Annotated in this window: 46 protein-coding genes and 1 pseudogene; 29 read left to right on the forward strand and 18 right to left on the reverse strand. The window is 63.6% G+C overall.

Translation table 11 applies throughout. The features are described from left to right. The coding region (locus tag IVA74_RS10735) for a hypothetical protein (RefSeq protein WP_247342637.1) at nt 1-330 on the forward strand (330 nt) is incomplete at its 5' end. Nucleotides 331-626: 296 nt separating this feature from the next. Here the strand turns inward: IVA74_RS10735 and IVA74_RS10740 are convergent. Together IVA74_RS10740 and IVA74_RS10745 are read right to left on the reverse strand one after the other, a co-directional pair. After that, nucleotides 627-998, reverse strand: a complete 372-nt coding sequence (locus IVA74_RS10740) for a helix-turn-helix transcriptional regulator (RefSeq protein WP_247317264.1) — start codon at nt 996-998, stop codon at nt 627-629. A 29-nt stretch (nt 999-1,027) separates the two neighbouring features. Next, entirely contained in the window at nt 1,028-2,074 is a 1,047-nt protein-coding gene (locus IVA74_RS10745; protein WP_247342640.1) for a LysR family transcriptional regulator, read from the reverse strand. Between the two features lie 493 nt (nt 2,075-2,567). Here IVA74_RS10745 and IVA74_RS10750 point away from each other — a divergent pair, with 493 nt between their 5' ends. Next, complete coding sequence (locus IVA74_RS10750; protein WP_247342642.1) at nt 2,568-2,834, forward strand: hypothetical protein; 267 nt, start codon at nt 2,568-2,570, stop codon at nt 2,832-2,834. 206 nt (nt 2,835-3,040) lie between these two features. Next, the gene (locus IVA74_RS10755; protein WP_247342645.1) at nt 3,041-3,772 is read left to right on the forward strand and encodes a cytochrome c biogenesis protein CcdA; all 732 of its coding nucleotides are present in this window, start codon (nt 3,041-3,043) and stop codon (nt 3,770-3,772) included. A gap of 282 nt (nt 3,773-4,054) precedes the next feature. On the opposite strand, the gene IVA74_RS10760 is transcribed toward IVA74_RS10755, so the two are convergent. From IVA74_RS10760 to IVA74_RS10780, 5 genes and pseudogenes are all read right to left on the reverse strand, one after another. Further along, nucleotides 4,055-5,728, reverse strand: a complete 1,674-nt coding sequence (locus tag IVA74_RS10760; RefSeq protein WP_247342647.1) for a peptidoglycan-binding protein — start codon at nt 5,726-5,728, stop codon at nt 4,055-4,057. A 209-nt stretch (nt 5,729-5,937) separates the two neighbouring features. After that, nucleotides 5,938-6,348: a hypothetical protein gene (locus IVA74_RS10765; protein WP_247342650.1), complete on the reverse strand. Its 411-nt coding sequence runs from the start codon at nt 6,346-6,348 to the stop codon at nt 5,938-5,940. Nucleotides 6,349-6,713: 365 nt separating this feature from the next. Further along, nucleotides 6,714-7,847, reverse strand: a complete 1,134-nt coding sequence (locus IVA74_RS10770; RefSeq protein ID WP_247342653.1) for a mandelate racemase/muconate lactonizing enzyme family protein — start codon at nt 7,845-7,847, stop codon at nt 6,714-6,716. Nucleotides 7,848-7,863: 16 nt separating this feature from the next. After that, nucleotides 7,864-9,320 (reverse strand): annotated as a pseudogene (locus tag IVA74_RS10775) (sensor histidine kinase). Nucleotides 9,321-9,587: 267 nt separating this feature from the next. Further along, the gene (locus IVA74_RS10780; protein WP_247342656.1) at nt 9,588-9,929 is read right to left on the reverse strand and encodes a DUF1236 domain-containing protein; all 342 of its coding nucleotides are present in this window, start codon (nt 9,927-9,929) and stop codon (nt 9,588-9,590) included. Nucleotides 9,930-10,069: 140 nt separating this feature from the next. Here IVA74_RS10780 and IVA74_RS10785 point away from each other — a divergent pair, with 140 nt between their 5' ends. The 4 genes from IVA74_RS10785 (at nt 10,070) to IVA74_RS10800 (ending at nt 13,601) form a co-directional block, all read left to right on the forward strand. Continuing rightward, on the forward strand, nt 10,070-10,303 hold the full coding sequence (locus IVA74_RS10785) for a hypothetical protein (RefSeq protein WP_247342660.1): 234 nt from the start codon (nt 10,070-10,072) through the stop codon (nt 10,301-10,303). A gap of 383 nt (nt 10,304-10,686) precedes the next feature. Beyond that, a complete protein-coding gene (locus tag IVA74_RS10790) occupies nt 10,687-11,685 on the forward strand; it encodes a TRAP transporter substrate-binding protein (protein ID WP_247342662.1) in 999 nt (332 codons plus the stop codon). A gap of 84 nt (nt 11,686-11,769) precedes the next feature. Further along, on the forward strand, nt 11,770-12,285 hold the full coding sequence (locus tag IVA74_RS10795; RefSeq protein ID WP_247342665.1) for a TRAP transporter small permease: 516 nt from the start codon (nt 11,770-11,772) through the stop codon (nt 12,283-12,285). Then, a complete protein-coding gene (locus tag IVA74_RS10800) occupies nt 12,282-13,601 on the forward strand; it encodes a TRAP transporter large permease (RefSeq protein ID WP_247342668.1) in 1,320 nt (439 codons plus the stop codon). Before IVA74_RS10795 ends, IVA74_RS10800 begins: the two co-directional genes overlap by 4 nt. A 22-nt stretch (nt 13,602-13,623) precedes the next feature. Here the strand turns inward: IVA74_RS10800 and IVA74_RS10805 are convergent, their stop codons facing one another. Beyond that, complete coding sequence (locus tag IVA74_RS10805) at nt 13,624-14,898, reverse strand: serine hydrolase domain-containing protein (RefSeq protein WP_247342671.1); 1,275 nt, start codon at nt 14,896-14,898, stop codon at nt 13,624-13,626. 173 nt (nt 14,899-15,071) lie between these two features. Between IVA74_RS10805 and IVA74_RS10810 the strand changes: the two genes are divergently transcribed. Further along, nucleotides 15,072-15,989, forward strand: coding sequence for an intradiol ring-cleavage dioxygenase (locus tag IVA74_RS10810; RefSeq protein WP_247342674.1), 918 nt, complete (start codon nt 15,072-15,074; stop codon nt 15,987-15,989). Between the two features lie 33 nt (nt 15,990-16,022). Here the strand turns inward: IVA74_RS10810 and IVA74_RS10815 are convergent, their stop codons facing one another. Continuing rightward, nucleotides 16,023-16,916, reverse strand: a complete 894-nt coding sequence (locus IVA74_RS10815; RefSeq protein WP_247342677.1) for a LysR family transcriptional regulator — start codon at nt 16,914-16,916, stop codon at nt 16,023-16,025. A 101-nt stretch (nt 16,917-17,017) separates the two neighbouring features. On the opposite strand from IVA74_RS10815, the gene IVA74_RS10820 reads away from it, so the two are divergent. Then, nucleotides 17,018-17,887 carry an NmrA/HSCARG family protein gene (locus tag IVA74_RS10820; protein WP_247342680.1) on the forward strand — a complete coding sequence of 290 codons (870 nt, stop codon included), beginning with the start codon at nt 17,018-17,020 and terminating at the stop codon, nt 17,885-17,887. 48 nt (nt 17,888-17,935) lie between these two features. Here the strand turns inward: IVA74_RS10820 and IVA74_RS10825 are convergent, their stop codons facing one another. Together IVA74_RS10825 and IVA74_RS10830 are read right to left on the reverse strand one after the other, a co-directional pair. Beyond that, nucleotides 17,936-19,672: a bifunctional protein-serine/threonine kinase/phosphatase gene (locus tag IVA74_RS10825; RefSeq protein ID WP_247342682.1), complete on the reverse strand. Its 1,737-nt coding sequence runs from the start codon at nt 19,670-19,672 to the stop codon at nt 17,936-17,938. A gap of 60 nt (nt 19,673-19,732) precedes the next feature. Then, nucleotides 19,733-20,572 carry a formate/nitrite transporter family protein gene (locus tag IVA74_RS10830; protein WP_247342686.1) on the reverse strand — a complete coding sequence of 280 codons (840 nt, stop codon included), beginning with the start codon at nt 20,570-20,572 and terminating at the stop codon, nt 19,733-19,735. 674 nt (nt 20,573-21,246) lie between these two features. Here IVA74_RS10830 and IVA74_RS10835 point away from each other — a divergent pair. The 11 genes from IVA74_RS10835 (at nt 21,247) to IVA74_RS10885 (ending at nt 34,865) form a co-directional block, all read left to right on the forward strand. Next, nucleotides 21,247-22,566: a CmpA/NrtA family ABC transporter substrate-binding protein gene (locus IVA74_RS10835; protein WP_247342689.1), complete on the forward strand. Its 1,320-nt coding sequence runs from the start codon at nt 21,247-21,249 to the stop codon at nt 22,564-22,566. 71 nt (nt 22,567-22,637) lie between these two features. Beyond that, nucleotides 22,638-23,534, forward strand: coding sequence for a nitrate ABC transporter permease (gene ntrB / locus IVA74_RS10840; RefSeq protein WP_247342692.1), 897 nt, complete (start codon nt 22,638-22,640; stop codon nt 23,532-23,534). Nucleotides 23,535-23,545: 11 nt separating this feature from the next. Continuing rightward, the gene (locus IVA74_RS10845) at nt 23,546-24,340 is read left to right on the forward strand and encodes an ABC transporter ATP-binding protein (protein ID WP_247342694.1); all 795 of its coding nucleotides are present in this window, start codon (nt 23,546-23,548) and stop codon (nt 24,338-24,340) included. Nucleotides 24,341-24,677: 337 nt separating this feature from the next. Beyond that, nucleotides 24,678-26,057 (forward strand): MFS transporter, encoded by a 1,380-nt coding sequence (locus IVA74_RS10850; RefSeq protein ID WP_247342697.1) that lies wholly within the window; start codon nt 24,678-24,680, stop codon nt 26,055-26,057. A 120-nt stretch (nt 26,058-26,177) separates the two neighbouring features. After that, a complete protein-coding gene (locus IVA74_RS10855; RefSeq protein ID WP_247342700.1) occupies nt 26,178-26,606 on the forward strand; it encodes a globin family protein in 429 nt (142 codons plus the stop codon). A gap of 10 nt (nt 26,607-26,616) precedes the next feature. Next, nucleotides 26,617-27,834 carry an FAD-dependent oxidoreductase gene (locus IVA74_RS10860; RefSeq protein WP_247342703.1) on the forward strand — a complete coding sequence of 406 codons (1,218 nt, stop codon included), beginning with the start codon at nt 26,617-26,619 and terminating at the stop codon, nt 27,832-27,834. A 1-nt stretch (nt 27,835) separates the two neighbouring features. Beyond that, nucleotides 27,836-30,541 (forward strand): nitrate reductase, encoded by a 2,706-nt coding sequence (locus IVA74_RS10865; protein ID WP_247342706.1) that lies wholly within the window; start codon nt 27,836-27,838, stop codon nt 30,539-30,541. Nucleotides 30,542-30,810: 269 nt separating this feature from the next. After that, nucleotides 30,811-31,713, forward strand: a complete 903-nt coding sequence (locus IVA74_RS10870) for an SMP-30/gluconolactonase/LRE family protein (RefSeq protein WP_247342759.1) — start codon at nt 30,811-30,813, stop codon at nt 31,711-31,713. A 45-nt stretch (nt 31,714-31,758) separates the two neighbouring features. After that, nucleotides 31,759-32,598 carry an aldo/keto reductase gene (locus IVA74_RS10875; RefSeq protein ID WP_247342709.1) on the forward strand — a complete coding sequence of 280 codons (840 nt, stop codon included), beginning with the start codon at nt 31,759-31,761 and terminating at the stop codon, nt 32,596-32,598. 186 nt (nt 32,599-32,784) lie between these two features. Then, on the forward strand, nt 32,785-33,726 hold the full coding sequence (locus IVA74_RS10880; RefSeq protein ID WP_247342712.1) for a DMT family transporter: 942 nt from the start codon (nt 32,785-32,787) through the stop codon (nt 33,724-33,726). A 59-nt stretch (nt 33,727-33,785) separates the two neighbouring features. Continuing rightward, entirely contained in the window at nt 33,786-34,865 is a 1,080-nt protein-coding gene (locus IVA74_RS10885) for a zinc-binding dehydrogenase (RefSeq protein WP_247342714.1), read from the forward strand. A gap of 4 nt (nt 34,866-34,869) precedes the next feature. Here IVA74_RS10885 and IVA74_RS10890 read toward each other — a convergent pair whose 3' ends face one another. Further along, nucleotides 34,870-35,331, reverse strand: a complete 462-nt coding sequence (locus tag IVA74_RS10890) for an Lrp/AsnC family transcriptional regulator (RefSeq protein ID WP_247342718.1) — start codon at nt 35,329-35,331, stop codon at nt 34,870-34,872. Between the two features lie 135 nt (nt 35,332-35,466). Between IVA74_RS10890 and IVA74_RS10895 the strand changes: the two genes are divergently transcribed. Further along, nucleotides 35,467-37,830, forward strand: coding sequence for a transketolase (locus IVA74_RS10895; protein ID WP_247342721.1), 2,364 nt, complete (start codon nt 35,467-35,469; stop codon nt 37,828-37,830). A gap of 312 nt (nt 37,831-38,142) precedes the next feature. Continuing rightward, a complete protein-coding gene (locus tag IVA74_RS10900; RefSeq protein ID WP_247342724.1) occupies nt 38,143-39,573 on the forward strand; it encodes an aldehyde dehydrogenase family protein in 1,431 nt (476 codons plus the stop codon). Nucleotides 39,574-39,746: 173 nt separating this feature from the next. Here IVA74_RS10900 and IVA74_RS10905 read toward each other — a convergent pair whose 3' ends face one another. Continuing rightward, complete coding sequence (locus IVA74_RS10905; protein WP_247342726.1) at nt 39,747-40,727, reverse strand: SMP-30/gluconolactonase/LRE family protein; 981 nt, start codon at nt 40,725-40,727, stop codon at nt 39,747-39,749. Nucleotides 40,728-40,817: 90 nt separating this feature from the next. On the opposite strand from IVA74_RS10905, the gene IVA74_RS10910 reads away from it, so the two are divergent. Beyond that, on the forward strand, nt 40,818-41,642 hold the full coding sequence (locus tag IVA74_RS10910; RefSeq protein WP_247342729.1) for an NAD(P)-dependent oxidoreductase: 825 nt from the start codon (nt 40,818-40,820) through the stop codon (nt 41,640-41,642). Nucleotides 41,643-41,683: 41 nt separating this feature from the next. Here the strand turns inward: IVA74_RS10910 and IVA74_RS10915 are convergent, their stop codons facing one another. After that, a complete protein-coding gene (locus IVA74_RS10915) occupies nt 41,684-42,955 on the reverse strand; it encodes an MFS transporter (protein WP_247342732.1) in 1,272 nt (423 codons plus the stop codon). 231 nt (nt 42,956-43,186) lie between these two features. Beyond that, a complete protein-coding gene (locus IVA74_RS10920; protein WP_247342735.1) occupies nt 43,187-43,867 on the reverse strand; it encodes a GntR family transcriptional regulator in 681 nt (226 codons plus the stop codon). Nucleotides 43,868-44,043: 176 nt separating this feature from the next. Between IVA74_RS10920 and IVA74_RS10925 the strand changes: the two genes are divergently transcribed. The 4 genes from IVA74_RS10925 to IVA74_RS10940 all read left to right on the forward strand — a co-directional run bounded on the left by IVA74_RS10925 (nt 44,044) and on the right by IVA74_RS10940 (nt 48,943). Then, entirely contained in the window at nt 44,044-45,765 is a 1,722-nt protein-coding gene (locus IVA74_RS10925; RefSeq protein WP_247342738.1) for an IlvD/Edd family dehydratase, read from the forward strand. A gap of 72 nt (nt 45,766-45,837) precedes the next feature. After that, a complete protein-coding gene (locus IVA74_RS10930) occupies nt 45,838-46,833 on the forward strand; it encodes a TRAP transporter substrate-binding protein (RefSeq protein WP_247342740.1) in 996 nt (331 codons plus the stop codon). A gap of 194 nt (nt 46,834-47,027) precedes the next feature. Beyond that, the gene (locus IVA74_RS10935) at nt 47,028-47,606 is read left to right on the forward strand and encodes a TRAP transporter small permease (protein WP_247342743.1); all 579 of its coding nucleotides are present in this window, start codon (nt 47,028-47,030) and stop codon (nt 47,604-47,606) included. Then, nucleotides 47,603-48,943: a TRAP transporter large permease gene (locus tag IVA74_RS10940; protein WP_247342745.1), complete on the forward strand. Its 1,341-nt coding sequence runs from the start codon at nt 47,603-47,605 to the stop codon at nt 48,941-48,943. Before IVA74_RS10935 ends, IVA74_RS10940 begins: the two co-directional genes overlap by 4 nt. Before the next feature lie 17 nt (nt 48,944-48,960). Here the strand turns inward: IVA74_RS10940 and IVA74_RS10945 are convergent, their stop codons facing one another. Beyond that, complete coding sequence (locus tag IVA74_RS10945) at nt 48,961-49,755, reverse strand: enoyl-CoA hydratase/isomerase family protein (RefSeq protein ID WP_247342748.1); 795 nt, start codon at nt 49,753-49,755, stop codon at nt 48,961-48,963. Between the two features lie 241 nt (nt 49,756-49,996). Between IVA74_RS10945 and IVA74_RS10950 the strand changes: the two genes are divergently transcribed. After that, entirely contained in the window at nt 49,997-51,217 is a 1,221-nt protein-coding gene (locus tag IVA74_RS10950; protein ID WP_247342751.1) for an FAD-dependent oxidoreductase, read from the forward strand. Here IVA74_RS10950 and IVA74_RS10955 read toward each other — a convergent pair whose 3' ends face one another. Continuing rightward, nucleotides 51,218-52,135, reverse strand: coding sequence for a ribokinase (locus IVA74_RS10955; RefSeq protein WP_247342761.1), 918 nt, complete (start codon nt 52,133-52,135; stop codon nt 51,218-51,220). It abuts the gene before it with no gap. 17 nt (nt 52,136-52,152) lie between these two features. Beyond that, nucleotides 52,153-53,046, reverse strand: coding sequence for a sugar kinase (locus IVA74_RS10960; RefSeq protein ID WP_247342754.1), 894 nt, complete (start codon nt 53,044-53,046; stop codon nt 52,153-52,155). A gap of 212 nt (nt 53,047-53,258) precedes the next feature. On the opposite strand from IVA74_RS10960, the gene IVA74_RS10965 reads away from it, so the two are divergent. Further along, on the forward strand, nt 53,259-54,107 hold the full coding sequence (locus IVA74_RS10965; protein WP_247342757.1) for a VOC family protein: 849 nt from the start codon (nt 53,259-53,261) through the stop codon (nt 54,105-54,107). Nucleotides 54,108-54,235 lie beyond the last annotated feature (128 nt).

The raw sequence follows: 54,235 nt of genomic DNA on the forward strand, positions 1-54,235 counted from the left end.
CATCTTCGCCCATTGGGCGTCAGTCAAAACGAATCGGTCCATCCCAAGCTTGAATCACAACCAAGCCCCGATGAGAATCCTGAATCCCAACAGACCCTAGCGCACCATGTGCGCGGTGAGCGGATGGCTGCCGGCATTGCTGAAGAACGCCGCCTCTTCGGCGGTCGCTTCCAGGAACTGCTCGTCCTGGTTATAGACGTCGTTGCGGAAGTGCCGTTCTGCTGGCGCACGGTGAAATTCGGCGTGTGCGTGCCCGACCGGTCGACTGAATGCGGATCGATCGGATTGTCGTGGGCGTCGAGCACCTCCCTGTGCATGCGCGACAAATAGGTCGTGCTGATTCGAGAAATCGGCGGCAGGCTAGCCCTCCCGGTTGCGGCCCCCTTTAAGCACGGCGCATCGCGAGCCCCGCGCGTCGGACGCGCGGTCTCTGGATTGGGTCGCGACAGGTCGGAATGGATTCGCGATAACCGCGGGCGGGGGCGACACAAACGTCAACAAAAAGGGGCGGTCATGCCGCCCCGAAAAAGACCGCGCACGAGCGCGCCGGGTCTCGTCCAATCCGGCCGCGCCCCCGTGACGCGGCGGATTGAACATCGGCCGGAAAGGCGCGAACGCCGATCGGCTCAGGCTTCGTTCGCTGCGATCGATTCCATCAGCGAGACAAGCTGACGCTGCACCGTCTGGTCCTTGATCTTGCTGTAGGCGCGCAGCAGGCGGAGGCTGAAGGCCGAGTCCAGGAACAGCAGGCTCTCGACTTCGCGCGCCTTGTTGTCGCCGTCGTAGAAGAAGGTCACGGGCACGTCGAGCGAGGTGGCGATCTGCTGAAGCCGAGCCGCGCCGACGCGATTGACGCCCTTCTCGTATTTCTGGACCTGCTGGAAGCTCACGCCGAGCTTGTCGCCGAGCTCAGCCTGCGAGATCTTCATCTCGACGCGCCGCAGACGGATCCGTTTGCCCAGCTCAATGTCCGGCTTGCCGGCACTGCGCTGCTTCATTCTCTTCGCCGCTGTCTTCATCTTTTTTCTCATCGGTCTTCGGTTGAAAACCCCCCGAAGAGCTGGGTCAGGGGTTCGCCCATATACTCGTCCTTGAATTCATGCGGGTGCACGAACTCTTCCTTAAACCACGGGAAACGCGCCGGATTGAAGGCTTCGATCAGCCAGTCAATCATGTGCCGCACTCTCGGTATCCGGCCGCTACCGGGATGGTAGGACAACCAGATATCCAGCGGTCTGTTCAGCTCGACCTCCAGTGGAATCAACTTCCCGCCAAGCGCAATGGCGTAGCTCGGAAACACGCCGATTCCGGCGCCATTCGCGACCGCCCAGTAGTTGGCGCTTGAGACGTTGGTCTTCATGACCAGAAGGTCACGTTCCGGAACGCCGGGGAAGAAGCTCTCGAACGTTTCCTTGGCGGCAAGCTGGTCGGCGAATTGCAGCACCAGGCGGTGCTTGATCAACTCCATCGCCGAGCGCGGCGCGCCATGTTTTGCAATGTATTTCTCGGAGGCCCAGAACATCAGATGCATGCGGCCGAGCCGCACCATCTTGACGTCGAGCGCCGAAGGTCGCGACAGGTGGATGGCGACGTCGGCCTCGTGGCGGGAGACGTCGGCCGAGCGCATCGCGCAATGCAGATCGACCAGGATCTTCGGATAGGCCTGCTGGAATTCGACCAGCCGCGGCGCGAGCCAGAACGTGCCGAGTCCCTCGGTCACGGCGACGCGGACCTCGCCGGACAGGGCATTCGCCGTCGAATCGCTGGTGCGCAGCACGTCAAACGCAGCCGCCTCCATCCGCTCGACGGCAGAGACCACCAGCGCGCCTTCGTCGGTCAGATGAGTGCCGTGGACGTCGCGGGTGAACAAGGTGGTGCCGGTCTGGCGTTCGAAATCATCGATCCGGCGGCGGACGGCGTTGATCGACAGCGACAGGCGCTCGGCCGCCGAGCGGAAACTCCCGCATCGCACGACTTCCAGGAAAATGCGCGCCGCATCCCAGTCCGAGAGGCCGCTGATGTTTATCTTTGGGCGTTCCTCCAGTGGAACGCCCCTTTCCGCCAAGGAGTGCATACAAGTCCCTTCAGGTCGCTAAACTGGCAGAATATGGGGCAAACCACAACCACGGCGGGTTGGGGAACGACGAGTTTTGAACGTCATCCTTACTGTGTCGCGGGTGGTATTTGAGTGCTGCCAAGGGGCAGCGAACAAGGGCCGGGAATCGGGCGGACTATCGCCCGTATGAGGGGTGTGACGTGAGTTCCGTTGCGAGCCGCGACATGGCTGCGGGATTGTCGGCGTTGTCCGCAATGGATGTCCTTGCGCGAGAGCCGATGCCGCCTTCTGCGATGGATCAATCGCAGCACGCCAGGCGTTTTAAGCCTGAGCATTTTGACGACAGCCGGCACACCGGCGCGATGTTCGCCGGAACCGCGGTTTCAACGCCAAAACACACTGAAATCCTATTCGGAGGCGCAATGGCCTCGTGTTATCGTCGGTACTCCATGGGGGCCGCGGGAATCGTCGTCATTACGTCTCACGGGCCGAATTAACGGAAAGAACGCCGGTGTCGCATTCAGACGAACAGTTGCAGTCGGTGCTGGAAACACTCGAAGCGTGCCGCAGGGTGCTCAACGAGAGCAACAACCGTGAGTCAGCCGAGCTGCTGTCCATTGTCATTCTGGACGTGCGGATGAAACTCAAAGGAATTGACAGCGCCGATCTCAAGGCGCTGTGCGACGAAATGCTGCGGAGCGCTGCAGGCGAACCGCTGCCCCCCTCCAAGCAGACGCAGGACCAGCCCCGGCGTCCGCTGCTCCGCGTGGTGAAGTAGCCGCGCCGCCGAATCTCGCTTTTTGGCGAGATTTGTGCGCGTCCCGATGCCGCATCTGTGATTGCAGACGGCATCGGGAGGAGCCCTGGTTTTGTGCGCCTCTGTTGCGCATTCGCTGGCATCGGCTACACCAGAGCCGGTTCGGCTCCGGGCCGCGCGCATTCCCCGCGCGCCGCGCCGGCGCCTGAGATGGCTCCGACTGCACCATGCAAAATGTTTCGATCCCGGCGGCGCTGATTGCCGGCCTCGTCAGCTTCCTATCCCCTTGCGTCCTGCCGCTGGTTCCGCCCTATCTGATCTATCTGACGGGCGCCACGATCGAGCACGTCGAGAGCGACGAGCCGGCATCGGCCTCCAAGCGCGCGATCATGATGGCGGCGCTGCTTTTCGTGCTCGGTTTCTCGACGGTGTTCGTGGCGCTCGGCGCCAGTGCCTCGCTGATCGGGGGCCTGATCCGCGCCTGGTCGGCCGAGCTCTCGATCCTGGCCGGCATCGTCATCATCGTCATGGGCCTGCACTTCCTGGGCCTGACGCGCATCGGCCTGTTGATGCGCGAGGGACGCTTGACTGCGCCCAAGCCCGTCGGCCTCTGGGGCGCCTATGTGATGGGGCTCGCCTTCGCATTCGGCTGGACGCCCTGCATCGGCCCGATCCTCGCTGCGATCCTCTCGGTCGCCGCGGCGGAAGCGACGGTGACCAAGGGCGCGGGCCTGCTCGCGGTCTATTCGGCCGGCCTCGGCATTCCCTTCCTGATCGCCGCGTTGATGATCGAGCAGTTCTCAAAACTGTTCGCGCGCATGAAGGGCCAGCTCGCCAATGTCGAGCGCGCCATGGGCGTCTTGATGGTGATCACCGGCATCGGCTTTCTCACCGGCACGGTCTCGAATGTCAGCATCTGGCTGCTGGAGACATTTCCGGCTCTGCAGACGATCGGGTAGATCGAGCGTGTTCATGGCGGTGGCTTCCGGAATAAAGCAAAGCCGCGTGGTTTGTTCGCATCCTGATGCATCGGAAAAGTTTGTGGCGATGTCGCTCCATTCGCGGGAGTGAGATCACATCGGCGTGACGGGCGAGATGTCCATAGGTTGACACCGACGATGGTCGTGCACTGAACTTGACCTTGTCGAACCGTCCCGCACGGCCGGCCCATCTTTGGCTCCGCATAGGATGCAAAAAGAGCCCCGCCAGAGGCAGGGCTCTTGGGCGTCTTGCCGGCCGGTTTATTTCTGAGATGGCTGGCCCGACGTCGAAGGCGACGGCGCATTGTTCTGGTTGGTTTGCCCAGACTGCGTATTCTGGTTGGTGCTGGGCTGGTTGGTGGACTGATTGTTGCTCTGGGCCGGAGCCTGGCCGGTCGTCTCGTCCGAAGGCTGTCGTGTGCCTGCCTGGCCCGATGTCGTCGGTTGGTTCTGCTGAGCCTGGCCGGTTGTGGATGGCTGGTTCTGCGGAGCCTGTCCCGTGGTCTGGTTTTGCTGCGCCGGCGCGTTGGTCTGGCTGTTGCTTTGCCCGGTCGTGTTCTGAGGCGTCGACTGGCCAGTCTGCCCCTGACCCACCGACGTCGATTGGCCCTGCGTGGCGCTGATCTTGTTCGACACGCCAAGCGCAGCGACCGTGCGGGAATCGATCGAGCCAGTGGTCTGGAAACCTTCCTGTCTCTGGAAAGTCATTAGTGCGCTACGCGTATCGGATCCCAGGATGCCGTCTGCTTTGCCAGACAACAGGCCACGTTCGATCAGAACCTGCTGAACAACGCGGATCTCGTCGGGGCTGAGATCCAGCGCAGCAACGCTGCCACCGCCACCGGTCGACCTGCCATGCTGCGCATAGTGCGTCCGCGGGCCGGCGGGAATAACGTCGACAATCCTGCGGCCACGGTCGGTGACGACGATCTCGTCGTTCACGACGAAGAAGCTGTCGTCGCGATAGTCCGGATAGACGTCGATCAGCGCGGGGTAATCCGAGATCGAGACCACGGAGATGTTGCGTGGTACGACCACGCCGGCATTGACCCGGAAATTGATGGAATTTTCGTTGACCCGCACGCGTTCCACATTGCGTGAGCTCAGCACCGACTGCTGCAGCCTTGTTTGCTGCTGTGCGTTCAGCTGCACGCGGCCGGACATGCTCTGGGTGTTCCCGGCGTCGGGCCGCGCCTGAGCGTTGGCCTGTCCTTGCGTGTTGGCGCCGGTCGTCGTGCCCTGACCCTGCTGTGCACTCCGGCCTTGGGCGTTGCTGTTGGCGTTGACGCCTGTGGTTGTCGTGCCCTGATCCTGTTCGTTCTTGCCTTGGGCGCTGCTCTTGGTGTTCGCGCCGGTGGTTGTTGTGTTCTGACCCTGCGCATTCTTGCCTTGGGCATTGTCCTTGGTATTGGCGCCTGTGGTCGTGCTCTTGTTGCGTTCCGCGCCTTGTGACTGGCGCGTGCTATCGCGCTCGCTACGGCTCTGTCCGACGGTCTGGTCCTTCAGTCCGCTCTTGTCGTTAGCGGACTTCGACTGACGCGCATTTTCACCATCGCTACCGCTCTGACCGACCGTCTGGTCCCTGCCATGCTTCTCGTATTTGGATTGGGACGCACGTGCTTTGTCGCGGTCGCCGCCTTGACCGACCGTCTGCCGCTCGCTGTTGCCGGCCTTTTCCGCGGCTCGGCTGCTATCGCGCGCCGCGGAAGGACCCTCGGTCCGACCGCCTGCGCGGTTCTGCGTCATTCCTTCGCCATGGGATGCGCCACCTGCGCCCTGCGACATCGAACCGGCGGACCGGCCGTGTTCCGCAGCACCTTCGCTGGCTGCGCCACCGGCGCTCGTTCCGCTTCCGCCTCCGCCAGCGCTCATTCCGCCGCCGGCACCTTCGCGTATGCCTTGCGCCGACGCCAGGCTGACGCCGGCGAACAGCACTGCTGTTGTCAGCAGGAACTTGTTCTTCCTCGTGTTCATCTGAACCTCCTTGGTTTGCTTCGTCGCATTTCCCGACGCATGTACATTCGAACGCCAGCTGGACGATCCGTCGCGATCGCGCGCGTTGGACCCTTCAGATCGAGCGGAAGGCGTCGACCTCCGGTCTCGATGGCCCGGCGCTCCACGCTGGCCTTGCTGCGGCCCTCACGTCACCAGTGATGATACCAGCGATGGTGATAGAAGTGCCGCCGTGGGAACGGTCCGCCATAGTACGCATAGGCTGGGCGCACGACTCGGCGATACCGGTAGCCGTAATAGGCCGGAGCGTACCCGCTTCCGTAGTAGGTCGTGGTGTAGCCGCCCCAGCGATATGGCTCGTAGCCGCCGTAATACGCCGGTGCGTAGCCACCATAATAACCAGGGTATCCGTAGTAGCCATAGCCAGGGCCATAGGCGTAGGCGGACGAGGCGAGGCCACCGAACACGGCACCTGCGATCAATCCGCCCGCCAGCGCCGGACCGAAACCGCCGCCCCAGCGGGCTTCCGCCGGCGTCGGCGCTGCTACGGCGCTCGCGCCGAGGGCGCCGACGGTTGCCAGAACAAGCGCAGTCTTTGTCATCTGCGTGCCTCCTTCGTTAGTGTTTCGATGTCGGCCCAACATCAACGAAAGGCAAAAGTTGCAAGCGCGAGCCCGCGAGCGACAGGAATCATGAAGATAAACGAGCGTTCATCTCGATGAACCTGCGCGCGCCGATGACGGCCGCCTCATGACTGGTCGCGCTGATCGAAGATCGATACCCCGCTCTGTTCCGCGGCCGCGCGTGGAACGCATCACCCAGCGCGAATGCTCTCCCCGGGATGCGACGGTTTGGCGCACTCGCGGCCCTCAATGGAACGGCGATGCAGTCGCGTGTCTACTCTGGCGAAGGGGAACGCGTAGTCATGTCCCATTTCCGCATCGAGCGCGGCGATTTCAATACGCGCTTAATTCGCTGCGAAATGCGCAAGCGCCTTGCGATCGATCTCGATCCCAAGGCCCGGGCCGTCCGGGACACGCACGATGCCTTTCTCGTGCTCGATCGGCTCTTTCAAAATCGCCTGCCGGATCGGATGTTCGGTCCGGTCGAATTCGAGCATCGGCTCGAGCGGTGACAGCGAAGTCGGCGTGTGCGAGGGCAGCACGGCGAGGAGCTGAAGCGAGGCGGCGATCGCGATGCCGGTGCCCCAGACATGCGGATTGTAGCGGATGCCGAAGGCCTCGCTCATGTCGGCGATCTTCTTGCATTCGGTGAGGCCGCCGGCCGCGCAGGTGTCGGGTTGGGCGATGTCGAGCGCATGGGCTGCGAACAGGTCGCGAAAACCGAAGCGCGTGAATTCGCACTCGCCGCCGGCGATCGGAATGGTAAGTGCGGATTTCACCGCGCGATAGCCCGCGACGTCCTCGGGCGGCACCGGCTCCTCGAACCATCCGATATCATAGCGCTCGATCATGCGGCCGAGCCGGATCGCAGCGACCGCGTCATAGGCGTGGTTCGCATCGACCATCAGCGCAACATCGGGACCGATCGCCTCGCGCACCGCGCAGGTGACCGCGGCATCCTCCGCGATCCCGAAGCCGACCTTCAGCTTCACGGCGCGGAATCCCTCGGCGGCATAGCCGGCCGCTTCTTCCGGCAAATATTTGCGCGGATCGCCCGATTTGCATCGGTACAGGCCGGTCGCATAGGCCGGCACCTCCTTGCGCGCGGCGCCGCCGAGAAGCTGGTGCGCGGGCACGCCAAAATGCTTGCCCTTGATGTCCCATAACGCAATGTCGATGCCGCTCAACCCCTGGATCACGACGCCCTTCTGGCCGTGATCGCGCAAGCGAGCGTACACAGTCTGCCACAGCACGTCGGTCCGCAGCGGATCCTCGCCGATCAGCCACGGCGCGACATTCTGCACCACCGCCGCCGTGATCCGTGCCGGGCCGTAGCATTCACCCCAGCCGACAAGTCCGTCATCGGTCTCGATCTCGACCAGCATCGCGGTACGCGTGTCGTACCAGGCGCGCGAGTAAGCGAAGGGCTGCGAGAGCTTTGCCTCGAGAATGTGCGTGCGCACATTGGTGATCTTCATCGGCGCTGTCTCCCGTTCACCGCGTCTCGTCCAGCGTGCAAATCACCGTGCAGACGACACCGCGCGGCAGGAAGTCGATGGTCGCCTCGCCGCCGAGCTGGTCGCGCGCACTGCGCTCGATCAGGCGCGAGCCGAAGCCGCGCTGCACCGGCGCCGTCACCGGCGGTCCGCCGATCTCGGTCCAGATCAGGCGCAGCCGCGGCTTCGGCGCATCGGCGACGACCTCCCATTCCAGCGTCACCCGGCCGGTCTCGTTGGATAGCGCGCCGTACTTTGCGGCATTGGTGGCGATCTCGTGCACGATCATCGATAGCACCACGGCGAGCCGTGGCGACAGCGGCACCGCGGGTCCGGCCATGCGGATGCGCTCGGGATTGTTCAGCAGGAACGGCTGTAGCGCGCGGGCGATCACGTCCCGCAGCTCGGACCCCGCCCATTTCTCCTGGCTCAGCAAATTATGCGCTTCGGCCAGCGCGCCAAGCCGGCCCTCGAACTTCGTCCGCTCGTCCCGGCTTGAACTTCGGAATGTCTGCACCGCGATTGCCTGCATCAAGGCCAGCGTGTTCTTGACGCGGTGGTTGAGCTCATCGATCAGAAGATCGTGCAGCATCTCGCCGCGCGCGATCGTGGTCGCCATCCTGACCGCGAAGGTCAGGCCGGTCAGCAGCAGGATGCCGCCGATCAGGCTGGTGATCGCGATGTTGCGCCAGAGCGGAGCGATCAGCGAGCTCTCGGCGACGCCGGCCGCGACCGTCCATCCGGTCAGCTGCGACCGCGTGTAGGCTCCGGCCAGGGCGACGCCGTCGAGCGACACCGCCGGAAGCGATGCTGGCTGCTGCGGAACATCTCGGCGTAGAGCGAGGGCGACGCGCGCTTGCCGACGGTTTCGCTGGGGTTCGGCACGCGCGCGAATACGATCCCCTTGTTGTCGAGCAGCGACACCGTCCAAAGCTTGTCGGGCTGCTGCTTCTCCACCAGATCCTGGAAGATGCTGATCGGCGGGCTGAAGCAGAGGTCGTAAATCACCTCGCCGTTGCGGAGCACCGGAACCTCGACGGTGAGCACCTGTCGCCCATTGATCGCGCCGGTGAACAGGTCGGAATATTGCCGCGACCTGGTCGCAAATACCTTCTCGATGATCTCGATATGACCGCGTGGCGGCAGGCTTGCGGTGTCCTCCGTTGCCGAGGAGAACAGCAGCCGGCCGTTGCGATCGGAGATCAGCACGAGGCCGCCCTTGCCGTATTGGTCAACGAAGCCGAGCGCGATGCGGCGGAAGTTCTGGAAGTCGTCGTTGCGCAGCGAATTCGTCAGCGCAAGAACCTGCAAGCCGCCAGTCATCCGCTGCACCTCGGAGTCCAGCACGAGGCGCATGCTGCGTACGTTCTCCAGCACGCGGCGGGTCGCGTCGTTCCGGTCCTGCTTGTAATTGTAGACGGCAATACCGACCGCAAAGACGATCAGCGGCAACATCGTTCCCGTGACCAGAAGAGCGAGCCGGACCGGCAGGGTGAGCTTTGACAAAACGCGGGCGTCCCGGTTCCGGCGCAGCGGCGCCGGATTATGATTTTGGGGGGACCATACGGGTGGGACTTGCGCTGCGCCACGATTTTCGCGTTCGGCGGGCCGTTGAAAGATGAGATATTGCAGCGCAGCCGGGGACGCCTGCGCGTCAGCTCATGTTGATCGCGGTCAGCAGCAGACACATGGCGTAGGCGGCCGCCTTGCGTCACGCCTTGATCAGTCGATTTCCTGAACGACCGTGCGCGAAGCGGGATCCACTAGCATCACGCGATCGCCGGTATAGACATAGCGATACCTGGTGAGGGAGGGACCCCAATCCGTCGGAACCGGCTCGAGCTCGACCTCGCTCGGCACCGTCGCGCCGACGATGATTTTTTCCTTCGTCGTAACCGGGCGAACGCGGTGCTCGGTGACGTAGGATTGGATCCTGGTTCGGTATTGCGGCTCGATCTGAACCGCTGTCGCGTGCCCGGTTCCGGTGGTCACCACGGCGGATTGCGCGAAAGCGCCGGTCGTCATCAGGATGGCCGCGGCGGATAGCAAAAACAGCTTCTTCATATTGTCCTCCACGTAAGACCAAGCGCCGCACCAACATTCCACCGCAGGCACCGTTCCCCGAAGTCAGGAACAAAGTGCCATTTTTTCCCGTTGTTCGGATCGACCGGACCGAAATGCCCGGCAGCTGGAGGAGGAAGATCATGAACACGAAGCTTGCGACTGCGGCATTGATGATTGCCGCATTCTCCCTACCGGCGTTCGCGGCCAACGAGTTCTACGTCGTGCAGGACGTCAAGACCAAGAAGTGCACCATCATCGACAAGAAGCCGACGGACACGTCGATGGCCGTCGTCAGCCCGTCGGGCACCATCTACAAGTCGCGCACCGAGGCTGAAAGCGGCATGAAGACCGTCAAGGTCTGCACGTCCAACTGAGGAGGATGACACAATGCCCGTTCTGATTCTGTGGGCCGTGCCGGCCGTGCTGGTGATCGGCGGCGGCATCTATCTGATTGGCCATTTGCACTAAAGTGCTGCGGAAGGCGAGCGGGTCTGTGCGTGCAGCGCACAGGTCCGCAAGCCTCTGTCTGATACGAGAAGGAGAAGGGCTCCCCTCAGCGCGCCACGCGTCGGCAGGAGTGCAAGTTGCAGTGCAACAGCTCGCGCAAGGGGTGGCCCTGCGACGAAGAGGACCTCCCGCGCACGCGAAATGACTTCCGTCCCGCCGACGTTTTCCATACGCTTCCCTCTCGCAAGCCGTATACCGGCTGCGCTCACGGCCCGGCGACAGGGCCGGAGTATCAAAGGGAGGGGAGACGATGAAGCGAAGATCATTTCTCGCTGGGCTCGGTGCGACCACTGCGGCGGCTGCGATTGGAATGCCGTCGATCCTCAGGGCGCAGGCGCCCGTTACGCTGAACGGCGCGGTCCAGTTCAACGACGACCACGCCTTCAACCGGGCACTGCTCCGCTTCGAAGAGCTGGTGAAGAAGTATTACGGCAAGCCGGTCAACTTCACGCTGCACAGGAATTCTTCGCTCGGCCTCGAAAAACAATATTTCGAGTACATGTCGCAGGGCAAAGCCGTCGACTACGGCATCGTCTCGCCGGCTCACATGTCGACCTTTGCCAAGGCGGCCCCGTTCATCGACGCGCCCTTCGTGTTCAAGGGCATCGAACACATGAACAAGGTGGTTGAAGCCAATATCCTGGCGCCGATCGCCGACGAGGTCGCGGCCAAGGCCGAGGTCGTTCTGATCGGCTATTCCGGCGGTGGCATCCGCAACATCTTCGCCAACAAGCCGCTCAAGAATCTCGCCGACCTCAAGGGCCTCAAGGTGCGCGTACAAGGCGCGCCGATCTGGTCGAAGACCTTTGCGGCCGTCGGCATGAGCCCGACGGTGATCGCCTATAACGAAATCTACAACGCGATCCAGAACGGCGTGATATCGGCCGGCGAGAACGAGGCGGCCGGCGTCGAGGCGATGAAGTTCTACGAAGTGGCCCCGCATCTCAACCTGACCCACCACGCCGTGTCGATCCGGCCGATCTGCTTCTCGGTGAAGACGCTGAAGACCTTGCCCAAGGACTTGCAGGACGCGATCATGAAGGCCGGCAAGGAGGCCGGCGATTACGGCCGTCAGGTGGAGTCGAGCGAAGAGGTCGTCAAGCTCGACGCGCTGGAGAAGGCAGGCAAGCTCAAGCGCGTTCCCTTCGAAGAGCGGGACGCCATGAAGAAGCTCGCCGACCCCGTGATGGCCACCTACGCCAAGGAAATCGGCGCGGAAGGCATTTTCGAGAAGATCAACGTCGTCTGAGAACTGCCGCTGCCCACGCGACAGGACGTCGGGGCAAGCCGGACGGCTTGCCCCATTCTGAGATTGTGATCCCCCGGAGCCGTGATGACTGAAATATCGATGCCACCGAACCCGTCGCCATGGCGACGAGCAACGGCGGCCTATGCAAAGCTGCTGGAGATCCTGCTCGCCGCCTGTGTCGGCATTCTGGTTATTCCGGTCACGTTGCAGATCGTCTCGCGCTACACGCCTTTGATTCCGTCCTACATCTGGACCGAGGAGATGGCGCGGTTCATGTTCGTCTGGACGATCATGATCGGTGCCATGGTCGGCATAAGAGAGTCGCAGCATTTTGAAGTCGACGTCTGGCCCGACCTGTCGCGGCGGTCGGAGGCGGCGGTACGGATCCTCGCGCGGCTCGGCGTGCTGGCGCTGGCGCTGGTGTTCGTATCCGCCGGCATCGAGTTCACGCGCTTCGCCTGGAACAGAACTTCGGAGCTGGCTGATCTGCCGCTTTGGCTGATCCACGTCGCCTGGCCGGTGGCGGGCGTGACGTGGATCGTGTTCGCCGGTGAACAGATCGTCGACGAGATGCGGATTCTGGTTGGGGCAAATCGATGAGCGGCAATGTTCTTTCTGCCGGACAGGCCGCGATGGTCCTGTTCGGTACTTTCTTTGGCCTGCTCATCATACGCGTGCCGGTCGCCTTCGCGCTTGGGCTTGCCTGCGTGCCGATCCTGCTGATCGAGCCGCATCTGTCGCTGATGACGCTCGCGCAGGAAACCTTCAATGCCTACAATTCATTCATCCTGCTGGCGGTGCCGTTCTTCCTGCTGACGGCGAATCTGATGAGTATCGGCGGCATCACCGACCGGCTGGTGGCGCTGTCGCGCTCGATGGTCGGGCACTGGCCGGGGTCGCTGGCGCAGATCAACGTCGTGCTGTCGGTGTTCTTTGCCGGCATCTCCGGCTCCTCCACCGCGGACGCGGCGAGCCAGTCCAAGATCTTCATCGATGCCCAGACCAAGGAGGGTTACGACCTCTCGTTCTCCATCGCCATCACCGCGGTCTCGGCCGTGCTCGCCGTCATCATCCCGCCCTCGATCCTGATGATCGTGTGGGGCGGGCTGATCTCAACCTCGATCGCCGCGATGTATCTCGCGGGCATCGTGCCGGGATTGTTGATCGCCGGCGCGCAGATGGCGACAGTGCATGTCTATGCCGTGCGCCGCGGCTATCCGACCTATCCGAAGGACACCTGGAGGGAGATGTGCTGCGCCATCTGGCGCTCGATACCGGCGCTGATGACGCCGTTCATCATTGTCGGCGGCATCCTGCTGGGGTGGTTCACCGCGACCGAATCCGCCTGCGTCGCGGTGCTTTATTCCGTAGCGCTGTCGACATTCTTTTACCGTGAAACCGGCGCGCGCGAACTCTACAGGGCGTTGCTCGACACCGGGCGCCTGGCCGGCGTCGCGCTCTTCTGCGTGGGCACCGCGAGCGCGTTCGGCTGGCTGTTGGCTTATTACAGGATCCCGCAGGAACTGCTGGCCAACGTCTCGACCTGGGGCATGGGTGCGATCGGGGCCGGCTTCTTCATCGCGTTCTGCTTTCTGGTGGTGGGCTGTTTTCTCGACGCCATCCCGGCGATCATCATCGTCGGTACTGTGCTGGAGCCGCTCGCTAGGTCCGTAGACCTCCATCCGGTCCAGTTCGCGATTATTTCCATTATATCGCTCGCCTTCGGGCTGGTGACGCCACCCTATGGCTTATGTCTGATGATCGCCTGTTCGATCGCCGGCGTGCGGCTGCGTTATGCGCTGAAGGACACGGTGATCATGCTGATTCCGATGCTGCTCGTCCTGGCGGCAGTCATCGTCTGGCCAAGCGTGTCGCTGTTCCTGCCGCGGCTGATCGTACCGGAGATGTTGAAATGAGCGGGGCGTGATCCCTGTTGGCCTAGAGATTGCTCTCGGTGATCGCGGCGTAGACCATGCTGCGCAGCTCGCGCCGGATCGGATAGGCGCTCGACGGCAGCACTTGCGTCATGAAGATCGCAATCAGCTCCTCGGCCGGGTCGATCCAGAACGAGGTGGTGGCCGCGCCGCCCCAATTGTACTCGCCGGGGCTGCCGGCGATCAGCGTCTCGGCCGGCCGCATGGTCACGGCGAAGCCGAGGCCGAAGCCGATGCCGTTATAGGCAGCTTCGGAGAACAGGGAGCGCGACACTTCGGGCAGCGAACGGCCGCCCGGAATGTGATTGCTCGTCATCAACGCCAGCGTCTTCGGCCCGATCAGCCTGACGCCGCCGAGCTCGCCGCCATTGAGCAACGTGCGGCAGAAGGTGAGATAGTCGGCAACTGTCGAGCAGAGGCCGCCGCCGCCGGAGATGAAGGAGGGCGGGACGAGGAACGAGCTCGTCGCCGGATCGTCCTGGAGCGTCAGGCCCTCGCGCCGCTGACCGGCATGAAAGGTCATGCCGCCACCCGGGTCGGCCGAGTAACAGGCGGCGAACCGGTGGGCCTTGGAAGCCGGCACGTGGAAATCAGTGTCGGTCATGCCGAGTGGATCGAGGATGCGTTGTTTCAGGAACTGCTCGAAGGGAATCCCGGAGATCTTGCCGACGAGGTAGCCGAGCACGTCGGTCGCGACCGAGTAGTTCCAGGCATCGCCCGGCGAGAACTCCAGCGGGATTTTAGCGAGGCTCTCGATCATGGTCTGGAGCGTGCCTGACTTCTCGACCTCGCCGATCTTTTCAGTGCGGTAGGCGGCGTCGACGTTGGAGCGCTGCTGGAAGCCGTAGGTGAGGCCGGCGGTGTGGCGCAGGAGGTCGACGATCAGCATCGGCCGCGACGGCGGCCGGGTCAGGAAGGCCGGCGCGTTGCCGGCGACGAACACGCCGAGATCCTTCCACTCCGGAATGTACTTGGCGACGGGCTCGTCGATCGCAACGAGGCCCTGCTCAACCAGCATCATAAAGGCGACGCTGGTGAGCGGCTTGGTCATGGAATAGATGCGGTAGATGGTGTCGTCCTTGACCGGCAGCTTGTGCTCGACGTCGGCAAAACCCTGAACCGAACTATGCGCAATCTTGCCGCGCCGATAGACCAGGAGATGCGTGCCCGGGAAGCGGCCGGCATCGATGTAGCGGCTCTTCAGATGCGCATCGACGCGGTCAAGCGCGACCTTGGACATACCGACGGATTCGGGCGAGGCGGGGGTAGGGGCGAGCATCAGTTCCTCCGGGCAGTTTTTCTGGGAAGGTTGATAGCCGAAATGGCAGCCCCATTCCAAGCGCGTTGCACTTAACGCCGCCCGGCCGACTGGTGTAGTCTCCACCTTGGAACGCCTCCAGGGAGCCGCAAAGATCCCCATGGGCCCACGAGAAAATCGCAGGCAAACGCACCATGACCCAGTTCAACGAGACCGAACTCACCGAAGCCGTCTTCCGGAGCTTTGACCAGACACCCGACCCGCGCGCGAAATTCCTGCTCCAGGAATTGGTGAAGTCGCTGCACGATTACGTGAGCAAGACCGGCCTCACCTTCGAGGAATGGGAATACGCTATCGATTTCCTGACCCGCACCGGCCAGAAATGCACGGATACCCGCCAGGAATTCATCCTCCTGTCCGACGTGCTCGGCGTCTCCATGCTGGTCGACGCAGTCAACCACCGCGAGCGCGAGGGCGCCACCCAGACCACCGTGCTCGGGCCGTTCTATGTCGGCGAGCACAAGGTGACGGCGCACGGCACCGACATCTCTCCGAACAATCAAACCGGCGAACGGATGTTCGTGCAGAGCCGCGTCACCGATCTCAACGGCAAGCCGCTCGCGAATGTCCCCGTCGATGTCTGGCATGCCGATGATGACGGCTTCTACGATTCACAGAAGCCGAACTATGACGAGGTCGGCGCCTCCGCGCGGGCGCGCTTCATCACGGATGGCGACGGCCGCTTCTTCTTCCGCACCATCTTGCCGTGCAGCTATCCGATCCCGACCGATGGTCCGGTCGGCGAGATGATCATGCAGACCAACCGCCACCCGATGCGCCCGGCGCATGTGCATTTCCTGGTGAATGCCAAGGGCTACGAGCCGCTGATCACCCATGTCTTCATGGACGGCGACAAATATCTGGATTCCGACGTGGTGTTCGGGGTCAAGGACGATCTCGTCGCCAAGGTCGAGCCGCGCAACGATCCGGCGATGCCCGACGGCTCCAAGGCAAGCGGGCAGTGGCACTTGATGAGCTACGAATTCCACCTCAAGCCGGGCGGCGGCATGGCGCCGAAGCCGCTGGGGACGAAGGCGGAGGAGCCGGCCTGACGGTCAGGCGCGAGCCGCGCGCGCCCGCCCCCCTCATCTCCAGATAAAGGCCGCCAGCTCGTCAGGCGTCCCCATGGGGAAGGCTTCCTTCATAAAGTCGAGGAAGGCGGATACGCGCGCGCTTAGGAGCCGGCGCGATGGATAGAGCGTCCACAACGCGATCTCTGGTCCGTCGATGTCGCCCCAATGCACCAGCGTGCCGGCAGCCAGGTCGTGACTGACCAGTGACACCGGAAGGCGTGCGGCGCCGACGCCCGCCCGGACTGCATCGCGGACCATGACGAGCGATGACAGCCGAAGGACTGGATCAACCGCGATGCGCGATCTTCCGCTTGGCACCGTCACTTCCCAGGTTGTCAGCTGGTCGCCCGGTCCGCGCATGACAGCCGGCACAGCGATACCGTCCCTCGGTCGTTTCAGGTCCGGGCTCGCCACGACGACCAGCCGATCGCGCAGGAAGATTCGTCCGACAAGGCTGTCATCTGGATCGGGATTGACCCGGATCACCAGATCATACCCCTCCTCCACCATGTCGACGGAGCGATCTTCCGTCGAGACCTCAAGACGGACCTGCGGATATCTGAGCGCGAACCCGGCCGCGAGTTTCCCCATCGCAGTCTGAGAGAACAGCAAAGGCGCGCTGATCCGCATCCTGCCTCGCGGGCTGTCCCCGCCCGAAGCGATCGCTGCCGCCGTCTCGTCGAGCTCGGTGAGCAATGCCCCCGTCCGCTTGTAAAGGGCGCGTCCTTCCTGGGTGAGTTTCACGGCGCGCGCGCCGCGCTCGAACAGGCGCAGGTCGAGCGCGGCTTCCAGCTCCGCGACCCGGCGGGAGAGGGTGGCTTTCGGACGTCCGGCGGCCCGTGCGGCGCGTCCGAACCCGCCGTGCCGGGCGACGAGATTGAAATCGGCGAGTGCGAGCAGGTCCATCGTTCCACCAGTGAGACAGTCTGTTCAAATATAGCGACTGTCGGTCCGAATGTGGATCACTAATTTCCCGGGTGTCTTCTGACCCAACCGGAGTGATCCCCATGACCATCCTCGTTACCGGCGCAACCGGCACCATCGGCCGCAATGTCGTCGAACAGCTCGTCAAGCGCGGCGCTGATATCCGCGCTCTCGCTCGCGATCCTGCAAAGGCAAACCTGCCGGCAGGCGTCACGGTCGTGCAGGGCGACCTGCTCGACGTCGACTCGCTGCGCAGCGCGTTCAAGGGCGTCTCGACCCTGTTCTTGCTCAACGCAGTGCTCGCCGATGAATTCACGCAGGCGCTGATCGCGCTCAACGTGGCCCGCGAGGCCGGCGTCGAGCGCGTGGTCTACCTCTCGGTGATCCACAGCGATCGCTACGTGAATGTCCCGCACTTTGCCGGCAAGTTCGGCGTCGAGCGGATGATCGAGCAGATGGGCTTCAACGCCACCATCCTGCGCCCCGCCTACTTCATGAATAATGATCTCACGATCAAGGACGTGGTGACCGGATACGGCATCTATCCGATGCCCATCGGGAGCAGGGGGCTCGCCATGATCGATGCGCGCGACATCGGCGAGATCGCGGCCGTCGAGCTCATCCGTCGTGAGCGAGCCGCAGCGCCGCTTGCGCTCGACCGCATCAATCTGGTCGGTCCCGAAACGCTGACCGGCGCGAAAGCCGCCGCCGTCTGGTCGGAGGTGCTGGGTCGCACGATCGCCTATCCCGGTGACGATACCGCCGGCTTCGAGAAGAATCTCCGGCAGTTCATGCCGAGCTGGATGGCCTACGACATGCGGCTGATGAGCGAGCGTTTCCTCACCGAGGGAATGGTCCCAGAGGCCGGCGACGTCGAGCGGCTGACCGCGCTGTTGGGGCGTCCCCTGCGCTCCTATCGCGACCTTGTCTCCGAGATCGCGGCCTTTGCCTGACGGCACGGGCACGTCCCATCGCGACAACGTGCCTGGCTACACCCTTGATCAGCGCGCGTGCAACATCGCAAGCAGGACCACGACGACGCAGGCGAGCGCCGCCGTGGTCAATTTCCAGAACATCAGCGGGCTGCGCTCCAGCAAGGGCGTGATCCGCGTGTCGAGATAGGCCGGATTGGGCGAGCGAAGCTCGAAGACGAATTCGGACAGATCCTCGTGCCGCTTGTAGGGATCCGGATGGAGCGCACGTCTGAGCGCGCCGTCGACCCAAGCAGGCACGTTGCTGTCGTCGTTGGCCGGGCGATATTTGAGCCTCCGCACGTCCGCCTTGCGCCGGATACTGGCGATTTGGGTGCCATAGGGAAGCTTTCCCGTCAGCATCTGGTAGCAGATCACGGCCAGCGAAAACATGTCGGAGCGCGACGAGCCGCCTTGCCCAAGAAAATATTCCGGCGCCGTGTACTGGACCGTTCCCAGAATTTCGTCGGCCTCGTCCTGCGGCGCGGCCTCCGCGACGCCTGCCACCCTGACTGATCCAAAGTCGATGATCTTCGCGGTCCCGGTCTTGTCGATCAGGATGTTGTCGGGCCTGAGGTCCTGATGCAGCATTTCCATGCGGTGGAAGGCGCGCAGGCCCGCGGCGATTTGCTCGACCAGTCCGCGGACGGTTTCGAGATCGGGGCGTGGATTGTCCGTCATCCATTGCCGCAAGGTCTGACCTTCGACGAATTCGGTGGCAACGTAGAGATAGCTGCGCCGTTTCGACTGCGACAACGGCTTCAGCACGTGCGGGCTGTCGATCCGGCGCGCGATCCACTCCTCCATCAGGAAGCGCTTCAAATAGGCGGCATTGTCGCGCAAATCGATCGACGGAAGCTTCAGCGCGACTGGCTCTTCGGTTACTGCGTCGACGGCAAGGTAGATGTGACTGCGGCTGCTGCCGTGGATTTCGCGGACGATCCTGTAGCCGTCGAAGATTGCCCGCGGCTCCGGCAGCGGGGGAAGCGGCAGTTGGGAGGTCTGGTTGAAGATGCCGGCTGGCTCGCGCTGCGGCACCGCATCGATGCGGAGGATCTGGACCGTGATGTTGTCGTCGCTGCCGCGCCGGTAGGCTTCCTCGACGATCGCTTTCGCCGCCTCGTCGAGCCCGGCTGCATGCTCGCTGAGCGCGCTCGTGATGAAACGCGCGTCGACGAATTCATAGGCGCCGTCGGTCGCCAGCAGGAAAGTGTCGCCAGTCTCGATTTCGAAACTCTGGTAGTCGATCTCGAGCTGCGGATTGATGCCGAGCGCGCGGCCGAGATAGGTTTGCTCCGACGACACGATGATCCGGTGATCGTCGGTCAGCTGCTCGAGCGCCTTGCCGGCGACGCGATAGACGCGACAGTCGCCAACGTGGAAGATGTGAGCGGTGGTCGCCTTGATGACCATGGCGCTCAGGGTGCAGACATAGCCCTTGTCGCGGTCATAGGCATATTGGCTCTTGCGCGTCTGCGCGTGCAGCCAGGAATTGGTGGCATCCAGCACGCGGCGGGCTGAGGTCTTCACCGTCCAGGATTCAGACGTGCAGTAATAGTCCATCAGGAAGCTCTTGACCGCCGACTCGCTGGCGATCTGGCTCACCGTGCTGCTGGAGATGCCGTCGGCGAGGACGGCCGCAATGCCCTTCAGGCTGAGCATCGGCTCGTCCGGAACGAGGACGCCGTGAAAATCCTGGTTGATGGGCTTGCGACCCTTGTCGGAATGCTGGCCGACCGAGATCTGAAGTCCGCGGGTCATTGTCATCACCGGCAAAGGGGAGCCTCACCCTGGTCGGACGAGGCTCCCCTGTCGAGACGTTTTCGATCAGGCCGCAACGCGGGTCGGCGCGGCCTTGCCGGCCTGCCGCTTCGGTTTGGTCATGACGTGCGTGGTGTAGAGGGTCATGCCGGTGAAGGCGAGGCCGCCGACGAGATTGCCGAGCACGGTCGGGATCTCGTTCCAGATCAGATAGTCCATGATCGAGAACTTCGCGTGCAGCATCAGGCCCGAAGGAAACAGGAACATGTTCACGACGGAATGCTCGAACACCATGTAGAAGAACAGCATGATGGGCATCCACATCGCGATGACCTTGCCGGGGACCGAGGTCGAGATCATGGCGCCGACGACGCCGGTCGAGACCATCCAGTTGCAGAGCATGCCGCGCATGAACAGGGTTGCCATGCCGGCGGCGCCATGCGCGGCGTAGCCGAGCGTTCGGCCTTCGCCGATATTTCCGATGGCCGCGCCGACCTTGTCGGGCTCTTGCGTGAAACCGAACGTCGTGACGAAGGCCATCATGAAGGCGACGGTGAGGGCGCCGCCGAAGTTGCCGACGAAGACGAGGCCCCAGTTGCGCAGCACGCCGCCAAGCGTGACGCCGGGACGCTTGTCGATCAGGGCGAGCGGTGAGAGCACGAACACGCCGGTGAGCAGATCGAAGCCGAGCAGGTACAGCATGATGAAGCCGACCGGAAACAGCATCGCGCCGACCAGCGGCTGGCCGGTGTTGACGTTGATCGTGATGGCGAACCATGCGCCGAGCGTGAGAATGGCGCCGGCCATATAAGCGCGGATGATGGTATCCCGGGTGGACATGAAGATCTTGGACTCGCCCGCATCCACCATCTTGGTGACGAATTCCGAAGGCGCGAGATACGACATCGATGGTTCCTTTTGCTTCGTAAGAGAGATCACGCCCTCCTGCGAGAGCGATTGAACGTCATTGGCCGTGCGGGCTGCCTGCCGCGCACGAGGGCTTGGAATGGTTTCGGAAGCCTTGGGAATCGCGTCACGACGACCGAGCCGGGAAGGGCCGCGAAGCAGTTGAGCTTCCTCGTTGCGGCCGCCAGAGGCTGCAACCATGCGGCAAAGCCGCAGTCTTCGTTGACATGATGGAAGAAGCAAATTGCGTGCCGGGGCCTGCAGCTTGAAAAGAGTTAGCGATATCAATTAGATAACATTGCAACGGTTCAGATTTCGATGCACTCCATGGCCTTATGCTTGAGCCGCTGCATAGTATTTGTGCGCCGCACAAGGATTGAGCAGGTCGCAAATTTCACGTGCGGACTAAGCCTGCGACAGACTGGCGCGGCGCCCATAACATTATGAACTGGCGTCGCTTTTCGCTGTTTTGGGCTTGGCACGAAGCTTGAATAGTTCCCAGCCGACGCCATTGAAGCCGTCCCGCGAGACTTCTCATCCGATTTGTGACGCCACCAGACGGGGGTTTTCCCCGTCGCGCGTTCGCATGGGCCTTTTTTGGGGTCACGGACGGACGGGCTGCTCGCGTGCACTGACGCAATCATTCTGCAACGACGCAAAGGACGACACCGCCAATGACCAAGCGCACCCGCCGGCCCTCGGAAACGATCGGCCTGAACCGCCGTCAATTGATGAAGGCTGCCGGCTCGACCGCCGCACTCCTCGCCGCTGCCAAGCTGAATTTCCCCGCCGGCGCTTTCGCGCAGGACGCCGGCCCCGAGGTCAAGGGCGCCAAGCTCGGCTTCATCGCCCTCACCGACGCGACCCCGCTGTTCGTCGCGAAGGAGAAGGGCATCTTCGCCAAATACGGCATGCCCGATGTCGAGGTCCAGAAGCAGGCCTCCTGGGGCACCACGCGTGACAATCTCGTGCTCGGCTCCGAAGGCAATGGCATCGACGGCGCGCACATCTTGACCCCGATGCCGTATCTGATCTCGGCCGGCAAGGTGACGCAGAACAACCAGCCCACGCCGATGTACATTCTGGCGCGCCTGAACCTGAACGGTCAGTGCATCTCGGTCGCCAAGGAATATGCGGACCTCAAGGTCGGCATCGACACCGCGCCCTTCAAGACCGCGCTGGAGAAGAAGAAGACCTCAGGAAAGTCGGTGAAGGCCGCGATGACCTTTCCCGGCGGCACCCATGATCTCTGGATCCGCTACTGGCTCGCTGCCGGCGGGATCGATCCCGACAAGGACATCGAGACCATCGTGGTGCCGCCGCCTCAGATGGTGGCCAATATGAAGGTCGGCACCATGGACTGCTTCTGCGTCTGTGAGCCCTGGAACCTCCAGCTCATCCACCAGGAGATCGGCTACACCGCGATCACCACCGGCGAGCTATGGGACAAGCATCCCGAAAAGTCGTTCGGCATGCGCGCGGCCTGGGTCGACAAATACCCGAAGGCGGCGAAGGCGCTGCTGATGGCTGTGATGGAAGCCCAGCAATGGTCGGAGAAGGTTGAGAACCGAGAGGAAGCCGCAGTGATCTGCGCCAAGCGCCAGTGGATCAACTGCCCGGTTGAGGACATCACCGATCGCATGAAAGGCAAGTTCGACTACGGCACCGGTCGCATCGTCGACAATTCGCCGCAGCAGATGCGCTTCTGGAAGGACCAGGCCTCCTATCCGTTCCAGAGCCATGATCTCTGGTTCCTCACCGAAGACATCCGCTGGGGCAAGTACGAGGCGAATTTCGACACCAAGGCGCTCATTGCCAAGGTCAACCGCGAGGACATGTGGCGCGATGCGGCCAAGACGCTGGGCGTCGCTACTGCCGATGTCCCGGCCTTCACCTCGCGCGGCAAGGAAACCTTCTTCGACGGCAAGGTGTTCGACCCCGAAAATCCGGCCGCCTATCTGAAGTCGCTCGCGATCAAGCGCGTCGAAGTCTGATGGAGCCTGCGGCTGCCGTGAGGCGGCCGCATCGTCTTGGAAAGCCGAGATCCGGAGCCGGAGAGATAGCGATGAACATGCCTGCCACGAAGATGGACATTGAGACCGCGACCCCGACGGGTACCGCCGCGCCGGTCGTCGCGATGACACCGAAGCGGCCGCCGCGCGGCGAGACCTACGCGCGGATGGCGCGGGAGACCGCCGTGCGCGTGATCCCGTCGCTCGTCGTGGTCGCACTGCTGATGCTGGTATGGGAGCTGGTCTGCCGCCGCGCCGGCTCGGCGCTGCCGCCGCCGTCGAAAGTCTTCAAGGACACCAAGGAACTGATCCTCGATCCGTTCTTCGATCACGGCGGCATCGACAAGGGTCTGTTCTGGCATCTCTCAGCCAGTCTCCAGCGCGTCGCGCTCGGCTATTCGCTGTCCGCCATCGCCGGCATTGCGCTCGGCGTCCTGGTCGGCCAGTCGGTCTGGGCCATGCGCGGGCTCGATCCGTTGTTTCAGGTCTTGCGCACGATTCCGCCGCTGGCCTGGCTGCCGCTGTCGCTCGCGGCGTTCCGCGACGGCCAGCCCTCGGCGATCTTCGTCATCTTCATCACCTCGATCTGGCCGATCATCATCAACACCGCGGTCGGCGTCCGCAACATCCCGCAGGACTACCGCAACGTCGCCGCGGTGGTGCAGCTCAATCCGCTCGAGTTCTTCGCCAAGATCATGATCCCGGCCGCCGCGCCCTACATCTTCACGGGGCTTCGCATCGGCATCGGCTTGTCCTGGCTCGCGATCGTGGCCGCGGAAATGCTGATCGGCGGCGTCGGCATCGGCTTCTTCATCTGGGACGCGTGGAATTCCTCGCATATCAGCGAGATCATCCTGGCGCTGTTCTATGTCGGCATCATCGGCTTCGTGCTCGACCGTCTGATCGCGGGCGTCGGCAAGATCGTCACCCGCGGCACCGCGCCGAACTGAAGGGAAAGCACATGACCACCTATTTGAAGCTCGACCACATCGACAAGGTCTTCACCCGCGGCGCGGCCACGACCGAGGTGTTGAAGGAGATCAACCTGACGATCGAGAAGAGCGAATACGTCTCGATCATCGGCCATTCCGGTTGCGGCAAGTCGACCCTGCTCAACATCATCGCAGGATTGACCACCGCCACCACCGGCGGCGTACTGCTGGAGAACCGCGAGGTGAACTCGCCGGGTCCGGATCGCGCAGTGGTGTTCCAGAACCACAGCCTGCTGCCGTGGCTGACGGTGTACGAGAACGTCAGGCTCGGCGTCGACAAGGTCTTCGCCAAGACCAAGAAGCGCGCCGAACGCGACGCATGGGTCATGCACAATCTCAACCTCGTGCAGATGGCCCACGCCAAGGACAAGCGGCCCTCGGAAATCTCCGGCGGCATGAAGCAGCGCGTCGGCATTGCCCGCGCGCTTGCGATGGAGCCCAAGGTGTTGCTGCTCGACGAGCCGTTCGGCGCGCTCGACGCGCTGACCCGCGCGCATTTGCAGGACTCCGTGATGGCGCTGCATCAGAAGCTAGGCAACACCATCTTGATGATCACCCACGACGTCGACGAGGCCGTGCTGTTGTCCGACCGCATCGTCATGATGACGAACGGGCCGAGCGCGCGCATCGGCGAGGTGCTGGAGGTGCCGCTGGCGCGCCCGCGCAAGCGGCTCGAGCTCGCGACCAACGCCGCTTATCTGAAGTGCCGGCAGCGCGTGCTCGAATTCCTCTATGAGCGTCATCGCTTCGTCGAAGCCGCGTAAGCGCGTCGTTAACACATGCGTGGCCCGCACAAATAACAGACATCAAGCTCAATCCTTGTGCGCCGCACAAGGATTGAGCGAATCGCAAAATTTGCGTGCGAATGGAGCCCTGCAACAATTTCGGGCTGTTCCAATAAGTCTCTGAATTCCCTGTATTTACCGAATGCGCGCAGTTGGCACGGAAATTGAAGCACCAACCGCGACGCCAACGACGCCGTCCCTCAACATCATCAATCAGCATCGCAACTCGCCACCGGGGTGAAGCCTCGGAGCGCGCCTCCGTGGCCGGGGGCAGAGCCTGCAACGACGCAGCGGTGAGCCTGGAAGGGATAATGTAATGACGAAGGATCCGACGTGGATTTCCGAATGGCGCCCCGAAGATGAGGCGTTCTGGAATGCGACTGGCAAGACTATCGCGCGACGCAACCTGGTCTGGTCGATCGTGGCCGAGCATATCGGCTTCTCGGTCTGGCTGATCTGGAGCATCGTCACCACCAAGCTGCCGCAGGCGGGCTTCCACTACACCACCGACCAGCTGTTCCAGCTCGTCGCAGTGCCCGGGCTGATCGGCGCGTTGATGCGCTTTCCCTACACCTTCGCGGTGACGACCTTCGGCGGCCGCAACTGGACCATCTTCAGTGCCGCGATCCTGTTCATTCCGACGCTTTCGCTCGCCTACTTCGTGAGCCAGCCCGACACGCCGTTCTGGCTGATGCTGCTGATTGCCTCGACCGCCGGCCTCGGCGGCGGCAATTTCGCGTCCAGCATGACCAACATCTCCTTCTTCTTTCCCGACCGGATGAAGGGATGGGCGCTGGGCCTGAATGCGGCCGGCGGCAATATCGGCGTCTCCAGCGTGCAGCTGTTGACCCCGATCCTGATGACGCTCGCCGTCATCAACCTGTTCCAGGCAACCCCCGTCGACGGTGTCTTCCTGCAAAACGCCGGCCTGATGTGGGTGCTGCCGATCGCGATCGCGGTGTTCGGCGCGGTGTTCTTCATGAACAACCTGACCACGGCCAAGTCGTCGATCAGGAACCAGCTCGCGGTGGTCAAGCGCAAGCACACCTGGATCATGGCGTATCTCTATATCGGCACGTTCGGCTCGTTCATCGGCTACTCGGCTGCGTTTCCGCTGCTGATCAAGACGCAATTTCCGCAAGTCACGATTGCAATCGCATTCCTGGGGCCGCTGGTCGGCTCGTTGTCGCGGCCGCTCGGCGGCTGGCTTGCCGACAAGATCGGTGGGTCGGTCATCACGTTCTGGAATTTCATCGTGATGGCAGGCGCCACGGTCGGCGTGCTCTACTTCGTCGGGCAGAAGGACTTTATCGGCTTCCTGTCGATGTTCCTGGTCCTGTTCGTGACGACGGGCATCGGCAACGGTTCGACCTACCGCATGATTCCCTCGATCTTCCGCGAGCAGAATCTGTTCAGGGTGCGCGGCAAGGGCGATGCGGAGCGCGCGGTCGCCTTGAAGACGGCGAGCATCGAGAGCGGTGCGGCGGTCGGCTTCATCGGCGCGGTCGGCGCCGTCGGCGGCTATCTGATCCCGACCGGCTTCGGCAAGTCGATCGCGCTGACGGGAGGACCGCAGCTCGCGCTCGCGATCTATCTCGGTTTCTACGCCTCCTGCCTCGCGCTGACCTGGTGGTTCTATCTGCGTCGCAGCCCGCAGGGTGAAGGCGTGTCAAGCCTTGCCGGGGCGCGCGTGTAACACTTGGTACGAATCTCGCTTCTCTCCGTACGCGGGGAGAAGCATTGCCCGACAGTTTGATCATGAACCTGGTTCGCAACGGCGCGCACCAAGGCAAACCGAAACAGGCAGGAGAACATCATGACGCCAGAACAGATCACCCTCGTCCAGCAGAGCTTTGCCAAGGTCGCGCCGATTTCCGCGCAGGCCGCGATACTGTTCTACGATCACCTGTTCGAGGTGGCGCCGTCGGTGCGCGCGATGTTTCCCGAGGACATGACCGAGCAGCGCAAGAAGCTGATGGGCATGCTCGCCGCCGTCGTCGGCGGCCTGTCGAACCTGGACTCGATTCTTCCCGCGGCCTCGGCGCTGGCGAAGCGGCACGTCGCTTACGGCGCCCAGGCCGAGCACTACCCCGTGGTCGGCGCGACCTTGCTGTGGACCCTGGAGAAGGGGCTCGGCGAAGCCTGGACGCCCGAACTCGCTACCGCCTGGACTGACGCCTATGGCGTGCTGTCCGGCTACATGATTTCCGAGGCCTATGGCGCCCAGGCGCAGGCCGCCGAATAGGAGACGCCTTGTGAGTGAGCCACTCGTCATCGTTGGTAACGGTATGGCGGCCGCGCGCCTTGTCGACGAGCTCGCCAAGACCGCACTCGGCCGCTACGCGGTTGCCGTTATCGGCGATGAACCACGGCTCGCTTACAACCGCGTGCTGCTCTCCTCCGTGCTGGCCGGCGAGACCGGTTCGCACGAGATCGAGCTGAGACCTGCCGACTGGTGGCGCCATCGCGGCGTCACGGTGCGCTACGGCTATCGCGTCACCGAGATCGACACCGGCCGACGCGAGCTCAAGATCGAAGGCGAAGAGAGCATGGAATATTCCAAGCTCGTGCTCGCCATCGGCTCGACGCCGCTGCGGCTCAACGTGCCGGGCGCCGATCTCGCGGGCGTGCACACCTTCCGCGACACCCGCGACGTCGATCTGCTGCTGACGCTGGCAGCGGCGAAGAAGCGCGTCGTCGTGGTCGGCGGCGGTCTGCTCGGACTCGAAGCGGCCTACGGCCTCGCCAAGGCCGGAGCGCCTGTGACGCTGCTGCATCTGATGGACCGGCTGATGGAGCGCCAGCTCGATGCGCCCGCTGCGGACCTGCTCAAGACGCTGGTCGAGCGCAAGGGCATTCGCATCCTGCTCAATGCCTCCACGGTCCGCATCCATGGCGAGGGCCAGGTCGAAGGGGTCGAGCTTGCCGATGGCAGCCGCATCGAGGCAGATGCCCTGATCTTCGCCGCCGGCATCAGGCCCAATACTGCGCTCGCCAAGGACGCCGGCATCGCGGTCAACCGCGGCATCGTCGTCAACGACGAGATGCAGACGGCGTCGCCCGATATCTACGCGCTCGGCGAGTGTGCCGAGCATCGCGGCACCTGCTACGGCCTCGTCGAGCCTGCCTACGAGCAGGCGCGCGTGCTGGCGCGACATCTCGCCGGCCGGCCTGCGGCCTATCAGGGCAGCGTAGTCTCGACCAATCTGAAAGTGTCAGGCGTCAGCGTGTTCTCCGCCGGTGACTTCATGGGCGGGGAGGGCAGCGAGAGTCTCGTGCTCACCGATCGCAGGCGCGGTACCTACAAGAAGCTCGTCATCGCCGACGGCCGGCTCACCGGCGCCGTGCTGATCGGCGATACCGTCGATGCGCTCTGGTACCTCGAACTGATCCGCAACCGCGAAAAGGTGGCGGCGATCCGCACCGACATGGTGTTCGGCCGCGCGCTCGCGCGTCCCTCGAAAGCAGCCTGATATGACCGCGATCGATCCCACGCTCCGCGCCACCAAGACGACCTGTCCGTATTGCGGCGTCGGCTGCGGCGTGCTGGCGACGCCGGACGGCAACGGCGGCGCAGCGATCGCGGGCGATCCTGACCACCCCGCCAATTTCGGCCGGCTGTGCTCCAAGGGCTCGGCACTCGGCGAGACCTTCGGGCTGGAAAGCCGGCTGCTCTATCCGATGATCCGCTGCAAGGGCCTGCTGGAACGCGTCGCCTGGAGCGATGCGCTCGACCACGTCGCCCACCGCATGCAGCACATCGTCGCCCGCGACGGCGCCGACGCGGTCGCGTTCTATCTCTCCGGCCAGCTTCTGACCGAAGACTATTACGTGGCCAACAAGCTGATGAAGGGCTTTGTCGGCACTGCCAATGTCGACACCAACTCGCGGCTCTGCATGTCGTCCTCGGTCGCCGGTCACCGCCGTGCCTTCGGTGCCGACACCGTGCCCGGCTGCTACGAGGATCTCGACCAGGCCGATCTGCTCGTCTTCGTCGGCTCGAATGCCGCCTGGTGCCATCCCGTGCTGTTCCAGCGCATGGTGAAGAACCGGCAGGAGCGCGGCGCCCGCATGATCGTGATCGATCCGCGCCGCACCGATACCGCGACCGACGTCGACCTGTTCCTCGGCCTCAAGCCAGGCACCGACACGGCACTGTTCTCCGGCCTGTTAGTTCACCTCGCCGACAACGGTGCGCTCGATCAGGACTACATCGCGCAATACACGTCGGGCTTTGACGACGCACTGGCGCGCGCGCGCAGCATCGCCGGCAGCGTCACGGCGACCGCACTGGCGACCGGCCTCTCCGAGCAGGACGTTGCCACCTTCTTCAAGATGTTCCGCGACACGCCCCGCGTCGTCACACTGTATTCGCAAGGCGTCAATCAGTCGGCGCAGGGCACCGACAAGGTCAACGCGATCCTGAATTGCCATCTCGCCACGGGGCGCATCGGCAAGCCCGGCGCTTCGCCGTTCTCGCTCACCGGCCAGCCCAACGCGATGGGCGGCCGCGAGGTCGGCGGCCTTGCCAACCAGCTCGCCGCGCATATGAACTTCACGCCGCCGGATATCGACCGCGTGCGGCGGTTCTGGAAGGCGCCGCGCATCGCCACCCATGAAGGGTTGAAGGCGGTACCGCTGTTCGAAGCCATCAACCGCGGCGAGGTCAAGGCGCTGTGGGTGATGGGCACCAACCCCGCAGTGTCGCTGCCCGATGCGGACTTCGTGCGCGAGGCGCTGACGAAACTCGAGCTGTTCGTGGTGTCCGAGAACGTGCTCTCGAACGACACGGTCGATGCCGGCCCGCACGTGCTGCTGCCGGCGCTCGCCTGGGGTGAGAAGTCGGGCACCGTGACCAATTCCGAACGCCGCATCTCGCGCCAGCGCTCCTTCCTGCCTGCGCCAGGCGAGGCAAGACCGGACTGGTGGATCCTGAGCGAGACCGCAAGGCGACTCGGCTTCGGCGACAGCTTCAACTACAAATCGGCGGCCGATATCTTCCGCGAGCACGCCGCGCTCTCGACGTTCGAGAACGACGGCAGCCGCGATTTCGACATCGGCGCGCTGACGTCGCTGTCCGACGAGGCCTTCGACGCCTTGAAGCCCGTGCAGTGGCCCGCGCGCGAAGGCGAGGCGCCCATCGAACGGTTCTTCGCGCAGGGTGGCTTCTTCACCAATGACGGCAAGGGCCGCTTCGTCGCGCCGGAGGTGCCGGCGCTGCGTGGCGAGACCGGGCCGTCGCGGCCGCTGCGCCTCAACACCGGGCGCATTCGCGATCAGTGGCACACCATGACGCGTACGGGTCTCAGCCAGCGGCTCGGCGCGCATCTGCCGGAGCCGTTCGTCGAGATCCATCCTGACGATGCCAGCAAATACGGCATCGTCCACGATGGCTATGCCCGCATCACCACGGACTACGGCCAGTGCATCCTGAAGGTCGTCGTCAGCGATCGGCAGCAGCGCGGCACGCTGTTCGCGCCGATCCACTGGAGCGCGATGAACGCCTCCCACGGTCGCGTCGGTGCGCTGGTCGCACCGTTCACCGATCCGTTCTCGGGGCAGCCGGAATCGAAGGCAACGCCGGCGGCGATCGCGCCCTATGAATACGTCTTCCGCGGCTTTGCGTTGTCGCGCAAGCAGCTCGACCTACCGTCGAACCTGATGTGGACCCGCGTCACGGTCGTCGGCGGCTTCGGCTATCTCTTCGCCGACAATGCGGATCTGTCGCGCTGGCCGGCCTGGCTCGAGAGCGTCGCCGGCGAGGACGTCGCCGACTATCGCGACTTCGGCGGCGGCGTTTATCGCGCGGCGTCGTTTGCGGGCGACCGCATCGAAACCTGCCTGTTCGTCGGCCCCGCGCATGATGCGGGCGACTGGGAGGTGGTGAAGAGCCTGTTCGTGGCCGACCACGTCACCGACGAGCAGCGCCGCATGCTGCTCTCCGGCAAGTCCAGCGAAGGTGCCGTCTCGACCGGCCCTGTCGTCTGCGCCTGCTTCGGCATCGGCCGCGGCACCATCTGCGACAGCATCGCTGCCGGCGCGCGCACGGCCGCCGAGATCGGCGCAAAGCTCAAGGCCGGCACCAATTGCGGCTCCTGCATCCCCGAGCTGAAGCGCCTGATCGCGACGACCGAGGTCGCGCCGGAGAAGCAGGCCAAGGTCGCGAGCGCGGCGGGGTGAGGGGTCTCTCCAGACCAAGACGGTCTCGTGCCCCGGACGCTGCGCAGCACGAAGTGATGCGCTGCAGAGCTGGGGCCCATCGCGCGGAGGTTTGTGTGGGCCTTTCTGGGTCCCGGCTCTGCGCAGCAACGCAGGGGGCGTTGCAGCGCGTCCGGGACACGAGAGCGGTATGGTTAGGTACGCCGCCATGCCCTCCGCCCAATCGACGCGCCCTCGATTGTGCCCTATGTTGCCGCGCTCTCCCATCAACAACGACAAAAATAACAATGATGTACCTGGAAACGCCGCCGCGCCTGATCGAAACCAAGCTGTTCTCCGCAATGCCCGACAGGTTCCGCCGCAAAGGCGAGCGGACGGATTGGGCCGATGCCAACCGGCCGGGTGTGCCGACGGACTCCTTCATCGAAGGACCGTCGTTCGACAAGGATGGCAATCTCTACATCGTCGACATTCCCTTCGGCCGCATCTTCCGCATCGCGCCCGATGGCGAATGGTCGGTCGCGATCGAATATGAGGGCTGGCCGAACGGATTGAAGATCGCGGCCGACGGCCGCATCATGGTCGCCGACTACAGGCACGGCATCATGGAGTTCGACGCCAAGGCCGGCCGCATCAAGCCTGTCCTGACTGCACGCAATTCGGAATCGTTTCGCGGCTGCAACGATCTGCATCTCGCCTCCAACGGCGACATCTATTTCACCGACCAGGGCCAGACCGGCCTGCATGACCCCAGCGGCCGCGTCTATCGCCTGACACAAAGCGGCCGGCTCGATTGCCTGATCGACACCGGCATCAGCCCGAATGGCCTGGTGCTCGATCCGACCGAAACGGTGCTGTTCGTCGCGATGACGCGCGACAACGCGGTGTGGCGGTTGCCGTTCATGAAGGACGGCAGCGTGTCCAAGGTCGGCCGCTTCTGCTCGCTGTTCGGCACCAGCGGCCCCGACGGCATGACCATGGACGCCAAGGGCCGCCTGTTCGTCGGGCACGCTTCGCTTGGCCATATCTTCGTGTTCGCGCCGAACGGCGAATTGATCGCGCGGATCAAATCGTGTGCGGGGCCGAATTGCACCAACGTCGCAATCGGTGGCGCAAAGAACGATCGGCTCTATATCACGGAGTCCGGGACCGGCAGCGTGCTGGTCGCTGATATCAGCGGATTGAACTCTTGAGCATGACGGCGGTTGCCTGAGCGAAAGAGCGGTATCGGAGCAGACATGAACACAAAACCTTTCGGCGAAACCGGCGCCCCCGTCTCCGTGATCGGGCAGGGCACCTGGTATCTCGATCATGGCGATCGCAAGCGCGCGATCACGGCGCTTCAGCGCGGGCTCGATCTCGGCATGACTCACATCGACACCGCCGAGATGTATGGTGATGCCGAACTCGTCATTGCCGATGCGATCACGAGCCGGCGCGACGACGTGTTCCTGGTCTCAAAGGTGCTGCCAAGCAACGCTTCGCGCGGCGGAACCATCACCGCCTGTGAGCGCTCGCTGAAGCGGCTGAAGACTGATCGGCTCGATTGCTATCTCCTGCACTGGCGTGGCTCGTATCCGCTGGAGGACACCGTCGCCGCGTTCGAGGAACTGGTGAAGACCGGCAAGATCAAATCCTGGGGCGTCTCCAATTTCGACGCCGACGATCTCGACGAGATCCTCGAAATTGCCGGCGAAGGCAAGATCGCCTGCAATCAGGTGCTCTATCATCTGAAGGAACGCGCGATCGAGCACGCGGTGATCCCGTGGTGCGAACGGCATGGCGTCGCTGTGGTCGCCTATTCGCCGTTCGGCCACGACGATTTCCCTACGAGCAACAGCAAGGGCGGCGCCGTGTTGACGGGCATAGCGGAGGCGCGTCGCGCGACGCCGCGCCAGGTCGCGCTGAGCTTCCTCACCCGTGAGACTACGGTGTTCGCGATCCCGAAGGCGTCCTCTGCGGAACATGCCGGCGAAAATGCAGCGGCCGGTGATCTCGTGCTGACGAAAGACGAGATTGCTGCGCTCGATGCGGCGTTTCCGCGCGGTGCAAAGCCGCGCAGCCTGCCCATGCTGTAGTGCACAAAAGCCTATTATTAATGGAGTATTGACGCGCGCGGGCGTGAGCGCATATCGGCATCCTGTTTTCGGAAGTTGTGAAAGCGGCGCAATTATCGTTTTTAAGGATCATTCCCGATTCGCATTTCCTAGGTTCCTGCCGTGACACCGCCGCCCGCCGTAGCCGCAAGGCTCGACAGTATTCCCATGCCCATGCCGGAAAAGAAGCAGCAGGTGCGCCGCGCGCCTGCGCGCGTCGATCATCCCTTCAAGGGTATCGCGCTGGTGCTGCTGTCGACGATCTTTCTCGGTTGCTCCGATGTCACCGCGAAATATCTATCGTCGAGCCTGCCGTCGATCGAGATCACCTGGATCCGCTTCGTGACGTTCGCGCTGATGTTCACGCCGGTGATGCTGCCGGGCTCGCCGTTCCATGCGATGCGCACCGAGCGCCTCGGCCTGCAACTGATGCGCGGCGCGGCACTGCTCGGCTCTTCGCTGTTCTTCATCACCGGCCTGAGCTTCCTGCCGATCGCGGAAGCCTCCGCCACCGGCTTCGTCTCGCCGCTGTTCGTCACCGCACTCTCGATCATCTTCCTGAGCGAGAAGGTGGGCATGCGCCGCTGGATCGCCACCGCGATCGGCCTGACCGGCGTGATGATCATCCTGCGTCCGGGCTCCAGCGCGTTTCACGCCGCCGCGTTCTTCCCGATCGTCTCGGCGTTCTGTTGGGCCGCCGCGCTGATCCTGACGCGCATGATAAGCGGCCGCGAAGCCGTCCTCACCACGATGGCTTATTCGGCGCTGACGGGCGTTGCGATCCTCTCGCTGATGGTGCCGTTCGTCTGGGTCACGCCGAGCTGGACCGCGATCGGACTTGGCATCGTGATCGGTGTTGCCTCCACCGTCGGCCAGTGGATCATCGTGCTGGCCTATCGCTACGGCGATGCCTCGGTGCTGGCGCCGTTCTCGTATACGCAATTGCTGTGGGTCAGCATTTTGGGCTTCTTTCTGTTCGGAGAAGTGCCTGATATCTGGACCGTCACCGGCGCGGCCTTCATCGTCGCCAGCGGCCTCTACATCGCCCACCGCGAGCGCATCCGCCGCGCCCAGCTCCTGATAATGGAAGAGCGTTCCCCGAACCCCTGACGCAAGTTCGCGCGTCCGCTTTGTGCTATCAACGGCTCCAACAACAAGGGAGGAGCCGGATGCGCGCTGCGATTTTCAGGAACGGTGAGATCGTCGTCGACCGGATGGCTGAGCCGAAGCCGCGCAACGGGCAAGTGCTGGTCAAGACGCTCGCCTGCGGCATCTGCGGCTCAGACCTTCACGCACGCCAACACGCCCACCGCATGGTGGAGATGGCGCGGAAGACCGGGCGCAAGCCAATGGACCTCACCCGCGACGTCGTGTTCGGCCATGAGTTCTGCTGCGAAATCGTCGATTACGGGCCCGGCACCACGCGCAAGCTCAAGTCGGGTACGCGCGTGTGCTCACTGCCGGCCCTGGTGACGCTGCAGGGCATCGAGGGCATCGGTTATTCCAACGAGAATGTTGGCGGCTATGCCGAGGCGATGCTGCTGAGCGAAGCGCTGCTGCTCGAAGTGCCCAACGGTCTGGCGCCGGAGCATGCTGCACTCACCGAACCGCTCGCGGTCGGCGTTCACGCCGTGGCCAAGGCCAATATCCAAGGCGGCGAGGTGCCGCTCGTGATCGGCTGCGGGCCGGTCGGGCTTGCGGTGATCGCCGCGCTCAGGATCAGGGGCCTGCATCCGATCGTCGCCGCCGACTATTCGCCGGCGCGACGCGCGCTCGCGGCCAAGCTCGGCGCCGACATCGTCGTCGATCCCCTGAAGTCGCAGCCCTATGCGACCTGGGCCGAGCACGCGCAGATGTCGGACGCGGAAAAGGCGGCGCGGCCGCCGTTGCAGGCCATGCTGCCTGCGCTGAAGCCCGCGATCATCTTCGAATGCGTCGGCGTGCCCGGTCTGTTGCAGCAGGTGTTCGAGGGCGCGCCGCGCGATGCGAGGATTGTCGTGGTCGGCGTCTGCATGGAGACCGACAGGAGCGAGCCGATGCTCGGCATCATGAAGGAGCTCAACGTTCAGTACGTGCTCGGCTACACGCCGGACGAATTCGCAGCGTCGCTGCGCCTGATCGCGGAAGGGCAGGTGGACGCGGCTGCGATGGTGACGGCGGAAGTCGGCATCGACGGAGTCGCAAAGGCTTTCGCCGATCTCGCCAATCCTGAAGTCCACACCAAGATCATCGTGCAGCCGTGGCGGTGATGCCTTACACCGGCAGCGCGATCGAATATTTCACTTGGCTGAGCGCAAAGCTGGACTCGATCGAGGCGATGCCGTCGAGCCGGGTGAGCTTGGTTTTCAGGAAAGTCTCATAGGATGCGAGGTCGGCCGCGACCACGCGCAGCAGATAGTCGCGGTTGCCGGTCATCAGATAGCACTCCAGCACCTCGTCCCATTTCGAGATTGCGCGTGCGAAGCGGTTGAGATCCTCCTCCTTCTGCCGCGCCAGCTTGATCGAGATGAAGACGCTGACATGCAGCCCCAGTGCCTTCTGGTCGACCGTCGCGATGTAGCGCGAGATGACGCCGCGCTCCTCCAGCAGCTTGACCCGGCGATGGCAGGGCGAGACCGAGAGTCCGACCTTGTCGGCGAGTTCCTGCATGGTCAGCCGGCTGTCATTCTGGAGCAGGGCGAGGATTTTTCGATCGATGGCGTCTAGCGCGGGCATTGGGATAGAACCTGTTGCTTCTAGATAGTTTTTGGTATGGCGTTCCAATATTAGCAGGTATCGCGCGAAAAATTGAGAAATTTGGCCCAGCCCGCAGGCGTATCATCGTGGCACCTGTTTTCCGGGAGCGTTGCCATGCCCGTTGATACCGCCCGTCTCGACACATCGACCGCGCTGGCCCGCAAGGCGCTGTGGCTGTCGTCCTGGACCATCCATCACGCCAACCACGTCCGCACCAGCTCGGATGGCCTGAAGGTCGGCGGACATCAGGCCTCGTCGGCCTCGCTCGCGACCATCATGTCGGCGCTGTATTTCCATGTGTTGCGCCCTGAGGATCGCGTCGCGGTGAAACCGCATGCGAGCCCGGTGTTCCACGCCATCCAGTATCTGTTCGGCCGGCAGAGCCGCGAGAAGCTGGAAAACTTCCGCGGCTTCAAGGGCGCGCAGTCCTATCCCTCGCGCACCAAGGATGTCGACGACGTCGATTTCTCGACCGGCTCTGTCGGCCTCGGCGTCGCGCAGACGCTGTTCGCCTCGCTGGTGCAGGACTATGTCAAGGCGCATGGTTGGATGAAGGATCGCCGCGAAGGGCGGATGATCGCGCTGGTCGGCGATGCCGAGATGGACGAGGGCAACATTTTCGAGGCGCTCGCGGAGGGCTGGAAGCACGGCCTGCGCAACACCTGGTGGGTGGTCGACTACAACAGGCAGTCGCTGGACGCCGTCGTCCGCGAAGGCCTTTGGGAAAAATTCGAGACCATGTTCCGCAATTTCGGCTGGGACGTGGTGATCGTGAAATACGGCCGCCTGATGCGCGAGGCCTTTGCCGAGCCCGGCGGCGAGGCGTTGAAGCGCTGGATCGACAATTGCCCGAACGCGCTCTACGCGGCGTTGTGCTTCCAGGGCGGCGCCGCCTTCCGCAAGCATCTGCATGACGAGATCGGCGATCAGGGACCTATCACAAAACTGATCGACAAGCGCAGCGACGACGAGCTGCTGGCGCTGATGTCGAACCTCGGTGGCCACGATATGGCGAGCATGCTGGAGGCGTTCGAATCCATCGATCACGACCGCCCGGTCTGCTTCATCGCCTACACCATCAAAGGCGTCGGCCTGCCGTTCCAGGGCCACAAGGACAACCACGCCGGTCTGATGACGGTCGCGCAGATGGAGAAATATCGCGACAGCCAGAACATCCGACCCGGACACGAATGGGACAGATACGAGGGTCTCGCGCAAGACGCCGCCGAGCTCGATGCCTTCCTCGCGCGCGTGCCGTTCAACCAGGACGGCCGCCGGCTTACTGCGCCTGCTATCGAGGTGCCCGCGCAGCTCGCCTTCAAGCCGTCGCCGCAGATGTCGACCCAGCAGGGTTTTGGGCTGGTGCTGAACGAGATCGCGCGCGGCGACAGCGAGCTTGCCAAGCGCATCGTCACGACATCGCCTGATGTCACCGTCTCGACCAATCTCGGTCCGTGGGTGAACAGGCGCGGCCTGTTTGCGCGCGGCGAGAAGGCGGACTTATTCCGCAGCGAGAAAATTCCTTCCACGTTCAATTGGGACTTTTCGCCGAAAGGCCAGCATCTCGAACTCGGCATTGCCGAGATGAACCTGTTCATCATGCTCTCGGCGCTCGGCCTGTCGCACCAGATCAACGGCGAGCGGCTCTTGCCGGTCGGCACGCTCTACGATCCCTTCATCGAGCGCGGTCTCGATGCGCTGAACTATGCCTGTTACCAGGATGCGCGCTTCATGGTGGCGGCGACCCCATCAGGCATCACGCTCGCGCCCGAAGGCGGCGCGCACCAGTCGATCGCAACGCCGTTGATCGGCATGGCGCAGGATGGCCTTGCCTCGTTCGAGCCGGCCTTCGTCGACGAACTCGCCGTGATCATGGGGTGGGGATTCAACCACATGCAGCGCGATCCGGGCGAGGGCGGCTCGATCTATCTGCGGCTCTCGACGCGCAGTATCGAGCAGGCGCAACGGATCATGACGCCCGAACTGGAGCAGGGCATCACCGACGGGGCTTATTGGCTGCGCAAGCCTGGCCCGAATGCCGAACTCGTGATCGCCTACACCGGCGCGGTCGCGCCCGAAGCGATCGAGGCGACCGGCTTCATCGGCGAGAGCCGGCGCGACATCGGCCTGCTCGCGATCACTTCCGCAGATCGTCTGCATGCGGGTTGGACCGCCGCACGGAAATTGCGCCGTGATCGGAGAGGCGTGCAGCATCTCAGCCACATCGAAAAACTGCTCGCGCCGCTGCCGCGCGACTGCGGCATCGTGATCGTGATCGATGGTCACCCGGCGACGCTCGGCTGGCTCGGCAGCGTCCGCGGCCATCGGGTCGAGGCGCTCGGCGTCGAGCAGTTCGGTCAGACCGGTACGATCGCCGACCTCTACCGTCACCACGGCATCGATGCCAACGCCATCATCGATGCGGCCGAAAGCCTCACCACCGGCGCGCCGGTGCTGCATCGGAAGATGGCGGTGTAGTGGGAATGACCGGCGCATGGGCCCCGGCTCAGCAGCGCACCGCTGAAGGGCGCTGCGCTGCGTCCGGGGCACGAGAGCCGCTTCGACGAGCTGCAGTTTCGCGTCCCGGACGCGGCGCGGCATGAAATGACGCGACGCTGAGCCGGGACCCAAGTTCTTACGTCCCAGCCACCTTGCCACCCCTCCGCCATCGGCTCATATAGCCTCCGTCCGCCGCAACGCTGGCCCCGCATATGGCGGGTTCAATTGCCGGCGCTTTCGTGCAAGGATGCCTGCCGAAACGCCCCCTCCATACCCAAGAAGAGGTTCACGATGGTCAATCGCATGCAATTCTACATCGACGGCGCCTGGGTCGATCCCGCCGTCAAGAAGTCCACCCCGGTCGTCAATCCGGCGACGGAAGAGGCGATGTACGACATTGCGCTGGGCTCCAAGGCCGACGTCGACAAGGCCGTCGCCGCCGCCAAGCGCGCGTTCGTGACATTCTCCCAGACCAGCCGTGACGAGCGCGTCGCGCTGCTCACCAAGGTCATCGAGATCTACAAGGGGCGCCTCAAGGAGATCGGCGCTGCCGTCTCCGACGAGATGGGCGCGCCGCTGCCGATGGCCGAAAAGCTCCAGGCCGGCGCCGGCCTCGGCCATCTCATGACCACGCTCGACGTGCTCAAGAACTATCATTTCGAGGAGCCGGTCGGCACCGCCATGGTGCTGCGCGAGCCGGTCGGCGTGGTCGGCATGATCACGCCCTGGAACTGGCCGCTCAACCAGATCGCCTGCAAGGTCGCGCCCGCGCTCGCCGCCGGCTGCACCATGATCCTGAAGCCGTCGGAGTTCACCCCGACCTCGGCGCTGATCTTCGCGGAAATCCTCCATGAAGCCGGCGTGCCGAAGGGCGTGTTCAACCTCGTCAACGGTCTCGGCCCCGAGGTCGGCGCCGCCATGAGCGAGCACCCCGATATCGACATGATCTCGTTCACCGGCTCGACCCGCGCCGGCATCGATGTGGCCAAGCGTGCGGCGCCGACCGTGAAGCGCGTCAGCCAGGAGCTCGGCGGCAAGTCGCCGAACGTCATCCTCGAAGGCGCCGACCTCCCGAAGGCGGTGACCGGCGGCGTGATGCACATGTTCAACAACTCCGGCCAGTCCTGCAACGCGCCCTCGCGCATGATCGTGCCGCTGTCGAAGATGAAGGAAGTGGCCGCGATCGCGAAGGCTGCCGCTGACAAGACCAAGGCGGGCGATCCGCGCGCCGAGGGCACCACCATCGGTCCGGTCGTCAACCGCGGCCAGTGGGACAAGATCCAGGGGCTGATCAAGAAGGGCATCGACGAGGGCGCAACGCTCGTGTCCGGCGGCCCGGGCCTGCCCGAGGGCGTCAATAAGGGCTTCTATGTCCGCCCGACCATCTTCGCCGACGTCACCCCTGACATGACGATCGCGCGCGAAGAAATCTTCGGACCGGTGCTGACCATCATCGGCGCCAAGGACGAAGCCGAGGCCGTGCATATCGCCAACGACACGCCCTATGGCCTGGCCGGCTATGTCACGGGCGCTTCCGTCGAGGACGCCAAGCGGGTCGGCCGCCAGATCCGCGCCGGCAACGTCAACCTCCAAGGCGTGCCCAACGACCGCACCGCGCCGTTCGGCGGCTACAAGCAGTCCGGCAACGGCCGCGAATGGGGCAAGTACGGCCTCGAGGACTTCCTCGAAGTGAAGGCCGTCGCCGGCTTCAACGCGGCGTAAGCTTTATCGTTTGAACCAACATGACGCCGGAGTGGAAAACCGCTCCGGCGTTTTTGTTCTATCTTTCGTCATTGCGAGGAGCGAAGCGACGAAGCAATCCAGGCTGCCTCCGCGGAAAGATTCTGGATTGCTTCGCTTCGCTCGCAATGACGAAAGGCGTGACGGAGGAAAAACTATCCCCCCACCGCGCCCTGCGTATTCACGTACAACGCGTAGATCGATTGGCTCGCGGCCATGAACAGGCGGTTGCGCTTGACGCCGCCGAAGCAGAGATTGGCGCAGCGTTCGGGCAGTGCGATGCGGCCGATCATGACGCCGTCGGGCGCGAACACCACGACGCCGTCGAGCTCGGGATCGCCCATGCCCCAGCCGCACCAAAGATTGCCGTCGATGTCACAGCGCATGCCGTCCGGCGTGCCCGGACCCGCATCTATGTGGACGCGCTTGTTGGAGATCGTCGTGCCGTCTGGCGAGACGTCATAGGCGAGAATCTTGCGGTTCGGCACGCCGCGTGATTCCACGACATAAAGAATCTTCTCGTCCGGCGAGAAACACAGGCCATTGGGCCCCAGCACGCCTTCGGCAACGATGGTCGCCTTGCCGGTTGAGGGATCGAACCTGTAGACGTTCGGCTCGATCTCGGGCTCGGCCTTGTATCCTTCGTAATTGCCGAGCAGGCCGAAAGTGGGATCGGTGAACCAGACCGCGCCGTCGGACTTCACGACGACGTCGTTCGGCGAGTTGAGCTTCTTGCCGCCGAACGAGTCCATCAGCACGGTGATGCTGCCGTCATATTCGGTGCGGGTGACGCGTCGGCCGCCATGCTCGCAGGTGACGAGCCGGCCCTGGCGGTCCCTGGTGTTGCCGTTGGCGAAATTCGAAGGTTTCCGGAACACCGAGACCGCACCGGTCTCCTCTTCCCATTTGACGATGCGCTGGTTCGGAATGTCGCTGCACAGGAGATAGCGCCCGTCGCCGACCCAGACCGGTCCCTCGGCCCAGCGCAGGCCGGTCGTCAGCCGCTCCACCGCCGAGAGTTTCAGCCAGTATTTTTCGAAGCGGGGATCGAGTGCACTGATCGCCGGATCGGGGTAATACGTCGCCGGCCGCCAGCCTTGAGGCCGTTCCTGGTTCTGGGACGATGCATCGTTCATGTGCAATTCTCGTTGTTGCGTTCCCTCTGTCCAAGTCTGCTAGCATCAGATATCTACGGCCGCAAATCGGCTGCACATACGAGGAAAGACATGCCGCGCATTTTGATGACGGGAGCTTCGGGCGGGATTGGAACGCGTTTGCGAAAACTGCTGCCGCCGATCTATCCGGACCTGCTGCTCAGCGACATCCGCCCGCCGGCCGATCTCGGCCCGAACGAGCAATTCAAGGCGGCGGATCTGTCCGACCTTGCGCAGTGCGAAGCGATCTGCGAGGGCGTCGACGGAATCATCCACTTCGGCGGCTATTCGGTTGAAGGTCCCTGGAATGACATCCTCCAGGCCAACATCATCGGCGGCTACAATCTTTTCGAGGCGGCGTATCGCAAGGGCGTCAAGCGCGTGGTGTTCGCCTCCTCGAACCATGCCGTCGGATTCTATCCGCGCCACCACAAGATCGGCACCGACGTTACCCCGCGCCCCGACGGCCGCTATGGCGTCAGCAAGGTGTTCGGCGAAGCGGTCGGCGCCCTCTACGCCGACAAGCATGGCCTGAAGGTGACCTGCCTTCGCATTGGCAATTTCGGCGACGTGCCGCTGGACCTTCGCCGGATCTCGATCTGGCTTAAGCCGGAAGATCTGGTGCAGCTCTGCCAGATCGGGCTCGAGCATCCCGACATTCATTTCGAGGTTTTCTACGGCGTGTCCCTGAACGAGCGCGCCTGGTGGGACAACCACCGCGCCTACGAGTTCGGCTACCGCCCCACGGGGCGCTCCGAGGACCACGTGGCGCATGCGATGGCCGAGCAGGCCAAGATGAAGCCCGATCCGATCGGCGATCACTATCAGGGCGGCGCGTTCTGCAGCAACGAGTTCGACGGCGACACAAGCCGGATCATCGATTGGAATAAGCGATAGGGGCGGATGATTCGCAAATCTAGGGCCTCGGAATCGACGCCCTAGACCACGCGTTTGCCGGTCTGGGCCGCGATGGGCCTCTGCACAAAATACATCAGGATCAGGGAAATCACCGCCGTCGTCACGACGACGTATCCCAGCCGGTCGAAATGCCGGAGCGTACCGTCGGCGTCCTGCGCGATCAGCGCGGCGGCTAGCACGGAGCCGAGCCCGCCGGAGAGTTGTTGCAGGGACGCGCCGACCGCGCTGAAGGAGCCGCGTTGCGCCGGCTCGGGGATCGCGGAAATCAGCGCCTGCGACGGAATCATGCGCGAGAAGATGCCGACGAACATCAGGACGTTGACCAGGATCGCGACCGTCAGGCTCACCTCGCCGAGATGCGTGTAGATCAACACCATGACGATCGACATAGCGCTGCCGAAGGCAAAGGTCGGGTATTTTCCGAAAGCATCGCTCGCGCGTCCGACCAATGGGCCGATGACGATGCTGAACAGGCCGGAGACGAGATAGATCGTCGGCAGATGCACGATATCGATGCCAAGGTTGTGCACGGTGTAGGCGCTGCCGAACGGCATCAGCATGTAGCCGCCGGTCGCCAGCAGGGTCGTCACTGAAAACGCCATCCAATATCGTGGCTGCGAGACCGTTGCGACCAGATGCCGGAACGGGTTTCTATCCTGCTTCAGCGCGAGATGACCGTTCACCGGCTTCATCAGGAACAGCACGGCGGCCATCCCTATCACCGAAAGGCCGACCAGTGCGCCGAACGCGACGTGCCAGTTCCATTGGTTGGCGAGGAAAAGACCGACTGGGATGCCCAGCACCTGGCTTGCAGCGAAGGCGGTTTGCACGAAACCCATGACGCGGCCGCGCAATTGCAGCGCAAACAGATCGGTCACGATGGCGAGCACGACCGAGCCGATCACGCCGCCGAACAGGCCGGTCACGATCCGCCCCAGCAGCAACAGATGATAGTTGGGCGCGATCGCGCAAAGCGCCGTGCCAAGGGTAAAGCCGGCATAGAAAAACAGCAGCAGCCGCTTGCGATCGAACCGATCGGCAAAGCCAGCCGCCATGATGCCGGAAATTCCCGCGCTGAATGCATAGGCCGAGACCGCCACCCCGAACTGTGCGGCCGAAATATCGAGCGCCGGCATCATGATGGCGCCCAGCGGCGACATGATCATGAAATCGATGATGATCGTGAACTGCACCAGCGCCAGCAGCGCAACCAGGATTGCCTGGTAGCGCGAAAAGCCGCGGGATGGCGCTTGCCGCTCGGCGATCGGCTCCGTCAGAGTTTGTTCGGTCATGGCATTTCATTCGGGAGAAAGATGGATGAGGACGCGCGACGTGGCGCCGGCGGCCGGCCCCTATTTATTTCCGGCTCTGCGAAATTTCGATGGGTTGACAATAGTTTTTATGGCTGTCTCGGCGCGGTGCGCCGGCTTGTCATGAGGTGGCGTTTCGCGGTGAGCTATCAAACCCGCATGGTGAGGAGCCCGCCAAAGCCGCAAGCGGGGAGACGCGAAGGAATGGCCGCACTAACTCGCCTCGCCGGCAATCCGCGCCAGATAGTCTTTCTTGCTGAATTGCATGTGGTCCACGCAGAGTTGGGCCAGCGCCCAGCTGTCGCGGCCCTTCAACAGCTCGATCATCAGTTCGTGCTGGCGCCGCGATTGCGCCAACCCGTCGCGGTCGGCGAGGTTTTTCGCGCGCATCGGCAGGGTCAGGTTCATGTAATCCTGGAGCGAGCGCACCAGATAGGGATTGCCGCAGGCCGCGAACAGCGCGACGTGGAAGGCGTCGTTGGCCTCGTGAATGCCGCGCAGATCCTGCACCTCCGCCCTGGCGCAATACTGCCGTTGCAGCGCGATCAACTCATCGATCAGGTTATGTGGAGCGGGCAGGGGGATCATCAGCGCCGCCTGTCGGGTCAGCATCTCCCGGACCTCGTAGATCTGCCGGACCTCTTCGGCCGAATAGAACCGCACGGTGGCGCCGACGTTCTTCTCGCGCCGGACGATGCCGCGGCGCTCCGCGTCCACCAGGGCCTGACGCACAAAGTGGCGCGAGGTGCCGTAAGCCGACATCAGCGCGTCCTCGGTGAGGCGTGCGCCCGGCGCGAGGCGGCCGAAGATGATGTCCTCCTCGAGCCGCGCGACGACATCGTCCGGATCGTCGCGCCGGATCGTCGTGGCGTCTGCGGTGCGGATGTCGGACATGCCCTCGGCCTCCCGGCGCTTGGCCGGTTCTCTCTGTGGAGCAGGGTAGATCAGGATTGTCAATAATTTGGCCGTCCACCAGCATGTTGATCCAGAAAATGGCGGGTTTGATCTCTGCCTTATTGACAATCAAGGGGCAGGCTGTACGACAATGACCCGGTGATTGGAGTGGCATGATGACGAGTGGGTTGCGCAAAGGGCTGACGAGTTATGGCGATGCCGGCTTCTCGCTGTTCCTGCGCAAGGCGTTCATCAAGGCCATGGGCTATTCCGACGACGCGCTCGAGCGCCCGATTGTCGGCATCACCAACACCTATAGCGACTACAATCCCTGCCACGGCAACGTTCCGCAGATCATCGAGGCCGCGAAGCGCGGCGTGATGCTGTCGGGCGCTATGCCATTCGTGTTCCCCACGATCTCGATCGCCGAAAGCTTTGCGCATCCGACCTCGATGTATCTGCGCAATCTGATGGCGATGGATACCGAGGAAATGATCCGCGCGCAGCCGATGGATTCGGTGATCGTGATCGGCGGCTGCGACAAGACCTTGCCTGCGCAGGTGATGGCGGCGATCAGCGCCGACCTGCCGACCGTGGTCATCCCCGTCGGCCCGATGGTGCTGGGCCACCACAAGGGTGAGGTGTTAGGGGCCTGCACCGATTGCCGTCGCCTGTGGGGCAAGTATCGCGCCGGCGAGATCGACGATGTCGAGATCGAGGCGGTGAATGGCCGTCTCGCGCCGTCGGTCGGCACCTGCATGGTGATGGGCACGGCTTCGACCATGGCCTGCATGATCGAGGCCATGGGCCTGTCGCTGCCGATGAGCGCGACGATCCCGGCGCCGCATGCCGAGCGGTTTCGCCTGGCCGAGGCGAGCGGCAGGGTTGCCGCGGAAATGGCCAAGACCAAGGGGCCGAAGCCGAGCGAGTTTCTGACGCCGGCGTCGTTCAAGAACGCGCAGGTCGTGCTCCAGGCGATCGGCGGCTCAACCAACGGCCTGATCCATCTCACCGCGATGGCGCATCGCTCGCCGCACCGGCTCGATCTCGGGGTGTTCGACCAGATCGGCCGCGAGGTACCGGTGCTGGTCGATCTCAAGCCGTCCGGCGAGCACTATATGGAGCATTTCCACCACGCCGGTGGTGTGCCGAAACTGCTGGCGCAGCTTGGAGATCTCGTCGATCTCGACGCGAAGACGATCACGGGCGAGAGCCTGCGCGATATCGTCGCGAATGCGGAAGACGTGCCCGGCCAGGACGCAATCCGTCCGCGCGACAATCCGATCAAGAGGGAAGGCGGCCTTGCCGTCCTGCATGGCAATCTCGCGCCGCGCGGTGCGGTCATCAAGCAGTCGGCTGCAAGCCCGAAACTGTTGCAGCATACCGGGCGCGCGGTGGTGTTCGAATCCGTCGAGGACATGACCTTGCGGGTTGACGATCCCGATCTCGACGTGAACTCCGACGACGTGCTGGTGCTGCGCAATGCCGGGCCGAAAGGCGCGCCCGGCATGCCCGAGGCGGGCTATCTGCCGATCCCGAAGAAGCTCGCGCGCGGCGGCACCAAGGACATGGTGCGCATTTCCGACGCGCGCATGAGCGGCACCGCGTTCGGCACCATCGTTCTCCACATCACACCGGAATCCGCTGTCGGCGGACCGCTGGCCCTGGTGAAGAACGGCGACATGATCCAGCTTGACGTCGCCAAGCGCAGCATCGAGCTGCTGGTCGATGCGGCCGAGCTGGAACGGCGTCATGCCGCCTTGAAGCCGGCCGCTGCGCCGGATGAAGCGCGGCGTGGCTACGCCTGGCTGTTTAACGAGACCATCATGCAGGCCGACGAGGGCTGCGACTTCGATTTCATGCAGAGGACTGGGAAGAAGACTGAGCAGAAAGACTAAGAGAGGGTGACCAATCACCCGCACGAACGCTCAGACCGCTAAAGCGGCGGGCGATAAAAACAGGGGGAAACGATGATTGCACGATCCATGCTTGGGCTGGCGGCAACGGCCGCTGTTCTCTTCGTCACCGGCGCATCGGCGCAGGAGGTGAAGCATTATCGCTTCGCCTATGACCAGCCGCGCAACACCGGCTATTCCATTGCGGGCGACCTCTTTGCCGACAAGCTCAAGGAATTGAGCAAAGGCACCATGATCATCGATCAATATCCGGGCGCGCAGCTTGGGCAGGAGCCACAAGTGCTCCAGCTCGTGAAGGCCGGTGACGTCGAATTCTCGATCGTCTCCTCAGCCAACACCGCGACCATCTCGCCGCAGGCCGGCGTGATGTCGTTGCACTATTTGTTCCGCGACGAGAACCACGTGGTCAAGGGACTGGCCGATCCGAAAGTGTTCGAAGCCCTCAAGACCCTGATCGACGAGACCACGCAGGGCCTGCACGTCATCGCGACGGGATCGCAGGGCGTGCGTCACATGTACTCGAAGAAGGAAATCCACAACGTCGGCGACATCAAGGGGCTGAAGATCCGTGTGCAGGCGACTGCGACCGAGGACACCATGTTCCCCGCCTACGGCGCCCAGACCGTGCACATGCCGTTCGGCAGCGTCTACACCTCATTGCAGACCGGCGTCATGGACGTCGCCGAGAACAGCATCAATGTCTACCTCGTCAACAAGCACTACGAGGTCGCGCCGGTGCTCAACATCACCGAGCACGAGGCCAACAACGCGCTGGTGTTCATCTCCGACAAGCTCTGGCAGAGCCTCTCGGCCGAGCAGAAAGGCTGGGTGCAAGCGGCGGGCAACGAGATCAGCACGAAGGAGCCGGCAAAGGCCTTCGATCTCGAGCGCAGCGCGGCCGAGAAGCTGAAGAAAATGGGCGTGAAAATCGTCGACAACGTCGACAAGAAGAGCTTTGCGGCGATCGCCGACCCCTATCTCGACAAGCTGGCCAAGGAGCTCGGCCCGCATGCCGTGAAGATCAAGGATTTGATCCGGTCGGTCAATTAAGCCGCCCCTGTGGTCATCCTTCGAGACGCCCGCCTGCGGCGGGCCCTCAGGCTGAGGTCACGTTTTCAGGCGAGATTTTAGACCCTCATGGTGAGGAGCCCGCCGCAGCGGGCATCTCGAACCATGCAGGCCGAGCACGTTCGGCAGCTTCCGAGCTGTCGCCTGCGATAGCTCCGGGACGACGGGAAAGTTGAATGGCCATCGCCGACAAACTGCTGGTGCAACGGCAACGTCATCTGAAATGGCGCGGGCTCGACTGGCTCGAGCTTGCGCTGATGATCCTCTGCGGCGTGCTCTGCTTCGGCTTCTCGCTGTCGGTGACCGCCGACATCGTCACCCGCACCATCGGCCATCCCTGGCTGTGGCTCCAGGAAGTCACCTCGACGCTGTTCATCTATGCGATCTTCGTCGGCACCGCGGCTGCGACCCGGCGCAACGACCACCTTTATCTCACCGCCATCTCCGAGGCGATGCACGGCACGTCGCGGCTGATCGTCGAGGTGATCATCCGCCTTGTCGTGCTCGGCGTCGCCTTCGGCCTGATCTGGTACGGCTACCAGAATTATCTCCGCGGCTTCGGCAGTTTCCGCCTGCCGTCCGGGACGCCGATCGCTTCGCTCTACGCGATCATCCCGCCGTCGGGCGTGCTGATCGGCCTGTTTACCATCGAGCAGCTCGTCAACGGTTTGCGCAACGGTTTTGACCACCCCGAGCCGCCCGAGGAGGACGGAGCGCACGTCATCACCGACGCACAGATGAGGGCGCAGCCGTGAGCGCACCCATTGTCCTGGCATTGATGACGATCTGCTTCCTGTCGTTCGGCTATCTCGGCGTGCCCGTGCCGTTCTCGCTGATGGCCGGTGTCTTCATCGGCGCGCTTCTCTCCGACGTGTCGCTCGCCGCCATCATCCAGAAGATCTTCGACGGCGTCGATTCCGAGGCGCTGCTGGCGATCCCGTTCTTCCTGCTGGTCGGCGAGCTCATGAGCTCGGCCAATGTGGTGGTACGAATAGCCAATCTCTCGGTGTCGCTGGTCGGACATATCAGGGGCGGGCTGTCGCAGGTCGTGGTCGTCTTCAGCATGTTCTTCTCGGAGATGTCAGGCTCGACCACGGCCGACGTCGCGGTGATGAGCCGCGCGCTGGGCGGCCCGATGAAGCGCGAGGGCTACGAGCCCGCCTTCATCGCCGCGATCATCGCCTCCGCCTCGACCATCGCAGCGCTGGTGCCGCCGAGCATCACCGCTGTGGTCTATGGTGCCGTCGGCAACGTCTCGATCGCCGGTCTGTTCATGGCGGGCGTCGTGCCGGGGCTGATGATCGGCTTCGGGCTGATGATCTACTGCTATTTCTTCGGGCCCTCCGGCCTGCGCAAGCCGCGCGCGCCGCTGCGGCAGGTGGTGTTCGCGGCGGGCGATGCGGCGCTGCCGTTGATGATCCCTGTCATCCTGCTCGGTGGCATTCTCACCGGCTGGTTCACGCCGACGGAAGCGGGCGTCGTGGCCGTCGTCTGGATTGTCGTCGTCGTGATCCCCGCGCTCAACCGCGGGCACATCAGGAAGATCCCGTACGATTTCTGTCTTGCGGGCCTGATCTTCTCGCTGCCGCTGATCACCATCGGCGCCGCCAATGCGTTCGGCTGGATGCTCGCTTATCTGCGCGGCGCAAGCTACATCGCCGATGTCATCACCTCGATGGCCGGCAACGATCCGCACCTGATCATGCTGTTGATGGTGCTGCTCTTCACCGTGGTCGGCGACTTCATCGAGCCTGTGCCGACCATCATCATCTTCATGCCACTGGTCAACGCACTGACGGAAGCCGGCGACATCAACGCCGTGCATATGGGCGTGGTGCTGATCGCAACGCTGGCCTTCGGTCTGATCACACCGCCCTACGGCCTGGTGCTGCTGATGGCGTCGAAATTCGTGGGCGTCAGTTTTGCAAAAGCGCTACGCGCCGCGTTGCCGATCTACCTCGTGTTCCTTGGGACGATTGCGTTCGCGATCTACTTCCCGAGCGTGGTTCTGTGGCTGCCGCAGAAAGTGCTGCCGGAATCGGTCGGATGCTTCAAGTCGCCGGCGGGCACGGGCTATATCTGTCCCAAGTAAGCCTGCTTGAGTGAACGCTACTTGCTCTTGCTGGTGAATTTCTTGACCGCGGCGCGGAACTCCTCCGTGTTCATCGCCATGATGATCTTGTGCTCCTCGGCGTCGAGCTGCTGCCTCACCGGCGTTGTGGCGGCCTGGTAGACCAGCGATTTGGTGCCGGCAATCGCAGCCGCCGGGTTCCGCGCCAGCAGCTCGGCGAGTTGTCGCGTCGCCGCCTTCAACTCCGTCGCGGGAACGACCTTCGCGACCAGGCCCCATTCATGGGCCTGCTGCGCGGTAAAATTGTCCTCGGACAGGAAGATCTGCAGCGCGCGGCGGGAGCCGACCGTGCCGACGATGCCGACCGTAGAGCCGCCGTCCGGCGACACGCCGATCTTGGCGTAGGCTGGCGTGAATTTGGCGTCGTCTGCAGCGATGCAGAGATCGGTGACAAAGGCGAGGCCCATGCCGGCGCCGGCGGCTGAGCCGTGCACGCTGGACAGCGAGATCTTCGGCATGCGCCTGATGATCTCGATGAAGGCATGATAGTGCTTCAATAGCTCGCCGACGACAGGCGTCACCGTGTTGGCCTCGGCCGCCGCACCAATCGTCTGCAGATCGCCGCCTGCTGAAAAGGCGCGGCCCTCGCCCTCGATCACCACAATTTTGATGTCGTCAGCGCTCTCGATATAGGCCGCGAGCTGCTCGAGCTTTTGCGCAATCGCCAGATTGATCGAGTTGAACGCGGCGGGGCGGTTGAGCGTGATGGTCGCAATCGGGCCGTCGATCCGCAGCAAAGCGGGGTCGTCGGGTTGGGAGATTGGAGCTGGCATCGGAAAATTCCCGGCAAGAGGTCGCTGCCGCAACTAGATCGCAGAAGGCAAGGGGTGACAATCCCCGGCCGCCAGTGCCCCGCCCGGTGCTCTTGCGCAAGCCGGAACGATAGGCTCAAATGTATCTGCCTTTGCCGAGGGACGGACACGAGCGCCGGCTCCTCCTGGGCCAGAAAATCAAAACCAGCGAGAGAGGAGACGACATGGGTTACGCTCGTGTCTCCGGAAATGGGCTGTTCCGATGACGGATGGTCCAGTGATTATTGTCGGTGCCGGTCATGGCGGCTACCAGGTCGCGGCATCCCTGCGCCAGGCAGGTTTTTCCGCTCCCGTCTGCCTGGTCAATGACGAGGCGCATCTGCCCTATCAACGGCCGCCGCTGTCCAAGGCCTATATCAAGGGCTCGGCCGGGCCGGAGAGCCTGATGTTCCGGCCGGAGAAGTTCTACCAGGACCAGACCATCGAACTGATCGCGGGCCGCGTGGTGTCGATCGACCGCGCGGGGCGCAAGGTACTGTTCGCGTCAGGAAAGACGCTGCCTTACGGCCATCTCGTGCTGGCGACCGGCGCGCGCAACCGTTTGCTCGATCTGCCCAACGCCAATCTCCCTGACGTAAAGTATCTGCGCATCCTCGACGAGAGCGAGGCGCTGCGAAAGATCATCCGGTCAAAGACACGCGTCGTGGTCATCGGTGCCGGCTTCATCGGACTGGAATTCGCGGCCACTGCGCGCATCAAGGGGCTGGAGGTCGATGTGCTTGAACTCGCCCCGCGTGTGATGGCGCGCGCCGTGACGGCGGAGGTCTCGGAGTATTTTCAGGCGCGGCATCGCGAGGCCGGCATCCGCATTCACCTTGGCGTACAGGCAACCGCGATCGAGGCTGAGGGCGGCAAGGTCACCGGCATCTCCTTGAGCGACGGAAGGCATCTGCCCGCCGATCTCGTCGTGGTCGGTGTCGGCGTGCTGCCGAACATCGAGCTTGCGGCGGAGGCGGGGCTGCCGGTTGCTGCCGGCATCATCGTCGACGAATATCTCTCGACCGCTGATCCTGATATCTCGGCGATCGGCGATTGCGCGTTGTTCGAAAGCGCGCGCTTCGGCGGTTCGCTGCGCGTGGAATCGGTGCAGAACGCCACCGATCACGCCCGCTGCCTCGCGGCGCGGCTGACCGGCGACCGGAAGGCCTATGACAGTCATCCTTGGTTCTGGAGCGACCAGGGGGACGACAAGCTGCAGATCGCGGGCCTCACCACCGGCTACGACCGTGTCGTGCTCCGCGGCGATCCCGCCCGGAAGGCGTTCTCGGCGTTCTGCTACAAGGGCGAGAAGCTGCTCGGCATCGAATCGATCAACCGCGCCGGCGATCACATGTTCGGCCGCCGCCTGTTCGGCCTGGATCGCTCGATCACGCCGGAGCAGGCCGCTGATGAAAGTTTTGACCTGAAAGGCGCGCTGGCGTGATCAGCTCGCATTGAGGACGGCGGCGACTACCGCCGCCGTAGGCATCGACGGCCCCGCGCCCATGCGCTGCACGGAGATCGAGGCGGCGGCATTGGCGAACGCGAGTGCCGCGCGCAGTGCTGCGCCGTCGGCGAGTTGTGCCGCGAGCGCTCCCACAAAACAATCGCCCGCGCCTGTGGTGTCGATCGCCTTCACCGCGCGACCGGCCACCGACAACTCCTCGCGTCCGGCGAGCGCGAGCACGCCGCGCTTGCCGAGCGTGACGCAGATGGTCTGGTCCTCGCGCGCCTGAAGTTTTCGCGCGACGTCGATGATCCGCGCAGCCTCGTCACTCTCAGACAACTCCACGCCGGCGAGGAAGCCGAGCTCGGTCTCGTTCAGCACGAGGATGTCGACGAGCGTGAGCAATTCGCCGGACATGTTTTGCGCCGGGGCCGGATTGAGCAGCGTCGTGGCCCCGGCCGCACGGGCGCGCCGGAAGAACGCGGCAATCGTCGGCAGCGGGATTTCGAATTGGCTGACGGCAACGTCGCCTTTCAACATCGGTACAACGCTGACATCATCAGCGCCGACCAGCGCATTGGCGCCGGGAATGACGATGATGGTGTTGTCGGCGTCCGCCACGGTGATAATCGCGGTGCCGGTGTGGGCCTCAGTCGTCTCCTGGAGGTAGCCGAGATCGATGCCCTGATCGCCAAGGAAAGCCTTCAGCTCACCTCCAAACGAATCCTTGCCGAGCCGTCCGATCAGCGTGGTCCTCGCGCCGAGCCGCGATGCCGCGACCGCCTGGTTCGCGCCCTTGCCGCCCGGGAAATACAGTACCTGCTTGCCGGCGACGGTCTCGCCGACCCGGGGATGGCGATCGGCTGTCGCCACTACATCCATGTTGATGCTGCCGGCGACGAAGACGCGTCCCATCATGACTCCTGCGAACGCTAGACCCTGGCCTCGAACTCGTGCCTGACTTTGGCGATGTCGACAAGCGTCGGCAGGCCGGCTTCGTTGCCTAGACGCTGGATCTTGAAGGTCGAGGCGGCGCGGGCAAAATCAAAGTGCTCGCGCCAGCTTTTGCCGGGATGGGCGAGATAGGAATAGACATAGGCGCCGTGGAAGACATCGCCGGCGCCGTTGGTATCGATCACGCGCTCGCGCGGGATCGGCATCGCCGGCATGATCTCGACCGCGCCTGTTTCGTTGTACCAGAGCAGGCCCTTCTCACCCATGGTGATGCCGCCGATCTTGCAGCCGCGGCTCTTGAGGTAGTCCAGCATCTTCTCCGGCGTCAGGTCCATCTGTTCGCACAGGCGCTCGGCAACGATTGCGACGTCGATGAATTCCAATAGCTCATGCGTGTTGGTGCGCAGGCCGCCGCCGTCGAGCGAGGTCAGGATGCCGGCCTCGCGGCAGACTTTCGCGTAATGGATCGCGGCATCGGGCTGGTGGCCGTCGACATGCAGCGCGCGGCAGCCGCCGAGATTTAGCATCGGGAACGGATGGATGTGGTCGTCGTCGCGGCAGCGGACGATGGCGCGCTTGCCGTCCTTCGGCATGATGAAGGACAGCGAGGACTGGTTGACCTTCCGCCCGTGCAGCGAGATCGCGTATTTCGCGCACATGTCCATGAACATGCGACCGAGCCAGTCATTGGCCGCGGTGGCGATCAGATCGGGCACGATGCCGAGCTTGGCGCAGCAGAACGCCGCTGTCACCGCGTTGCCGCCGAAGGAAACCGCGTAGTCGGAGGCCACGTGCTTCTCGTCGCCGGTCGGCATGTGGTCGGTAATGAAGACGACGTCGATATAGGTCTGTCCGATAAAGAGAGCCTGCATTGATTGTCCGTGATGCGCTTTGTGGTCCCGGCCGGCGCGCTTACTGTAGCACCGGTCCCGCTGAGGGACCGCTGAAATTATTCGCAAAACTGCCGCCCGAAGCGCTTGAGGTCGGCATAGTGCCGGAATACGACCATCACCGGGCAATGCCAAGCCCGGGCGAATGCCGTCTCTCGTTCCACGGTTCCGGGCCGATCCAACAGGGGGAAAACATGATCACCGGCCTCGATCACATCGTCGCTCTGGTCAGGGATATCGGTACGGCCAAGGCGGCCTATCAGACGCTGCTCGGGCGTGCGCCGGCGTGGCAGAACTCGGGCGAGGGCGCTGACCGGGTGCTGTTCACACTTGCGAACATGACGATCGAGTTGATGGCGCCGAACGGATTCAGCGCGACCGCCGACCGCATGCGCGCGCTGCTCGGCGATCAAGAGGGTGTGCTTGCCAGCCTGTGCTTTCGTGTCGCAGACATGGGTAAAATGCACCGGCGGCTGGAGCGGGTGGCGCTCAAGCCGGATGGTGTTGCCGAGGTCGAAAGCAACGACGCGCAGAGCGGTGCGGTCCTCCGCTGGAAGCGGACGCGCGCCGCCACGGAGCTCACGCGCGGCGTGCGCATGTTCTTCCTCGAACTGGCCGATGAGCGTCCGCTTTCGCCTGCGACCGATATCGCGCCGATCGATGCGCTCGACCACGTCGTGATCATCACCGAGGATTCCGAACGCGCCGCCGCGCTCTACGGCGCGCGGCTCGGGCTTGATCTGGCGCTCGACCGCTCGCACCAGGATTGGGGCCAGCTGATGTTCTTCCGCTGCGGCGATCTCGTCGTCGAGGTGGTGCGCCGCCCCGTCGCGGGCGGCGACTCCCTGCATGACCGCCTTTGGGGCCTGAGCTGGCGGGTGATCGACATCGACGCCACGCGCGCCCGCCTGATCGCTGCCGGGCTCGACGTCACCGAGGTCCGCAACGGCCGCAAGCCGGGCACGCGGGTGATGACGGTCAGGGCCGGCACTTGCGGCATCCAGACGGTGCTGCTGGAGCGCTCGCCGAAGCCGGTGGAGTAGGTTAGGCCTTTCCCCGTCATTGCGAGCGCAGCGAAGATTCCATGGGGAGTGGATAGCGACCAAGTCTGAGGCCAGACTGAGGTTGCAATACCACCCAACCTGGAGACGACGATGTTGCTCGATCATCC

Origin of the sequence: Bradyrhizobium sp. 132 (assembly GCF_023074185.1) — a bacterium.
In the GTDB taxonomy this organism is placed as follows: Bacteria; Pseudomonadota; Alphaproteobacteria; order Rhizobiales; family Xanthobacteraceae; genus Bradyrhizobium.

Bases quoted from the DNA above. Each gene is read 5' to 3' on its own strand.
- IVA74_RS10920 (WP_247342735.1), bottom strand. From the start codon at position 43,867: ATGTCCGACATCCGCACCGCAGACGCCACGACGATCCGGCGCGACGAT.
- IVA74_RS10855 (WP_247342700.1), top strand. From the start codon at position 26,178: ATGACGCCAGAACAGATCACCCTCGTCCAGCAGAGCTTTGCCAAGGTC.
- IVA74_RS10930 (WP_247342740.1), top strand. From the start codon at position 45,838: ATGATTGCACGATCCATGCTTGGGCTGGCGGCAACGGCCGCTGTTCTC.
- IVA74_RS10800 (WP_247342668.1), top strand. From the start codon at position 12,282: ATGAGCGGCAATGTTCTTTCTGCCGGACAGGCCGCGATGGTCCTGTTC.
- IVA74_RS10960 (WP_247342754.1), bottom strand. From the start codon at position 53,046: ATGCAGGCTCTCTTTATCGGACAGACCTATATCGACGTCGTCTTCATT.
- IVA74_RS10780 (WP_247342656.1), bottom strand. From the start codon at position 9,929: ATGAAGAAGCTGTTTTTGCTATCCGCCGCGGCCATCCTGATGACGACC.
- IVA74_RS10915 (WP_247342732.1), bottom strand. From the start codon at position 42,955: ATGACCGAACAAACTCTGACGGAGCCGATCGCCGAGCGGCAAGCGCCA.
- IVA74_RS10850 (WP_247342697.1), top strand. From the start codon at position 24,678: ATGACGAAGGATCCGACGTGGATTTCCGAATGGCGCCCCGAAGATGAG.
- IVA74_RS10955 (WP_247342761.1), bottom strand. From the start codon at position 52,135: ATGGGACGCGTCTTCGTCGCCGGCAGCATCAACATGGATGTAGTGGCG.
- IVA74_RS10945 (WP_247342748.1), bottom strand. From the start codon at position 49,755: ATGCCAGCTCCAATCTCCCAACCCGACGACCCCGCTTTGCTGCGGATC.
- IVA74_RS10770 (WP_247342653.1), bottom strand. From the start codon at position 7,847: ATGAAGATCACCAATGTGCGCACGCACATTCTCGAGGCAAAGCTCTCG.
- IVA74_RS10825 (WP_247342682.1), bottom strand. From the start codon at position 19,672: ATGACAATGACCCGCGGACTTCAGATCTCGGTCGGCCAGCATTCCGAC.
- IVA74_RS10880 (WP_247342712.1), top strand. From the start codon at position 32,785: ATGCCCATGCCGGAAAAGAAGCAGCAGGTGCGCCGCGCGCCTGCGCGC.
- IVA74_RS10875 (WP_247342709.1), top strand. From the start codon at position 31,759: ATGAACACAAAACCTTTCGGCGAAACCGGCGCCCCCGTCTCCGTGATC.
- IVA74_RS10790 (WP_247342662.1), top strand. From the start codon at position 10,687: ATGAAGCGAAGATCATTTCTCGCTGGGCTCGGTGCGACCACTGCGGCG.
- IVA74_RS10910 (WP_247342729.1), top strand. From the start codon at position 40,818: ATGCCGCGCATTTTGATGACGGGAGCTTCGGGCGGGATTGGAACGCGT.
- IVA74_RS10950 (WP_247342751.1), top strand. From the start codon at position 49,997: ATGACGGATGGTCCAGTGATTATTGTCGGTGCCGGTCATGGCGGCTAC.
- IVA74_RS10815 (WP_247342677.1), bottom strand. From the start codon at position 16,916: ATGGACCTGCTCGCACTCGCCGATTTCAATCTCGTCGCCCGGCACGGC.
- IVA74_RS10830 (WP_247342686.1), bottom strand. From the start codon at position 20,572: ATGTCGTATCTCGCGCCTTCGGAATTCGTCACCAAGATGGTGGATGCG.
- IVA74_RS10965 (WP_247342757.1), top strand. From the start codon at position 53,259: ATGATCACCGGCCTCGATCACATCGTCGCTCTGGTCAGGGATATCGGT.
- IVA74_RS10895 (WP_247342721.1), top strand. From the start codon at position 35,467: ATGCCCGTTGATACCGCCCGTCTCGACACATCGACCGCGCTGGCCCGC.
- IVA74_RS10785 (WP_247342660.1), top strand. From the start codon at position 10,070: ATGAACACGAAGCTTGCGACTGCGGCATTGATGATTGCCGCATTCTCC.
- IVA74_RS10865 (WP_247342706.1), top strand. From the start codon at position 27,836: ATGACCGCGATCGATCCCACGCTCCGCGCCACCAAGACGACCTGTCCG.
- IVA74_RS10905 (WP_247342726.1), bottom strand. From the start codon at position 40,727: ATGAACGATGCATCGTCCCAGAACCAGGAACGGCCTCAAGGCTGGCGG.
- IVA74_RS10935 (WP_247342743.1), top strand. From the start codon at position 47,028: ATGGCCATCGCCGACAAACTGCTGGTGCAACGGCAACGTCATCTGAAA.
- IVA74_RS10835 (WP_247342689.1), top strand. From the start codon at position 21,247: ATGACCAAGCGCACCCGCCGGCCCTCGGAAACGATCGGCCTGAACCGC.
- IVA74_RS10795 (WP_247342665.1), top strand. From the start codon at position 11,770: ATGACTGAAATATCGATGCCACCGAACCCGTCGCCATGGCGACGAGCA.
- IVA74_RS10925 (WP_247342738.1), top strand. From the start codon at position 44,044: ATGACGAGTGGGTTGCGCAAAGGGCTGACGAGTTATGGCGATGCCGGC.
- ntrB (WP_247342692.1), top strand. From the start codon at position 22,638: ATGAACATGCCTGCCACGAAGATGGACATTGAGACCGCGACCCCGACG.
- IVA74_RS10845 (WP_247342694.1), top strand. From the start codon at position 23,546: ATGACCACCTATTTGAAGCTCGACCACATCGACAAGGTCTTCACCCGC.
- IVA74_RS10745 (WP_247342640.1), bottom strand. From the start codon at position 2,074: ATGCACTCCTTGGCGGAAAGGGGCGTTCCACTGGAGGAACGCCCAAAG.
- IVA74_RS10810 (WP_247342674.1), top strand. From the start codon at position 15,072: ATGACCCAGTTCAACGAGACCGAACTCACCGAAGCCGTCTTCCGGAGC.
- IVA74_RS10805 (WP_247342671.1), bottom strand. From the start codon at position 14,898: ATGCTCGCCCCTACCCCCGCCTCGCCCGAATCCGTCGGTATGTCCAAG.
- IVA74_RS10900 (WP_247342724.1), top strand. From the start codon at position 38,143: ATGGTCAATCGCATGCAATTCTACATCGACGGCGCCTGGGTCGATCCC.
- IVA74_RS10820 (WP_247342680.1), top strand. From the start codon at position 17,018: ATGACCATCCTCGTTACCGGCGCAACCGGCACCATCGGCCGCAATGTC.
- IVA74_RS10740 (WP_247317264.1), bottom strand. From the start codon at position 998: ATGAAGCAGCGCAGTGCCGGCAAGCCGGACATTGAGCTGGGCAAACGG.
- IVA74_RS10765 (WP_247342650.1), bottom strand. From the start codon at position 6,348: ATGACAAAGACTGCGCTTGTTCTGGCAACCGTCGGCGCCCTCGGCGCG.
- IVA74_RS10890 (WP_247342718.1), bottom strand. From the start codon at position 35,331: ATGCCCGCGCTAGACGCCATCGATCGAAAAATCCTCGCCCTGCTCCAG.
- IVA74_RS10885 (WP_247342714.1), top strand. From the start codon at position 33,786: ATGCGCGCTGCGATTTTCAGGAACGGTGAGATCGTCGTCGACCGGATG.
- IVA74_RS10870 (WP_247342759.1), top strand. From the start codon at position 30,811: ATGTACCTGGAAACGCCGCCGCGCCTGATCGAAACCAAGCTGTTCTCC.
- IVA74_RS10755 (WP_247342645.1), top strand. From the start codon at position 3,041: ATGCAAAATGTTTCGATCCCGGCGGCGCTGATTGCCGGCCTCGTCAGC.